The organism is Falsiroseomonas tokyonensis, from assembly GCF_019024325.1.
Lineage (GTDB): Bacteria > Pseudomonadota > Alphaproteobacteria > Acetobacterales > Acetobacteraceae > Falsiroseomonas > Falsiroseomonas tokyonensis.
Window position 1 is genome coordinate 618,922 of sequence record NZ_JAFNJS010000002.1, and the last position, 54,925, is coordinate 673,846.

The following is a 54,925-nucleotide window of genomic DNA, read 5'->3' on the forward strand; positions in this document are numbered from 1 at the left end:
TCGAGCGCCTGCGCAATGCGGCGGAGGGCGGGCTGGCGGCGCTGCGGGGGGTGGCGGAGGCGCTGCCGGGCACGGACCCGGCCGATCCGCGCATCCCCCCCGGCTTCGCCACGCTGCTGGGCGCCGAGGGGCGCCGCCGGGTGATCGCGGCGCTGGAGGGCGGCCGGCTGCTGGTGCGACTGCGCATGGCCATCGGCGTGCCGGCGGAGCTGGAGGCGGCGGTCGCCGCCGCGCTGGCGGCGGAGGCCGAGGTGCTGACCAGCCGCACCGTGCTGGACGGCCAGCCGCCGCATCTCGACATGCTGCTGGCCGGCCCGTCGGACTTCGATTTGTTGTCCCGCGCCCTGACCGCCGCCGACCCGGCCCGCCGCGTGGTGCTGGACCTGGCCCCGGCCGAGACCGGCCCGGCCCCCGAGACCCCGCCCGGCCGCGCCGCCCCCGTGACCATGCGGGTGCGGCAGGAGACGATCGACCAGATCATCGCGCTGGAGACCGAGGTGCGCGCCGCCGCCCTGGCGCTGGCGGAGGCGCTGGACGATGGCGGCGCGACGGAGGCGCTGGCCGTGCTCGGCGCGCTGGAACGCCGCCTGCCGCCCGGCGCGGCGCGCGAGCTGGGCGGCGCGCTCGGCCGGCTGCGGCAATTGCAGGAGACGCTGGAGCGCACGGAGAACCGCCTGGCCGTCGGGATGCGCCGGCTTGATGATGCGGTAATGGAGTTGCGCGTGGTGCCGGTGGGCACGCTGTTCGGCCGGCTGCCGCGGGTGGTCCGCGCCGTGGCCCAGGCCTCGGGCCGCGAGGTCGAGCTGGTGATGGAGGGCGAGGACGTCACCATCGACCGCAGCCTGGTCGAATTGCTGGCCGACCCGCTGCTGCACCTGACCCGCAACGCCGTGGACCATGGCATCGAACCGCCGGAGGAGCGGGAGGCCGCAGGCAAGCCGCGGCGCGGCACGCTGCGGGTTTCCGCCGCGCGGCGCACCGGCCAGGTGCGGGTGCGGGTTTCCGAGGATGGGCGGGGAATCGACCGCGGCCGCGTGCTGGCGCGTGCCATCGATCGCGGCCTTGTCTCCCCCGAGCAGGCCGCGGCGATGGGGGAGGAGGAGGTGCATGCGCTGCTCTTCCGCCCCGGCTTCTCCACCGCCGAGGCCGTGACGGAAACCTCCGGCCGTGGCGTCGGGCTGGACGTGGTGCAGGATGCGATCCGCCGCGCCGGCGGCACGGTGGAGATCGCCAGCGCGCCAGGGCAGGGCACCAGCTTCACCCTGCGCCTGCCGCTGACCGCCGCGGTGCAGCCCGTGCTGCTGGTGGAATCCGGCGGCCATCCCTATGCCCTGCCGGCGGCGCGGGTGGAGGCGGTGCTGGAGGCCGGCGCCTCGGCGGGCTGCGAGGTGCTGGCGCTGGACCGCCTGGTGGGCGCGACCGGCCGGCCGCCGGCGGGCGGCGGGGCCATCGTGATCGTGAAGTCTGGCGGCCGCAGCTTCGGCCTGGCGGTGGACCGGGTGCAGCGGCGCACCGACCTGCTGCTGCGGCCGATGCATCCCGCGCTCTCCGCCCTGCCGGGCATCGGCGGCGTCGGCGTGCTGGGCAATGGGGAGCCGGTGGTGGTTCTGGAACCGGATGGGTTCGCGCCCGAAGTGACGCCCGGGTGAAACCCGCGGGCGTTTCGGGCGCTGGACGCTGCACGCCGGCGAGGCTAGAGCCCGGCCTCTGCCGCGTGTTCTGCGATTCGTCTCCTGATCTGCTGCTTCGCTGCGTGGCCTGATGTTGTGTGGAAGGACTTGCCCGTGATTGACCGTCGCCATGCGCTCGGTGCCGGCGGCCTCGCGCTGCTGCTGGCCGCCTGCCAAAAAGTGGTTCCGCCGCGAATCCTGCCGGAGGACGGCACCATCGACCTGCTGACACTGCTGCGCGGCAAGCCGGAGCATCGCCGCTTCGCCGCCGCGCTGACGGTGGCCGGCGCGGCGCCGCGGCTCGGCCTGCGCAGCGGCGCGGTGACGCTTTTCGCCCCGGTGAATGAGGGCTTCGACGGGCTGCCGGCGCCGGTGCTGGCGCTGCTGGACAATCCGCCCGAGAACCCGACCGAGGCGCAGCGCGCTTTGGTGCAGCCCATCGTCTTCGCCAATGCCGCCTTCGGCCTGCTGCGGCTGGAGGATATCGCGGCGCGCCGCAATGTGGTGGTGACCTGGGACCGCGCCCGGCTGATGGTGCAGCCGACCGGCGCCCGCACCGCGACGCTGGCGCGCGAGGGTGTGACCCCCGTGGCCGGCCGGGCCCCGGTGGCCGTGACGCGGGCCAATGTGCTGGCCTCCGACGGCGTCTTCCACGTGACCAACGCGCCGGTCCTGCCGGGCTGACCAGCGGCCGAGACCCTCTCCCCTAATTCGGGGAGAGGGCTAGCCCGACTAGCCAGCGTAGCGCAGCGCAAGGGCGGTGATGTCGTCCGCCTGCGGGGCGCCGTTGGCGAAGGCGGTCACGGCGCGCAGCACGGTATCCACCACCTCGCGCGGGTCGGTGCCGGCGGCGGCCAGGGCCTGTTCCAGGCGGTCCCGCCCGAAGAAGCCGCCCTTGTCGTCCTCGGCTTCCGACACGCCGTCGGAATAGCAGAACATGGTCTGCCCGGACTTCAGCTGGAAGGGGTCGGAGGCATAGGGGATGCCCTCCATCACCCCCAGCGCCGGCTGGCGGCGCAGCTTTTCCATTAGCCGCGGCGCGGCGCCGGCGGCCACCAGGATGGGAATGTCGTGGCCGGCCACCGCGATCCGCCCGGCGCCGGTGGTGCCATCGATCACGCCCACTACGACGGTGACGAAGGTCTGGCTCTCATTGTCGATCGCCAGGTCGTCATTGGTCATGGCCAGGATCGCGCCCGGATCCGGCGCGCCATCGGCGGGCGCGAGGCGCTTGGCGGCGGCGCGCATCAGGCCCAGCGTGCGCGCCATGGTCAGCCCCGCCGGCGCGCCCTTGCCCGAGACATCGGCCACCGCGAACAGCATGTGCTTCGCATCCAGCCGGATGCAGTCGTAGAGATCGCCGCCCACCTGCCGCGCCGGCACCATGGCCGCATGCACGGCCAACTGCCCGGTGGCCGCCCCCGGGAAATCGCGCGGGACGAGGGAGAGCTGCGCGGCGCGGGCCGATTCCAACTCTGCCTCCAGCGCCGCCAGCCGGGCATCGGCCAGGTCGCGCAGCCGCTTCTTTTCCAGCACCGCGCCGAGCCGGGCCTTCAGCAGCGGCGGGTCGAAGGATTTCGGCAGATAGTCCTCGGCGCCCAGCTCGATGCAGCGGACGATCTTCTCCATCTCCGTCAGCGCGGAGATGACGATGACGGGCGGCGCCGCGCCGCGCGCCACGCGAAGCTGCTCAAGCACGCCGATGCCGTCCAGGTTCGGCATTTCCAGGTCGAGCAGCATGATGTCGAAGCGCGCCTTTTCCAGCGCCGCCATGCCCTGCACGCCGTCCTCGGCCATGGTGACATTGGGGTAGCCGAGCTCCGCCAGCCGGCGCTTCAGCACCAGCCGGTTGAAGCTGCTGTCATCGACGACCAGGATCGCGACATCCTCGCCCTGCAATTGGGTCTCGCTCACGCGCCCTTGCTCCGGTCTGACGCCATGGCTTCCACCACGCTGCGCGTTTCGGCCGCGAGTTTGGACAGGTCGATCATGGTCACGGTGATCTCCTCGGCGGCCGTCGCATTGGACTGGCCGATGCGGGACAGGGTGCTGACCCGGTCCGTGATGGAGGTGACGGTGGCCTGCTGCTCCTCCATCGCCACCGCGATGGCCCCGGCCAGCCGGGCGCTTTCCGTCACCAGGGTCTCCAGCTCGTCCATCGCTTCGCCCACCGCGGCGGCGGTGCCGCTGCCTTCGCGGGTGCGGCGGCCAGCGACGAGCACCACGTCCGCGATTTCCTGCGCCAGGCTCTCGCTGCTGGCGGCGAGCGCCCGCACCTCCTCCGCCACCACGGCCAGGCCGCGGCCGTGCTCGCCGGCGCGGGCGGCCTCGATGGCGGCGTTGATGGCGAGGATATTCGTTTGCGTCGCGATCTTGGCGATGGTGCCGGCGATGCGGGTCACCCGCTCGGTATCCTCGGCCACCGCATCCACCAGCTCGATCAGGCTGCGCAGCTTCACCAGGTTCTCGGCCAGAAGCGTCTTGGACTCGTCCGCGCGGTCGCTGCTGTCCTGCGTGGTGCGGTTGACCTCGCGCACCGCATCCTGGGTCTGGCCCAGCGCCTCCTCCACCTGGCGCAGCTCCGCCAGCTGGGTCATGGCGCCGTCCGAGACCTGGCTGATGGCGTCCGAGGCCTGGGTGGTGGCGATGGCGGTGCGGCGGGCGTTTTCCAGCGCCGTCTCGGTCAGGTTCCGGGCGGCGACCAGGTTCTCGCGGAAGACCAGCAGGGCGCGCGCCATGTCGCCCACCTGGTCCGTGCGGTCCGCCCCGGGCACGGCGGTTTCCACCGCGCCGCGGGACAGGCTGACCATGGCCATGGCCAGCCGCGACAGTGGCCGCGCCAGCAGCCGGACCAGCACCACCCAGACCAGGGCGCAGCCCACCAGCCCGGCAATGGCCGCGGCAATGACGATGGTGCGCGCCTGCTGTTCCAGTTGCCGCGCGGCGGCGAGCGATTCATCGGAGCTGCGCTTCACCTCCGCCCGCGCCGCCGTGGCCACGCGGTTGAAGGCGGAGGCGAAGTCCAGCCATTCCTCATGCAGCGGCCCGAACATGGCGCGCTGCCGGGCGGCGAAGGCGGCGCGCACCTGTTCGGTGAAGTCCGGCAGGCGGCGGGCCATGTCCACGCCGCCGCCCAGCACGATGGGGTCGATCTGCGGGCCGAGCAGGGCGACCATCCGGTCGAAGGATTCGCCGATCAGCTGGCCATTGCGCACCATGCGCTGGGCACTCGGGCCCGGCTGCAGCACGCCGGCAATGACGCTGGCGAAGGCGGAGGAGAAATCCGCGACGTTCAGCGCCAGGTCGTCCACCGCCGCATCGGCGTCCCGGTCCCTGAGGCCCAGGCGTTCGATGATCACCACCTGCCGGCCCACCACCACCAGCGCGGCGCCGGAAAGCAGGCCGACCACCACCACCATCAGCAGCGTGATCAGCCCGGCGCGGACGCCGATCCGGCCGAGCCAGGCGCCGAATTTGGAGGCCCCGGGCGCCGCGGTGCCGGCGCGCAGGCCGGCGTGATGCGGGGCAGCCTGGGCAGGGGTCTTGTCCGGCATGGCTCAGCCCTGGTCCTGGAAAGGTGCGAAGCGGCGCATGCGAGGGTCCGGCTGGCCTGTTTTACCTTGGTGTCAGGCTACAGGCCGCGCACCCCGGCAACAAGCGCGGCCGGTTTGACGTCGACGATCCGCCGCTGGATGCTCGGCCCAGGGGGGACCCCAAGGCGGGACCCGGAACGAGGAAACAGACCATGGCCGAGCATCCCTTCACGCTGGAAGACCTGGAAACCCTGCGGCAGTGGGATACGCCGACCATCTGCAATGCCTTGGAATTCGTCGCCCCGGCCCGGCGCGGCCATGGCTTCACGGTGCGGCCGCTGGTCGCCGCCGACCGCAAGCTGCAGCCGATCTGCGGCCTGGCGCGCACCGGCACCATCCGCGCCGCCGCCCCCTCCGGCCGGCCGAAGGAGGTGGACCGCAAGATCCGCCTCGGCTGGTACGAATATGTCGAGCGCGCCTCGCTGCCCACCATTGTGGTGCTGCAGGACCTGGACGACACGCCCGGCGTCGGCGCCTTCTGGGGCGAGGTGCATTCGGCGGTGCACAAGGCGCTGGGCGCGCAGGGCGGCATCACCAATGGCTCGATCCGCGACCTCGACATGCTGGCGCCCGGCTTCCAGCTATTGGCCGGCGTGGTGAATCCCAGCCACGCCTTCGTGCACATGGTGGCCTATGGGCAGGAAGTGACCGTGCATGGGATGCATGTGCAGCATGAGGATGTGATCCATGCCGACCACCACGGCGCGGTGGTGATCCCGCACGACGCCGTCCGCAAGATTCCGGCTGCCATCGAGCTGGGTGCGCGGAAGGAGAAGGTGATCCTGGACCTCTGCAAGGACCCGGATTTCAGCGCGGCGAAGCTGGCAGCCGCGATCGCGCAGGCGGACGAGATCCATTGACCCTGGGCCGGGCCGGCTGGCCGCTGGCCCTTTGGCCGGTTCTGGCCTTGGCCCAGGCGCCGGGGTGGGAGACGCGCGTGGTGGAGCTCGCGCCCGCCATGCGCGCCTGCCTCGCCACGCGGCCCGGCGGCATGGTGGTGGCGGCCTGGGAGGCGGAGCGCGGCCTGACCATGGCCCGGCTGCTGCTGCCCGGCGGAGCGCGGGAGGATTGCCTGGCGCATCCGAACGGCATGCTGGTGGAGCGCCGCGAAGCTGTGGCGGAGGCGGATCGCCGGCCGGATGAGGCGCTGCGCGCCTTCATGCTGGAACGGCGCTGCGTAGATGCCTGGCGGGTAGTGGACGAGGCGGGAAGGGAGCTGGGGTGGCTGGCATATCCGGGATGCGGGTAGGTTTGGGAAAGGTCCGCCCGGAATGGGTGGATCACTACGGCCATATGAACCTGGCCTATTACCTGGTGGTCTTCGACCTCGCGACGGATGAGGTCTGGCCGGAATGGGGCCTCGGCCCGGCGCTGCGGGCGCGGGGTCTCGGCACTTTTGCCGTGGAATCCTGGCAGGCCTATCGGCGGGAGGTCGTGCTGGACGCGCCGCTTGCGGCCGAAAGCGCGCTGCTGGCCTTCGATGCCAAGCGGCTGCTGCTGCGGCATCGGCTGTATCATGGGGAGGAGGGCTGGCTGTCCGCGGAGAATGAGGTGCTGTTCCTCTGCGTCGATCTCGCGACGCGGAAGGTGGCGGCCTGGCCGGAGGATGTGCTGGTGCGCTTCGAAGCGGTGAAGGTGGCGGAGGCGCCGCAGCGGCTGGCCTTGACGCGTCAGCGGTAGCCGGCGGCCTGCAGCTCGAACAGCTCGGCGTAGCGGCCGCCCTCCGCCAACAGTTCTTCATGCGTCCCCTGGCTCTCCACCTTGCCCTCCGCCAACACCAGGATGCGGTCCGCCATGCGGACCGAGGAGAAGCGGTGGGAGATCAGCACCGCCGTCTTGCCCTGGCTCAGCTCCTTGAACCGGGCAAATACCTCGTATTCGGCGCGGGCGTCGAGCGCCGCGGTTGGCTCGTCCAGGATCAGCACCTCCGCCTCTCGCATATAGGCCCGCGCAATGGCGATCTTCTGCCATTCGCCGCCCGAAAGCTCGAAGCCGTTCTTGAAGCGCTTGCCGATCATCTGGGCGAGGCCCTCCGGCAGGCGGGCGATCACCGCATCCGCCTGGCTGCGCTGGGCCGCGCGCTCGATGCGTGCCGTGTCCTCGCGCGCGGTGATGCGGCCGACGGCGATGTTGTCGGCGGCGGTGAAATTGTAGCGCACGAAATCCTGGAAGATTACGCCGATGCCGGCACGCAGCCCGTCCAGGTCGTACTCCCGCAGGTCGCGGCCATCGAGCAGGATGCGGCCCTCATCCGGGTCGTAGAGCCGCGTCAGCAGTTTTACGAGCGTGGTCTTGCCGGCGCCGTTCTCGCCGACCAGGGCCACCACCTCGCCGGCGTTCAGGGTGAAGGACAGGTGGCGCACGGCCCAGCGCTCGGCGCCAGGGTAGCGGAAGCCGACATCCTCGAAGACGAAACCCTGGCGGATCGGCGCGGGCATCGGCAGGGGATTGGTGGGCGACAGGATCTCGGCCTTCACCTCGAAGAAGCGGAACAGGTCGTCCAGGTACAGCGCCTGGCTGGCGGTGGTGGAGAAGCCGGTGAGCAGACCCTCCAGCAGTTGCCGCAGCCTTCGAAAAGAGCCGGCGAGGAAGGTCAGGTCGCCGACGCTGAAGGCGCCCTCCAGCGTGCGCCAGACGATGAAGGCGAAGGCGAGGTAGTAGCCCGCCGTGCCGATCGCGGTGAAGGCGCCGCCCCATCCTGCGCGCCGCAGTGCCAGCCTGCGGTTGCCCGCGTAGAAGGCGGCGGAGAGCTGTGCGTAGCGGTCGATGAGGAAGCCGTTGAGCCCAAAGACCTTCACCTCCTTCGCCGTCTCGGCGCTGGCGGCGGTGGCGCGGACGTAGTCCAGTTCGCGCCGCTCGGGCGCGCGAAAATAGTCCAGCGCATAGCTCTGCGCATTGAAGTGGGATTCGCCGAGGAAGGCGGGGACCAGGGCCACCAGCAGCAGGGCGATCAGCCAGGGGGCATAGAGCAGCAGGCCGGCGGCGAAGCTCGCCACCGTCAGCAGATCCTGCACCTGGTTGAGAAGATATCCGAGGAACTGCATCCGGCCGCTGGTCTGGCGGCGGGCGCGGTCGAGCTGGTCCTGGAAGGTCGCATCCTCGAAAGCCTTGAGGTCCAGCGTCGCCGCATGCTGCATCAGGCGGATCGAGGCGGTATTGGCGACGCGCTCGCCCAGCAGCGTATCCACCAGCCCCACCACGCGGCCGAGCAGGTCGCCCAATATGGCCAGGCCGAATTCCGCCAGGACCAGCCAGCCGAGCCAGTCGAGCCGGCCGGAGGCATACCAGGCCCAGGGGCTGTCCGGCCGCGGCGTTTCGCCCAGCAGCGCCACCACATCGTCGATGATCAGCTTGCCGAGGAACAGCGCCGCCACCGGCAGCAGGGCGCGCACCAGCCGCAGCGCGAGCGAGGCAGCGGTCAGCCAGGGGCTGGTCTGCCAGACCATGGCCAGGAAAGGCCCGAGGTTGCGCAGCGCCCCCAGCCGTTCGCGAAAGTTCTTCGCCTGGCGCGGCGGCGGGGGGCGGCGGCCGCTCATGCGCGGTTCACCACCCAGATGCCGGCGCCGATCAGCACCAGCGCGCCGAGCAGAGCGGGGGTCACGGGCTCGCCCAGGATCAGCGCGGAAAAGGCCACGCCGAAGGCCGGCGTCAGGAACAGGAAGGGGGCGAGGCGGGAGGCCGGATGCCGCGACATGATCCAGAACCAGGCGACATAGCTGGCGAAGGCAACCCCCAGAACCACATAGGCCAGTGACCACCAGACCACGGCACTCGGCGCGAAGACGCCGCGCTCGCCCAGCGCGAAGCCGAGGGGGATGAGCATGGAGGACACCAGCAGCTGATACAGCAGCGTGCGCTCCGGCGCGATGCGCGTCAGGCCGCTCGCCTTGATGGTGGCGATGGTGCCGCCCCAGGCGAGGCCGGCCAGCAGGGCCAGCGCGTCGCCGGCGAGCTGAATGCCGCCGAGCCTCTCGTAGAAGATCAGCGGCGGGCCGCAGAAGGCGAGCAGCAGCCCGGCCAGCTTGCGCCGCGTCAGCCGGTCATCCGGCAGCAGGAAGTGGGTGCCGAGGGTCGCGAAGAAGGGCCCGGTATAGAGCAGCACGCCGACCCGCGCCGCCGTGGTGCGCTCCAGCGCCGCGAAGATGGCGTAGAATTCCAGCGCAAACAGCGCGCCGCAGAGCAGCCCCGCCGCCAGCGTGCCGTCCCGCTTCACCAGGGTGACCCCTCGCCACCAGCACCAGGCGAGCAGCGGCGGCACCGCGAGCGCCGAACGCAGCCCCGCCTGCACCAGCGGCGAGATTCCCTCGCCGCCGAGCTTCATCGCCACCTGCGCAAAGCCCCAGCTGGCGCAGAGCAGCAGCAGAAGCGCGATATCGGCCGGGCTGAGGCGCGCCGTCACGCCTGGTGGCGCAGCACGCCGCCGACCACGGTGGCCGTCACCTGGGTCTCCGCGATTCCCTCGCCATTCAGCACGTCACGATCCAGCACGATGAGATCCGCCAGCTTGCCAACCTCCAGCGAGCCTTTTTCGGCCTCCTCCCGCTGCGCCCAGGCGCCCAGGGTGGTGTAGGCGCGGATCGCCTCCAGCGGCGTGATGGCCTGGGATGCGTCGAGGTCGGCGCCGGTGGTGGTGCGGCGAGTGACCATGGCGGCAAGCGCGGTCCAGGGGGAGACGCGGCAGACGGCGAAGTCCGAATGGCCGGGGGCGGGCACGCCGGCATCGATCAGCGCGCGATGCGGCCACATGTGGCGCATGGCGTCCTGCCCGCGATTGGCGACATAGGCTTCGCCGAGTTCGTCCATGAAGCCCGTGGCGGAGCTGTCCACGAAGCCGCCGCGCTTCAGGCGGGCCAGGATTTTGGGCGTGACGAAGCAGCAGTGCTCGACGCGCATGCGATGATCCGCCACGGGATGCGCGGCGAGGGCGGCTTCCATGACATCGAGGGCAAAGTCGATGCCGCGATCGCCGACGCCCTCGATCATCACCTGCAGCCCAGCGGCATGGGCGGCGGTCGCACGTTGCGTCAGGTCTTCCTTGTCATAGAGCAGCATGCCGGTATTGGGCACGGGCTCGCCGGGCACGGGCGTGCCGAGATAGGGATCCCAATAGGCGGCGGTGCGGCCGGAGGTGGAGCAATCCGGGCACCACTCCACGCCGATGAGCCGAAGCCAGTCATCACCAAATCCCGACTGGATGCCGGCGCCGATCAGCGCGGGAATCAGCGGCTCGTCGCGGCCGGAGGCGATGATGCCCATGCGCATCCGCCATTTCCCGTCGCGCCGCATTTTTTGGTAGGCACGGATCGCTTTGGCCGGCGTCAGCGAATTGGCAACGGAGGTAATCCCGGCGGCGAGGCACTGGTCCTGCACCTGCTCCATGCCCTCCGCGATATCCGCCTCGCTGTCCTGGCCGTGCACCGCATTGAGGAAGACATGCGCCGCCGTCTCCCGCACCAGCCCCGTGAAGCTGCCATCGGCCAGGCGGTCGTAGCGGCCGAAGGCGGGGTCGGGCGTGTCCCGCGTCACGCCACAGGCAGCGAAGGCGGCGGAATTGGCCAGGCCCAGATGGCCGTCGGTGCGCAGGATGAAGATCGGCCGCCCGAGGCTCGCCGCGTCCAGCTCCGCCAGCGTCGGATAGCCGCCGCTGGCACGCTCGTTCAGCCGGTAGAAGGCGCACCACTGGCCGGGTGTGGCCTGTTCGCAACGGGCACGGATGCGAGACAGCAGCGCGTCGCGTGTCGCCACATGATCCGGCGAGACCAGCGTCCAGGCGCGCAGCCGCAGCGCATAGGCATCCGGATGCGCATGGCTGTCCACGATGCCGGGCAGGACGCGCCGGCCCTCGGCATTGAGGATTTTGGTGCCGGGCCCCGCGAGGTCGCGCAGCCCGTCATCGCCCATCGCGACGATGCGGCCATTGTGGGACGCCAGCGCGGTACATTCGCGGGCCGCCGTATCCATCGTCGCGATGCGGCCATTGAGGAGCAGGAAATCGGGGCTCATGCCGCCATCCGGTCGATCTGGTCGCGCAGCCGGTACCAGCCGCCGACGAAGGGCAGGAACCAGGGCGTGCCGGTATAGGTCGGCCGCGTCGGGAAATTCAGCCCGTCCAGGGCAAAACGCTCATTCGCCGCGCCAGCCAGCTTCAGCGCCACGTTGTGGCCGAGCCAGGTAGCCATGGCGACGCCGCTGCCCTGGCAGCCGGCCGCGAAATGCACGCCATCCTGCACGCCGATATGCGGCAGGTAGTCGAAGGTGAAGGCCACGTAGCCCGTCCAGGCATGCGTGATCTTCGTCTGGGCCAGCTCCGGAAAGGTCGCCGTCATGTAGCTGTGCAGCGTCGGCGCGGATTGCTCCGCCGTCGCCGCCCGGAAACTCGCGCGGCCGCCCCAGAGCACGCGCTTGCCGTCTGGTGACGGTCGAAAATAGTTCAGCACGCGCTTGCTGTCCGAAATCATGCGGCGGCCGGGAAAGAGCCGGTCCATCGTCTCCGGCGGCAGTTCTTCGGTGGCGATGAGGTAGGAATTCAGCGGCACCAGGCGCCGCGCCAGCCAGGGCAAAGCGGTGCCGCGGGCGTCCTTGGTGTAGCCGTTGGTTGCCACCAGCACCGCATCCGCGCGCAGCTCGCCCTTGTCGGTGGCGAGGCGAAAGCCGCTACCCTCCTGCTTCACGCCGGTCACGCGCACGCCATCCACCAAATGCGCGCCCGCACCCTCCGCCGCCGCCGCCAGGCCGCGCGCATACTTTCCGGGATGCAGGCTGCCCGTCGCCGCGGCCGCCATGCCGCCGTGGTAGTGGTCGCTCCCCAAAAATTCGCGCTGGCGTTCCTTGGGCACCATCTCGGTCGGCAGGCCGGTGACCTTGGCGATCCACTCGGCTCGGCCCGCCATCGCCTTGTAATGTCCCTTGGACCAGGCGCCCATGTAGCGGCCGCAGCGGACATAGTCGCAGTCGATCCCCTCCCGCGCGATGGTCTCCTCGATGAAGGGGAAGGAGGCCGCGGCGGCCTCGGTGATACGCTGCGCCTGCTCGGGGCCGTACTGCGCCTCCAGCCCCGTGGAGGCGACCTTCAGCCCGCCCGAGACCATGCCGCCATTGCGGGAGGAGGCGCCCCAGCCGATCCGCTCCGCATCCAGCACCGTCACCTCGTGACCCAGGCGCCGCAGCGTCAGCGCGGCCGAGAGCCCGGCATAGCCGCCGCCGACGATCGCAACCGCCGTATGGTCGGGCAGGGGGTTGTCGCGGTCGGGCGGCTCGGCGGCTTCCCACCACCAGGGGCGCGCCTGGAAACCGGGCGCGAAGAGCGGATGAAGATCAGTCATTGCCGTGGCGCGCGTCCCGCTGTTCACTTGGTCCCAACAAGGTTCCCGCCGGAGACGCCCCGGATCAAGGGACCAAACAGGGGCTTTCACAACAAGGGGATTTCGTATGCAAAGCTTCCAGCAGGATTGCGTCGAATTGGCGCTGGAGAAATTCCGCCGTGGCGAGGTCAGCCGGCGGGGGCTCATGGCCGGCCTGGCGGCCTTGGGCGTGGCCGCCGCCATGCCGGATGCGGCGCAGGCGCAAGCGGCGCAGCAGCTGGTGATGGTGAACTGGGGCGGCATCGCCAACCAGGGCTTCGGGAATTTCTACGGCAAGCCCTTCAGCGATGCCAATCCGGGCGTGACGGTGGTGCAGGACAGCACTGGGCCCTCCGCCGGGCGCATCCGATCCATGGTCGAATCCCGCCGCGTCACCTGGGACCTCTGCGACAGCTCGGCCACCAGCTCCTACCTGCTGGGCGGGATGGGGCTGCTGAACCCGGTCGACTACAGCGTGGTGAACCGCGCCCATGTCATCGGCCCGACCTTCGCGCTGGAGCACGGCGCCGCGCCCTATTCCTTCAGCAACGTGCTGGTCTATGACAGCAGCAAGTTCAGCGAGGCGCCGACCAGCTGGGCGGATTTCTGGAACCTGCAGAAATTTCCCGGCACGCGGCTGCTGCGGCGGGATGCCGCCGGCGCGCTGGACGTGGCGCAGCTTTCCCTCGGCAAAAGCCCGGAGAATCTCTACCCGCTCGATATCCGCGCCTGCCTGGCGCGGGTGCGGGAGATCCGTCGCAGCCTGGTCTTCTGGAACAGCGGCTCCGAGTCCGAGCAGTTCATCCGCACGGGGGAGGCGGTGATGGGCATGCTCTGGCACACCCGCGCCAAGGTGCTGGAGCAGGAGAGCAACGGCCGGTTCAAGTTCATCTGGAACCAGGGCATTCTGCAGCCCGGCATCTTCGTCAGCCCGCGCGGCAATCCGGGCGGCGCGCTGGTGCAGAAGCTGCTGGCCTCCATGCTGGCCAATGCGGCGCCACAGGTGGAGCTGCTGAAGTTCCTCGGCAATGGCCCGACCAATCCGGATGCGGCGGCGCTCGTGCCCGAGGAATTCAAGAAGTACAACCCGACCGAGCCGGCCAATGCGCGGGTGCAGGTGGCCCAGGACGGCCGCTGGTGGGGGCAGAATTATGCCCAGGCCAATGCAGACTATATCGACATGGTCACCGGCTGAGGGCAGTTTTGCTGCGGCGCGGCATGACCGCGCCGCGGGCGGGCTGACAAGGGATTCCATGCCGACGATCCTGGTAAAATCCGGTGGCGAGGCCGCCATGCCGGAATGGCAGCGGTATTTTGCCGACTACGCGCCGGGGCTCGATGTGCGCTGGTGGGACGATGCCTCGGTGGCGCCGGAGGCGGTGGATTTCGTGCTGGCCTGGGACCCGGAGCCGGGCCGCATCGCTACGCTGCCCAATCTGCGCGCGATCTTTGGCGCCGGCGCCGGCGTGGATCTCATCACCGCCGACCCGGCCTTGCCGAAGCATGTGCCGCTGATGCGCATGGGCCCGGCCGGCGCCACGCAGCGCATGGGCGAATTCGTCTGCTGGGCCGTGCTGTCACTGCTGAAGGATGCGCGGCGGGTGGCGCTGAACCAGGCGCAGGCGAAGTGGAAGTTCCTCGACCCGGAGCACACCGCGCCGCAGGCGCCGGTCGGCATCATGGGCCTCGGCAATATGGGCAGCCGCGCCGCGGCGATGCTGCAGGGGCTGGGCTTTCCCGTGCGCGGCTGGTCCCGCTCGCGCAAGGACCTGCCGGGCGTGCGTTGCTTCGTGGGGGCGGAGGAATTCGACGCCTTCCTGTCGGAGACACGCATCCTGGTCTGCCTGCTGCCCGCGACGTCCGAGACCCGCGGGATTCTTTCCGCGCCGCTCTTCGCGAAACTTCCGCACGGCGCCGGGCTGGTGAATGTCGGGCGCGGCAGTCATCAGAACCTCGACGACATCATGGCGGCGCTGGACTCCGGGCGGCTTTGCGGTGCGGTGCTCGACGTGTTCGAGACGGAACCACTGCCGGCCGAAAGCCCGATCTGGGCGCATCCCAGGGCGATCGTCACGCCGCATATGGCCAGCCTGCCGAGCCGGCGCGAGCGCGCCGAATATGTGGCGCAGGCCATCGCCGATCTCGCGGCGGGCCGTCCCCTTGCAAACCTCTACGACCACGCGCGAGGCTATTGAATGGCTCTCCCCCCGCCGCCCGTACGGCCCGATCCGAACCATGTGCCGACCGAGCAGGAACTGCGCGAGGATCTGGCCGCCGCCTATCGCTTAATCGCGCTGCACGGCATGACGGACCTGGTCTTCACGCATCTGTCCGTGCGCGTGCCGGGGGAGGGGCACCGCTTCCTGGTGAACCCCTACGGCCTGCTCTTTGAGGAGATCACCGCCTCCTCGCTTGTGCTGGTGGATGCGGATGGCGAGCCGCGGCAGCCCACCACCTGGCCCGTGAATCCGGCCGGCTTCGTCATCCACTCCGCCGTGCATCGTGGCCGAGACAATGCGAATTGCGTGATGCACACCCATACCCTGGCGGGCATGGCGGTAGCCGCGCAACAGGGCGGCTTGCTGCCCCTGAACCAGATGATGATGGAATTCATGGGCCGCGTCGCGATCCATGACTACGAGGGCGTCGCCGATGATGACAACCTGTCGGAGCGCGAGCGCCTGGTGCAGGACCTCGGCGACAAGCCGGCGATGATTCTCCGCAATCACGGTCTGCTGACCGTGGGGCATACGGTGGCGGAGGCCTTCTACTGGATGTGGTATCTGGAACAGTCCTGCCGCATCCAGATCGCCGCGCAATCCTCCGGCGTGCCGCTGGCGGTCGCATCCGATGCCACCGTGGAGCGCACGCGAAAACAGTTCAGCACGGGGCCGACCAAGGGCTGGCTGCCCTGGCAGGCGCTGCGCCGCAAGCTGGATCGCGAGCAGCCGGATTATCGCGCCTGATGTCGGCCGCGGGACATGCGCTTGCCCTGCAGGGGCTGAGCAAGCGGTACGGCAGTTTCACGGCCGTCGCTGATGTGTCGCTGGCGGTTGGGCAGGGGGAGTTCCTGACCCTGCTCGGCCCCTCCGGCAGCGGCAAGACCACCATCCTGATGTGCATCGCCGGCTTCGTCGAACCCAGCGAGGGCCGTATCCTGCTCGACGGAAGGGACATCACCGCCCTGCCGCCGGAGCGCCGCGACTTCGGCATGGTCTTCCAGGGCTATGCGCTGTTCCCGCATATGACGGTGGCGGAGAACGTCGCCTTCCCGCTACGCGTCCGCAAGCTGGGGGCTGCGGAGCGCGATGCCAAGGTGCGCGCGGCGCTGGACCTGGTGCAGCTTTCCGCCTTCGGCGAACGCCTGCCGCGCCAGCTTTCGGGCGGCCAGCAGCAGCGCGTGGCCCTGGCCCGCGCGCTGGTCTTCGAACCCGCGCTGCTGCTGCTGGATGAGCCGCTATCCGCGCTCGACAAGAAGCTTCGCGCCGAATTGCAGGACGAGCTGAAGGCGCTGCACCGCCGCATCGGCCGCACTTTCGTGAATGTCACGCATGATCAGGAGGAGGCGCTGTCGCTGTCGGATCGCGTGGCGATTTTGAACCACGGCAAGCTGATCCAGCAGGGCGCGCCGACCGAGCTGTACGAAGCGCCGCGCACGCGTTTCGTCGCCGACTTCCTCGGCAAGTCCAATTTCCTTTCCGGCACGGTGCAGGAGGTGTTTGCCGGCGGCTTCGCTATCGGCGCCGGCGCCACGCGCGTGGTGACCGCGGCCGCGGAAGCGCCGCCGCTCGGCAGCCCCGCCCTGCTCAGCCTGCGCCCCGAGAAGATGGCGCTGCTGGCGGAGGGCGAGGCGGCCCAGAACAGCGTCGCCGGCACCATCGAGAGCTGGTCCTATCTCGGCGCCGGCTATGCGCTGAACGTGGCCACGCCGGATTTCGGCACGCTGCGCATCACCCTGCCCAGCTGGAACGCCCCCATCGCCCCCCGCGAAGGCCTGCCCGTCCGCCTCGGCTGGAGCGCCGCGGCCAGCGTGCCCGTGCTGGACGATCTGGCATGATGCGCCGGCAGGATCTCGGCTGGTGGTTGCTGATCCTGCCGGCCTTCCTGCTGATGACGGCCTTCTACGTGGCACCCATCGCGCAGGTGCTCGCCATCTCCTTCACCGAGCCCTCGCCCGGCCTGTCCAACTACGAACGCCTCTTCACCAGCGAAAGCGTTCAGCGCGTCATCCTCACCACGCTGCGCATCTGCATCCTCACCACGGCGCTGTCGCTGCTGCTGGGCTATGTGCTGTCCTACCGCATCGCCTTGGCAAACCCCTCCGCCCAGCGCTGGTGGATTCTCGCCGTGCTGGTGCCGCTGTGGATTTCTGTGCTCGTGCGCGCCTTCGCCTGGGTGACGCTGCTGCGCCGCCAGGGTTTGGTGAATGAGACGCTGATGGGCGCAGGCCTCATCACCGAACCTCTGCAACTCGTTTGGAACGAATTCGGCATCGTGGTGGGCATGGTGCACTACATGGTGCCCTATGCCGTGCTGCCGATGCTGGCCAGCATGCGGGAGATCGACCCGCGCCTGCTGGCCGCCGCACGCGGACTGGGCGCCAGCCGCATCACCATCTTTGCAAAAATCTTTCTGCCTTTGTCGCTGCCGGGGCTGCTGGCGGCGGGCGTGCTGGTCTTCATCTTCTCGCTCGGCTTCTACATCACGCCCGCACTGCTCGGTGGCGGCAAGACGCTGATGGTGGCGGAGTGGATCGGGCTGCAGATCCTGGACCTGCTGCGCTGGGGGCTGGGCACGATGATGGCCACCGTTCTGGTGGTGGCCATCCTGGTGACGCTGGCCATCTTCTCCCGCCTGGTCGACATGAAGCGCGTGTTTGGGGGCGGCGGGGCATGATGGCGCATCGGCCCGGCCTTTTCGCGCGCGGTTCCGCCTGGGTGGTGGCGCTGTACCTGCTGCTGCCGATCAGCATCATCATCCCCGTCTCCATGACGGACCAGCGCTTCCTGTCCCTGCCGAAGGAGGGACTTTCGCTGCAGCACTATGCGACGGTGCTGGGCTCCCCGGAATGGCTGGCCTCGATCTGGCAATCCTTCCTGATCGCCGTGGTGGCCACCGGCATCGCCGTGGCGGCGGGCACGCTGTGCGCCATCGGCTGCTGGCGGGTCGCCAGCCGGTCCACCAACCTGGTGCGGGCGCTGATGCTGCTGCCTATCATCATCCCCTCCATCGTCTATGCGGTCGGGCTCTACCGCTACTTCGCGGGGCTGGACCTGCTGGACCGCTTCATGGGGGTGGCGATCGCGCATGGCGTCACCGGCATCCCCTACGTCGTCATCACCGTCTCGACCGCCCTGGCCGCCTTTGACCCCCGGCTGGAACAGGCGGCGCGCGGCATGGGGGCCAGCCTGTCCCAGACCCTGCGCTGGGTGATCCTGCCACGCATCGCGCCCGGCATCCTCTCCGGCGCCATCTTCGCCTTCATCCACAGCTGGGACGAGCTGGTGATCGTCCTGTTCATCGCCTCCCGCGACGTCTTCACCCTGCCACGCCGTATCTGGGACGGCATCAACGAGAACCTGGACCCCGCCATGGCTGCGGTGGCGGTGCTGCTGGTGGTCTTCACCACGGGGCTGCTGCTGCTGGACCGGGCGCTGCGGCGGCGGCGTGATGGCTAGCGAGTTTCAGCTCCGCGCATGGGCAGTCATCGCGACTATTTTGGCGGGCTTGCTGTGGTTGCAACTACGCGGCGCCGCCGAAGATAATAGGCGACTCTGCGAGCAGATCTCCCTTCAAACAGATCTTTTTGCCGTAAATCCCGTTGTTGAGGCCGATCGGATCATCCGCCGGGTAACCGATGGTGTGGAACGGGTCACCATGGTCGGCGAAATCTTGGCAGAAGATTCCGAGTTTGGCGAAGCGGCGCGGTCCTGGGACGTGACGCTACGTAGACTTGAAGCTTTATGTGCTGCCCGTGGCTACGACCATCAAGAATGATGACGATGAGTGAATGTCCGGGGCGCATCGGCGCTCTGACTGCTGGCGGGCGATCTCATGTCCTCTTCGTGGTCGAGAGAAATTCAGGCGTAGCCGGAAGATCAGATTCATCGCGCACTTAAGCAGCAAAGGCTGGGTTTGCGCCAAATCCATGCTAGGCCCAGCCCATGGAGACCAGAGCCCCCACCCCGCGTGCCGTCCTCGTCGGAATCCAGACGCCGGAGGTGGACGACATCGCCCATGCCGCCAGCCTCGAGGAGCTGGGCCGGCTGGTGAAGACCCTGGGCTATGAGGTGGTGGGCGAGGTGTCCCAGCGCCGAGAGGGCACCGGCGCCGGCTCGCTGCTCGGCAGCGGCAAGCTGGCCGAGCTGGCGGCGCTGACCGGCGGCACGGGCGAGATCGGCACCATGGCGCCGAAGCCCACCGCCAAGGCGCGCCAGCGCTTCGAGAGCGCGCCAGACCAGGCGCCGGAAAGTCCGTCGGAGCCGGAGGCGCCGAGGCCCGAATTCGTCATCGTCGACCACGAGCTCTCGCCCAGCCAGATCCGCAACCTGGAACGCGCTACCGGCGCCCAGGTGCTGGACCGCACCGGCGTGATCGTCGAGATCTTCCACCGCCACGCCAATACGCGGGAGGCGAAGCTGCAGGTGGAGATGGCGCGGCTGAAATACGTCGCACCGCGCCTGCGTGAATCCTCCGGCGGCGGCGGAAGGCAGCAGGGGCCGGGCGCGGGCGAGACGACGCTCGACCTCGATCGCCGCAAGATCCGCGACCGGATCTCGGAGCTGAAGGACCAGCTGGAGGCGGTGCAGCGCGACGCCGACAACCGCCGCTCCGCGCGCCGCGACCAGCTGCGGGTCGCGCTGGTGGGCTACACCAACGCCGGAAAATCTTCGCTGATGCGGGCGCTGACCGGCAGCCAGGTGCTGGTCGAGGACAAGCTGTTTGCCACGCTGGACACCACCGTGCGCATCCTGCAGCCGGAGACACGGCCGCGCATCCTGGTCTCGGACACGGTCGGCTTCATCAAGCAGCTGCCGCACGACCTCGTCGCCTCCTTCCGCTCGACGCTGGCGGAGGCGCTGGAGGCCTCGCTGCTGCTCTTCGTGGTGGATGCGTCCGACCCGACCTATGAGGCGCAGCTGGAGGTCAGCCGCAGCGTGCTGCGCGAGATCGGCGCGGATGCCGTGCCCTCGCGCCTGGCGCTGAACAAGATGGATCGGGTGGATGCGGAAGCGCGCGCGGCGCTGGCGGCAAAGCATCCGGATGCGATCATGCTCTCCGCCCATGCGCCCGAGGATGTCGCGGCACTGCGGGAGACGCTGATCGCCTTCTTCGAGGCGCAGATGGAGGAGGACGTGCTGGTCCTGCCCTACGCCAAGCAGGGGCTGATCGGCGAGGTCTATGAAAGCGCACGCGTGATCTCGGAGGATTACAACGAGGCAGGCCGCGTCCTGAAGATCCGCGGCCTGCCCGGCGCGATTGCGAGGCTGCGACGCAGCCTCGCCTGACCGCTACCGCTTCGTCACGCCCCAGAAGACCGGCACCGTCGTCGGGCGCAGCCCCTCGATATTGCTGCGATGCGCGGCCAGCGTGCGGAACTGCCCGGCATTGATATAGGGCAGCACATGAAAGGCGCGCGCATGGACGCGGTGCAGGATTTCCTGCCGCTTGGCCGCGTCATTCTCCTCCCACCAGGACCGGCGCAGCGCCTCCAGCTCCGCATCGCAGGGCCAGCCGGTCAGGCCGCCCTCGCAGGGGCTGGCGAGATACAGGTTGGTCAGCGGGTTCTGGCCGTCCAGCACATTCGCCACCGTGACGAACATGTTCCAGCCGCCCTGGTCGACGGGCTCGCGCCGGTTGCGGCGCTGGGTGACGGTCGCCCAGTCCATGCTGGGGACGTCCATGTTCAGCCCGCCGCGCTGGAAGGCGGCGGCCATGGTCAGCGTGGCCGCATTGTTGATCGGGCTGTCGGCCGCGTTCATGAAGACCACGCGCTGGTTGGTATACCCGGCCTGCCGCAGCAGGGCGCGGGCGCGGTCCAGATTCTCCGCGCGCAGGCCCTCGGCGCCGGCCTCCGATTGCAGCGGCGTGTTGCAGAAGAAGTAGGCGGGGCAATAGGGCACCTGTTCGGAGGGCCGCACGCCCACCGCATTCAGCACGTCCTGCTGGTTGATCAGGTGCAGCAGCGCCTGGCGCGCCTCCGGCTTGTCGAAGGGCGGCTGCGTGTGGTTCAGGCGCAGCCACACCATGAAGCCCACCGGGTTCAGCGCGAAGGTGCGGATGTTGCGGTTGCGCTCCAGCACCGGAATCAGGTCGGGGGAGGGTTGCTCGATGAAGTCGATCTCGCCCGCCTGCAGCGCCGCCGCTGCCGTGGCGGGGTCCGGCATCGCCACCCATTCCAGCCGGTCGATCTGCACCACCTTGCCGCCCGCCAGCCCATCCGCCGGTTCCGAGCGCGGGCGATAGGCGGGGTTGCGCAGATAGACGGCGCGGTTGCCGACCTGCCATTCGCGCGGCTGGAAGATGAAGGGGCCGCTGCCCGTGGCATCCGTGATGGCCGTGGTGGCCGGCGTCGCCGCGATGCGTTCCGGCATGACGAACAGCGCGCTCGCCGTGGGGCGGGCCAGTGCTTCGGTCACTAGCGCGAAGGGGCGCGAGAGGCGGATGACGAAGGTCTTCTCGTCCACCACCTCCATCGCCGCCGTGGCGGCGGCCAGCGCGCGGCCCACGATGTCCCGCTGCGACCAGCGGCGGATGGAGGCTACGGCATCCGCCGCGCGCACCGGGCTGCCATCATGGAAGGCGAGGCCGTCCCGCAGCGTGAAGCGATGCTCCATGCCATCGCTGCTCGCCACATGGTCCTGCACCATCTGCGGCCGCGCGACGCCCTGGCTGTCCAGCGCGAAGAGCTGATCGTAGACCATGAAGCCGTGGTTGCGGACGAAGGCCGCGGTGGAATTCACCGGATCCAGGCTCGCCAGGTCATTGATCAGCACCACGCGCAGCGTGGACTGTGCCATTGCGACGCCGGAAGTCAGCGCCAGGGCGGCCGCCGCCGCCAAACCGAGCCAAGGCCTGCGCATCTTTTGTCATCCTGCCTAGGGAAGAAGCGGATGATCTCCGCGGACGGGCTGTTGTGCAATGTTGTTGCGTCATCGCCGGGTTGACGAGCGCAGATCGCCGCATGACAGTCCGGTCATATGCAGTGCGCGCACGAATGGGGTTTGGCGGCTTGATGGGCCAGGATGTGATCTTCACCGGCGGTCGCGTGTTTCGCGGCCTCGCCGGCGGCTTTGCCGAGGCGCTGGCGGTGCGGGACGGGCTGGTGCTCGCAGTGGGGACGGAGGCCGAGGTGCGCGCCGCCGCGCCGCAGGCACGCCATGTGGCGCTGGAAGGGCGCGTGGCGATCCCCGCCTTCAACGAGGCGCATATGCACCTGCTGCCCTACGGCCTGGCGCTGGCGGGCGTGAACCTGCGCGCCGAGGAAGTGCGCAGCCTGGATGAGGTGCTGGCACGGATCGGCCGCGCGGCGAAGGAGGCCCCGAAGGGCGCCTGGGTGCTAGGCCGTGGCTACGACCATGCGGAGCTGGATATCGGCCGGCATCCGACGGCGGCGGAGCTCGATCGCGTCTCGCCCGACAATCCCGTCTTCATCGTGCGCACCTGCGGCCATATGGGCGTGGCAAATACGGCCGCGATGCGCGCCGCCGGCGTCGGCCACAATACGCCGGACCCCGAGGGCGGCGTGGTGGAGCGCAAGGGCGGCGCGCTGACAGGCCTGTTCCAGGAACGCGCCATGCGGCTGATCCGCGACGTGATTCCGGAGCCGGACGAGGCGACGCTGGTCGATGCAATCGAGCGCGCCGGCAAGCACCTGGCGTCACTCGGCTTCGCCTCCGCCACCGACATGAATGTGGGCATGACGGCCGGCATGGCGGAGGTCGCGGCCTTCCGCAGCGCCGTGGCGCAGGGGCGGTCGCTGATGCGCATGTGGAACGTGCTCGCCGGCAATCCGGAAGGCATCGCGCTGAAAGCGTGGGAGGCCGGGCTGCGGCCGATGCAGGGTGACGACATGCTGCGCTGGGGCGCGGTGAAGGTCTTTGCGGATGGCTCCGCGGGCGGGCTGACCGCGGCCTTTTTCGACCCGTATCTGGAAAGCGCCGGCGGTGGCACCGGCGTCTTCACCTTCCCGGACGACAAGATCCACGCATTGCTAAAGCTGTTTCACGAGCAGGGCTGGCAGCTCGATATCCACGCCATCGGCGATGCGGCGATCGAGCAGGTGCTGGTCGGCATGGAGATGGCCGATAGCGAGGCGCATCCCTTCCTTGGCCGCCGCCACCGCATCGAGCATTGCGGCTTCCTGACGCCGCATCAGCGCAAGCGGATGCTGGCGCGCGGCATCCTGCCGGTGCCGCAGCCGGCGTTCATGTACGAGTTCGGCGACCTCTATATCCGCAACCTCGGTCGCGCCCGCAGCGAGGAAGCCTATCCGATGCGGACCTGGCTGGAGGAGGGGCATCATCCGGCGGCCTCCTCCGACTGCCCCGTCTCCTCCGTCGATCCCTTCGCCAATCTCTTCACCATGCTGACGCGCAAGACGAACCGCGGCACGGTGCTGGGGCCGAACCAGACGCTGACGGCGGAACAGGCGATCCACTGCCAGACCTGGTGCGGCGCCTATACCCAATTCGCCGAGGACCGCCGCGGGACGCTCGAGCCCGGCATGCAGGCCGATATCGCCGTGCTGTCTCGCGACATCTTTGGCTGCGACCCGGAGCTGATCCTGCGCGACACGCGCGCCGACCTGACACTGCGCGGTGGCGAGGTGATCTTCGACCGGCACGGGGCGCTCGCCCCATGCTGAGGCACGCCGTCCAACGCCTGATGCTGGCGGTGCCGGTGATGTTCGGCGTGCTGCTAGTCGGCTTCCTGCTGATGCAGGTGGTGCCGACCGACCCCGCCGTGGTGCGCGCCGGCCCGAATGCCAGCGCCGAGGTCATCGCGCAGATCCGTACCGATCTCGGCCTGGATGAGCCGCTCTATGTGCAGTTCGCGCTCTATGTCTGGCGCCTTGCGCATGGCGATCTCGGCGTCTCTATCATCAACAACGTGCCGGTCTCGGGCGAGCTTGCCTCCACCATCGGCCCGACGCTGGAGCTGATGGTGGCGAGCCTCATCTGGTCCATCCCGCTCGGCATCGCCATGGGCACGGTCGGCGCCTATTGGCGCGGGTCCCTCATCGACCGTGTCGTCATGGCCTTCAGCGTCGCCGGCGTTTCCGTGCCCGTATTCTTCCTCGGGCTGGTGCTGATCTGGTTCGTCGGCTTCCAGTGGCAGTGGCTGCCCTTCACGGGCCGCGAGGGTCCGCTCTGGACCTGGCAGGGCATCCGCGCGGTGATCCTGCCGGCGATCACCCTGGGCGGCGTTTTCGTGGGGCCCGTCGCACGCATGACGCGCACGGCGGTGCTGGATGTGCTGGGCGCGGACCATGTGCGCACGGCGCGGGCCAAGGGGCTGACGGAGCGGCTGGTGGTCACGCGCCACGCGCTGCGCAATGCGATGGTCCCGGTGGTCACGCTAATCGGCCTGCAGATCGGCTTCCTGCTCGGCGGCGCGGTGGTGACGGAGACGGTCTTCTCCTGGCCCGGCGTCGGGCGGCTGGCGGTCGGCGCCATCCTCTCCTCCGACTTCCCGATGGCGCAGGGCACCATCATCGTGCTGTCGATGGGCTTCATCCTGGTGAACCTCACCGTCGATCTTCTCTACGGCGTGCTCGATCCGCGGGTTCGGGCCGGATGAGCGCGACCGTGACAGAGGTTGTCCCGCCGACACGCCCCGGCACGCTGAAGATCCTGCTTCGGGAGCCGGCGGCCGCCGTCTCGCTCACCGTGGTGGTGCTGGTGATCCTCGCCGCGCTACTCGCGCCGTGGCTCGCGCCCTATGATCCCTTTGAGACGGATCTGATGGCGGTGATGCAGCCGCCCGACGAGAAGTACCTGCTGGGAACGGACGGGCAGGGGCGGGACATGCTGTCGCGCATGCTCTTCGGCCTGCGCGTCACGCTGGCTATGGGCGCGCTCAGCCTCGGCATCGGTGGCGTCATCGGCGTGGCCATGGGTTTTGCGGCGGCCTATTACCGGCGCATCGACGGGCTGCTGATGCGGCTGGCCGATATCATGCTGTCCTTCCCTGCCATCCTGTTTGGCCTGGCCATCGCCGCCATCTTCGGGCCGGGCGTGACGGCGGTGGTGATCGCGCTGGCGGTGGCCACCATCCCGCTGATGGCGCGCATCGCGCGGTCCACCGCGCTGGTGGTGCTGGGGCTCGATTACATCGAGGCGGCGCACGCCCAGGGCATGGGCGATGCGCGGCTGATCTGGCGGCACCTGATGCCCAACTGCGCCAGCCCGATCCTGGTCTTCGCCACGCTGCGCTTCGGCCAGGTGATCCTGCTGGGCTCGGCGCTGTCCTTCCTTGGTCTCGGCGCGCAGCCACCGGTGGCGGAGCTGGGCGCCATGGCGGCGCAGGGGCGCACCTTCCTGTTCTTCGCGCCGCATATCTCCGTCATTCCCGCCGTCGGCATCTTTGTCGTCGTGCTGGCCTTCAACGTGCTGGGGGATGCGCTGCGCGACGCGCTCGACCCCCGGCTCCGCGTCTGATGACAAACAGGGAGAAGAAGATGAATTTCCTCAAAGGCGCATTTGTCGCCGCCTTGGCGATGGTGACGGCGCTGCCGGCACTTGCGCAGACGCCGCGCAACACCGTGGTCTTCCTGCGCGAGATCGACGCGGACCGCTACGACCTGCATCGCTCCACCGCACGCGGCGCGGGCGAGATCGTGGGCATGATGACCGATACGCTGGTCACCATGGATTTCGACGGCCAGACCATTCGCCCCGGCCTGGCCGAGCGCTGGACGGTCTCGCCCGACGGCAAGCTCTATACCTTCCACCTGCGCCGCGGCGTCACCTTCTGCGACGGCAAGGAATTCACCGCGCAGGACGTGGTCTATTCCATCAACCGCTGGATCTCGCCGGAAACGCGCAGCCCCGTGGCCTGGCGCGCCGGCCCGGTGAAGGAAATCCGCGCGGTCGACGCCCATACGGTCGAGTATGAGCTGAACGCGCCCTTCTCCGAGCTGCTGTCGCAGCTGACGCTGTTCTTCGCCGGCATCATCGACAAGGCGACGGTCGATCGCCTCGGCCAGAATTTTGGCAGCCAGGGCTTCAACGGAACCGGCCCCTATTGCTGGTCCTCCTGGACCCCGCGGAACGAGCTGGTGCTGACGCGCCACCCGAACTACCGCTGGGGCCCGCCCATGTACCAGAACCAGGGCCCGGCGCATGTCGAGCGCATCGTCTGGCGCGTGGTGCCGGAACCCTCCGCGCGGCTCGCGGCCATTCAGACCGGTGCGGCCGATGTCACGCAATATGTGCCGACGGTCGCCATCAACAGCCTGCGCCGCGTGCCGACCGTGTCGCTGCTGACCCAGCCCAACTACTTCTGGGACTTCTACCTGGGCTTCAAGGTCGACAAGCCCGTGATGAACGACCGTGCCGTGCGCCGCGCCATCCACCAGGCCGTGGACCGGGAGGCGCTGGTGCGCGCCGTCTGGTTCGGCCATGCGCAGGCCGCGCGCAACATCATCAACCCGAATGCGCTGGACTATGACGCGCAGTCCGACACCATGGTCCCGGCCTTCGACCCCGCCGCCGCCCAGCGCACGCTGGAGGAAGCGGGTTGGGTGATGGGTTCGGACGGCGTTCGCGTGAAGGACGGCCAGCGCGCCACCTTCCTGACCTACGGCATCAACACGCTGGAGAACCAGCGCCAGAGCGAGATCATCCAGCAGGCGCTGCGCCGCGTCGGCATCGAGATGCGCATCCAGCTTTTCGATGCGACCGTCGCCTGGGGCCGCATGGCGACGCAGGAATTCGATGCGCTGTTCCTGTCCTATCCGTACTTCTCCGCCGGCGATGCGCTGAGCCTGTACTGGCACAGCCGGGCGCGGCCGACGCCGAACCGGATGAACTGGAACAACCCGCAGACCGATGCCTGGCTGGATGAGGCGCGCAGCGCGACGGATCCTGCCGTGCGCCGCACCGCGCTGGCGAATATCCAGCGCCAGCTGGCCGAGGAAGCGCCCTGGCTGACCACGGCGCGCGAGAATCTCTATGTCGCGGTCTCCAATCGCGTGACCGGGCTGCGCGCGCATGGCCTCTATGGCATCGGCATCTACAAGGCGCTCGACATGCGCACGACGCGCTGACGCCATGGGCGCCGAATTCCTGCTGACTTCGCTGATCGTGGTCGCCTCGCCCGGTACGGGCGTGGTGATCACGCTGGCGGCCGCGCTGTCGCAGGGGCGAAGGGCGGCCATCGTCGCGGCGCTCGGCTGCACGCTCGGCATCCTGCCGCATATGCTGGCGGCCATCACCGGCCTGGCGGCGCTGCTGCATGCCAGCGCCCTGGCCTTCGAGGCCCTGCGCTGGGCCGGCATCGCCTATCTGCTCTGGATGGCGTGGAGCAGCCTGCGCGCGGATGGGCCGCTTGCCATCCGAACCGATGCCGCGCCACGGCGCGACCAGGACGTGATCCTGGCCGCCATGGCGGCGAACCTGCTGAACCCGAAGCTGTCCATCTTCTTCGTGGCCTTCCTGCCGCAATTCGTGGCGCGGCAGGATCCGCAGCCGGTCGTCACCATGCTGATGCTGTCCGGCGTGTTCATGGCGATGACCTTCGCGGTCTTCGTTCTCTATGGCTGCTGCGCCGCGGCGGCGCGGCGGCATATCCTTTCGCGGCCTTCGGTGCTGGCCTGGATGCGCCGCGGCTTTGCCGCCGCCTTCGTGGCACTCGGCGGCCGCCTGGCGCTGAGCGAGAGATAACAGGGGGAAATACGATGGCCACCGTCATCCGCAATGCCGACCTTGTGGTCGCCTGGGACGCCTCGACCAAGCAGCACATCTACCTGCCCGATGCCGATGTCGCCTTCACCGGCGGCACGCTGTCTTTCGTCGGCCGCAACTATGACGGGCCGGTGGAGGAGGAGATCAGCGGCTCCGGCCTCATGGTCATGCCGGGGCTGGTGAACATCCATTCCCACCCGTCCAGCGAGCCGATGAACAAGGGGCTGATCGATGAGATCGGCTCGCCTGGTCTCTACAATTCCTCGCTCTACGAGTTCATGCCGATCTTCCGCGCCGATGCGGAAGCGGTGCCGAGCTGCGTCCGCGTCGCCCTCTCCGAATTGCTGCTCTCCGGCGTCACGACGGTGGCCGACCTGTCCATGGCGCATCCCGGCTGGATGGACCTTCTGGCGGAATCCGGCATGCGCGTCTGCATCGCGCCCATGTTCAAGTCGGCCAAGTGGTTCACCAAGAATGGTCATGTCGTCGAATACGAATGGGACGAGGCCGCCGGCGAGAAGGCGATGGCGGAGGCGCTGTCACTGATCGAGCGTGCGGAACAGCACGAAAGCGGCCGCCTGTTCGGCATGGTGGTGCCGGCGCAGATCGATACCTGCACCGACACGCTGCTGAAGGAAAGCTTCGCCGAGGCCGGCAAGCGGGGCCTGTCCTGGCAGATCCATGCGGCGCAGTCCGTGGTCGAGTTCCATGAGATCACACGCCGCACCGGCAAGACGCCGATCGGATGGCTGGACTCCATGGGCCTGCTCAGCGACCGCAGCATCATCGGTCACGGCATTTTTCTGGATGACCATCCCTCCACCAAATGGTGGACCGACAGCGACATGGGGCGGCTGGCCGAGACCGGCACGACCGTCGCGCATTGCCCCACCGTCTTCGCCCGGCGCGGAATCACTTTGAAGCACTTCGGCCGCTACAAGCGGGCCGGCGTCAACATGGGCCTCGGCACGGATACCTATCCGCACAACATGCTCGATGAGATGCGGCTGGTGGCCTATCTCGCCCGCACCCAGGCGAACGATCCGCGCAGCATGACGACGACCGAGCTTTTCGATGCCGCGACCATCGGCGGCGCCAAGGCGCTGGGCCGCGAGGATATCGGGCGCCTCGCCGCCGGCGCGCGCGCCGACTTCGTGCTGGTGGACGTGACCCATCCGATGATGCGCCCGGGCCGCGATCCCGTGCGCAGCCTGGTCTATGCGGCGGGCGATCGCGCGGTGCGCGATGTCTATGTGGACGGCAACAAGGTTGTCTCGGACGGCAAGGTCACCACCATGGACTACCACGGCGCCGCCGCGCATCTGCATGAGGCCCAGAAGCGCATCATCGAGAAGGCGCCGTCGCAGGACTGGGCGCATCGCCCGGTCGAAGTCTCCTCGCCCCCCACATTCCGGTGGTCATGACCCCACTCCTTGAGATCCAGGGGCTGCGGACGGTGTTCCGCAGCGCCAATGGCGATATCCCCGCGGTCGATGGCGTCGACCTGGCTGTGCCGCGCGGCAAGACGCTCGGCATCGTCGGTGAATCCGGCTGCGGCAAGTCCATGCTCTCGCTCTCCGTCATGCGGCTGGTGCCGCGGCCGGGGCGCGTCGCCGCGGGGCGTGTGCTGCTGGAAGGGCAGAATCTGCTGGATCTGTCGGAAGCCGGCATGCGCGCCGTGCGCGGCGGCCAGGTGGCGATGATCTTTCAGGAACCGATGACCAGCCTGAACCCGGTGCATCCCATCGGCCTGCAGATCATGGAGGCGATGCGCGCGCACGACACCAAGGCGAGCAACAGGGAATTGCGCGACCGCGCCATCGCCGCGCTGGACCGCGTGCGCATCCCCGCCGCCGCGCGCCGTTTCGACGAATTCCCGCACCAGCTTTCGGGCGGCATGCGCCAGCGCGTGATGATCGCCATGGCCTTGGCCTGCCGGCCGAAGCTGCTGATTGCGGACGAGCCCACCACGGCGTTGGACGTGACCGTGCAGGCGCAGATCCTCGACCTGCTGAAGGACCTGCAGGCGGAAACCGGCATGTCCATCGTGCTGATCACGCACGAACTCGGCGTGATCGCCGAAATGGCCGATGAGGTCGCGGTGATGTATGCGGGCCGCATCGCCGAACGCAGCACGGCGGCCGAACTCTTCGCCAGCCCGCAGCACCCCTATACGCTGGGCCTGCTCGGCTCCGTGCCGCGCCTGGACGAAACGCGCGAGGAACTGCTGGCCATCGAGGGCGCAGTCCCGCCGCCCTTCGCTTTGCCAAAGGGGTGCCGCTTCGAGCCGCGCTGCCCCTTCGCCCTCGCCGCCTGCCGCAGCGCGCCGCCGCCGCTTGAGGAAGTGGCGCCCGGCCATTTCGCCGCCTGCATCCGCGCGCCGGTCGAGAACAGCCTGGACATCGCCGCATGACCACGCTGCTGCAGGTTGAGAACCTGACCAAGCACTATCCGGTGAAGAAGGGCCTGGTGCTGGCGAAGCAGGTCGGCACCGTCCGCGCCGTGGATGGCGTCTCCTTCCAGATCGAGCGTGGCGAGACGCTGGCCATCGTGGGTGAATCCGGTTGCGGCAAGTCCACGACCGCGCGCCTGGTGCTGCGCCTGATCGAGCCCACCTCCGGCACCGTGCGCTTCGACGGGCAGGAAGTTTCGGGGGCCGCGCTGCGCACGCTGCGGCGCCGCGTGCAGGTGGTCTTCCAGGACCCCTATGCCAGCCTCAATCCGCGCCTGCGCGTGGCGGATACCATCGCGGAGCCGATGGAGGTGCATGGCATCGGCACGCCCGAATCCCGCGCGGCGCGGGTGAGGGAACTGCTCGGCCTGGTCGGCCTCGCGCCCTTCCATGCGCAGCGCTACCCGCATGAATTCTCCGGCGGCCAGCGGCAGCGCATCGGCATCGCCCGCGCGCTGGCGGTGCAGCCGGAGCTGATCATCTGCGACGAGCCCGTCTCCGCGCTGGATGTCTCGATCCAGGCGCAGGTGGTGAACCTGCTGAAGGACCTGCAGCGCCGCTTCGGCCTGTCCTACCTGTTCATCGCGCATGATCTGGCCGTGGTGCATCACATGGCCGACCGCGTGGCGGTGATGTATCTCGGCCAGATCGTGGAAACCGCGCCGAAGCGCGCCATCTTCGATCGGCCCGCGCATCCCTATACGCGCGCGCTGCTCTCGGCCATTCCGCACCCCGATCCGCGGCGGCGCGGCCTGGTGAAGCCGATCGGCGGCGATGTGCCGAGCCCGATGAACCCGCCCCCCGGCTGCCGCTTCCACACCCGCTGCCCCTTCGCGCAGGATCGCTGCAAGGCGGAGATGCCGGTGCTGCGCGACATCGGCCCGGGCCAGCAGGTGGCCTGCCATTTCGCCGAGGTTCTGCCGCCCTTCGATGCCGCGTCCCATGAGGGCATCGCGCCGGTGGCGGCCAAGCGCCTGGCCCTCTACGCCGCGGCCAAGGCACGGCTGGCCGCCGCATTGCCAGGCCGGGCGCCCTAGGCTCTGATCCCCCGGCTGGACGGGGAGGACAGGATGGTCATGCAGCTCGTGGCGCCGCGGCTGATGCTGATGGGCGGTGGCGCGGTGAAGAAGCTGGGGGAGGTGCTGGCCCAGCTCGGGCTGTCCCGGCCGCTGGTGGTCACCGATCCCTTCATGGTCTCCTCCGGCCTGGTGGAGCAGGCGCTGGCGCCGCTGCGCGAAGCGGGCCTCGCGCCCGCCGTCTTTTCGGACACCGTGCCGGACCCGACCGATACCGTCATCGCCGCCGGCGTCGCGGCCATGCGGGCCGGCGACTATGACTGCCTGGTCGGCTTCGGCGGCGGCAGCCCGATGGATACCGCCAAGGCCATGGCGATCCTCGCCGCCGCGCCGCCGGGCGCGAAGATGCGGGACTTCAAGGTGCCGGCTGCCGCCAACCTTGGTGCCGTGCCCATCATCTGCGTCCCCACCACCGCCGGGACGGGCAGCGAGGCCACGCGCTTCACCGTCATCACCGATACCGAGACGGATGAGAAGATGCTCATCGCCGGCCTCGGCGCGCTGCCGTTGGCCGCGGTGGTGGATTACGAGCTGACCTTCGGCCTGCCCGCCCGCATCACCGCCGATACCGGCATCGACAGCCTGACCCACGCGCTGGAGGCCTTCGTCTCCGCCAAGGCCAACCCGGTCTCGGACGACTATGCCCGCAGCGCGATGCGGCTGATCGCGCCCAATCTCCGCCGCGTCTGGGCGGACCCGAAGGATGCCGCGGCGCGGGAGGCGATGATGCGCGGCGCGACGCTGGCGGGGCTTGCCTTCAGCAATGCCAGCGTCGCCCTGGTGCATGGCATGAGCCGGCCCATCGGCGCCCATTTCCATGTGCCGCACGGCCTGTCCAACGCCATGCTGCTGCCCGCCGTCACTGCCTTCGGTCTGGAGGCGGCGCGGCCGCGCTATGCCGAGGCCGCGCGCGTGATGGGCGTGGCCAGCGAGGCCGAGGGCGACCAGGCCGCCGCCCAGCGCCTGGTCGAGGAGCTGCGCGCCCTGAACCGGGACCTGGATGTGCCGAGCCCCGCGAAATGGGGGATCGATGCCGGGAAGTGGGAGGGGTTGCTGCCGCTGATGGCGCAGCAGGCGCTGGCCTCCGGCAGCCCGTCGAACAATCCCCGCGTGCCGGATGCGGCGGAGATCGTGGCGCTCTACCGGGCCAGCTACGCCGCCTAACCCTTCAGGCTGCCTGACCCTGGCGATCCGGCATGGCCGCCGCCGTCCAGGCGGCAATCCAGGCCGGCAACGCGGCCGGCGGCAGCGGGCGGCCGACGCCGAAACCCTGCGCCAGGTCGCAGCCGGCGGCGGCGATGGCGCGCCAGACATGGCTGTCCGTCACCCCCTCCGCGATCACCACCATGCCGCGCCGGCGGGCATGGCGGACCACGCGCTCCACCTCGGCCCGGGCGCGCCGTTCATGCGGCATGGCGAGCACCAGCTTGCGGTCCAGCTTCACCCCGGCGAAGGGCAGGTCCAGCAGGTCCCGGCGCCCGTCATCCAGCGCCAGGTCGTCCAGCAGCACGCCGAAGCCGGCCCGGCCCAGGCGAAGCAGCGCGCGGCGCAGCAAAGCGCGGTCGCGCACCTCCGTGCTCTCGGTCAGTTCCAGCAGCATCTCGGCGGGCGCGAGCCCGGCCTCGGCGGCCAGGCGCAGCAGCCGCACCGGCAGGTCCGGCCGCAGCAGCTCGGGCAGGGGCACGTTGAAGGACAGGCGGATGTGCCGCCCGGCGCGGTGCGCCGCCAGTTCCTGCATGGCGCGGCGGGCGACGGCCAGGGTCAGCAGCCCGGCCAGGCCGGCGCGTTCGGCCAGCGGGACGAAGGCATTGGCGCCGAGCGCGGCCCCCGGCCTTTCCCAGCGCGCCAGCGCCTCCACCATCACCAGGCGGCGATCGGCCAGCCGGACCATCGGCTGGAAGCGCACCGTGATCTCGCCCTTGGCCAGCCCCTCGGCCAGGGCCGCGGCATCGCTGGGATGGGATCGGCGCGCCTGGCCCCGGGCCAGGGCGGCGGCCAGCTGCGCGGCCTCGGGCGGCACTTCCGGCAGCCCCGCCGGCGCCGTCTGGCCGGGGCGCGCGACGACGACCACGCCGGTGCCGTTGAAGGGATCCCGCGCCGCGCTCAGCAGGGCGCTGCTGCCGGCGCCGCTTTCCACCACCAAATGGCGCGGCGCGTTGCCCGGGCCCACCATCTGGCTCAGGGCTTCCTCCGCCGTGGTCACCAGCACCGGCGGCGGCCCGGCCATGCGCCGCGCGGCGTCGCGGGTGGCGGCAATGACCAGGGGATCGCTAGCCACCAGCAGGACGATGCCCGGCTCCGGATCGGCGCGCCGCGGGCGCCTCAGCATGGTGATGGCATCCTCCGATCCAGGCCCGCGAAGCGCCGCAAGCTGGGCCAAGCTCGGCTTATCACGGAATCGTGACAAAACAAGACCCGGCAGCGAAAGGCCCGGCGATACGAGGCTCGGCGCGCCCGGCTTTCCGTTCTGGCGTTGCGATAGTCCATCAAGCCGCCAGGATGCCTGAAGATGCGGACATCTACCGGTTCATACAGAACACAGTCACGTGTGAGCCCCTGACGCCGCCCCTCAGGCCCGGCGGGGCAGCCAGGGCTCCTCGGCCCAGCGGCGGCGCAGCTCCGAATCGGCACGGGCCAGCAGCCGGCCCCAGGGCTCCGGCCCCAGGAAGCGGGGCGTCTGGCCGCGGCTGGCGCATTGCTCGGCGAAGTCGAGGTCGCCGGCCACGCCTTCCAGCCCGCCCAGCAGCGCGTCCCGGAAGCCCTGGGGCGCGGCCGGGTTCAGCGCGAAGCCGCGCTGCGCGGAGGCGATCAGGTCCACCGCCTGTTCCTTCAGCGTTGCCAGTTCCGGCAGCAGGGGGCTGCGGCGTGCGGCGGCGATGCCGATGCCATGCAGCTTGCCCTCCCGCAGCCAGCCGATCGCATCCGGCAGCGGCAGCATGGCCGCCGCCACATGGCCGGAGACCGCCGCCTGGCGGGCCGCGGCGGCGGAGGGAAAGGCGAAGCGCGGCAGGTCCAGCCGGCCATCCAGGCGCAGCGCCGCGAAATGCGCCGCGCTGCCGGGCGCCGGTGTGCCCAGCGTGCCGCGATCGCCCAGCTCGCGCAGTGCCGCCACATCGGCCGGCCCGCCATGGGCGCCGACCAGCACCATGCTTTCCTCCACCACCGCAGCCAGGGGCGCGATGCGGGTGCCGGGAAAGGGCTCGCCATTCTCCACGGCGCGGGCCAGCAGCAGGGGGGTGGTCACCACGCCGATGACCCGCCGCGCCGGATCGGCCTCGGCCAGCACGGAGATGGAATCCAGGCCGGAGCGGCCGGGATGGTTGCGGACCGCCAGGGTCAGCCGCGGCAGGGCGCGTTCCAGGAAGGGGGCGACCCCGCGTGCCCAGAGATCCACCGCCGAGCCGGGGGCCGCGCCCACCAGAAGCTCCGCCGGATTGCCGCGGGCCCCCAGCGCCAGGCGCGGCGCGGCCAGGCCCAGCGCCCCGGCCAGGCCGAGCAGCGCCCGCCGCGGGACGTGCGGTGCCGTCGCCTCGCCGGGCCGCTGGCGGGTCACGTCGCCTGGGCCTGCGGGGCGGCGGCGACTTCCTTCGGCCGCAGCGACTTGGCGCCGGTGTAGAGCACCAGCGGCGCCGTGATGAAGATGGAGGAGGAGGTCGAGAGGACGATGCCGAAGAGCATGGTCCAGGCGAAGCCCGCCAGCGCATCGCCGCCGAACAGCGCCAGTGGCAGGGCCGAGAGGAACAGCGTCATCGAGGTGCCGATGGAGCGGTTTAGCGTCTCGTTGATCGAGAGGTCGACCACGTCGCGTAGCGGCATCTGCTTGTATTTGCGCAGATTCTCCCGCATCCGGTCGAACACCACGACCTTGTCGTTCACCGAGAAGCCGACGATGGTCAGGATCGCCGCGATGGTCTGCAGGTTGAACTCGATCTGCGTGACGGCGAGGAAACCCACCGTCTTCGTGGTGTCCAGGATCAGCGTGATGATGGCGGCCAGGCCGAACTGCCATTCGAAGCGGAACCAGATATAGACCAGCATCGCCAGCAGGCTGATGCCGAGCGCGATCATCCCGCCGCGGAACAGTTCACTCGAAACGCGCTCGCCCACCGCTTCCACCCGCAGGATGCGGGTGCCGGGACTGGCCGCCTCCAGCGCGCCGCGCACGGCATTCACCGCGCGCTGCGTGCCGGCCTCGTCGCCCTGCACGGGCAGGCGGATCAGCACGGCATCCGGCGCGCCGAATTGCTGCAGGCCGACGTCACCCAGGTTGAGGCCGGAGGCGGCGGTGCGCAGCCGGGCGAGGTCGGCCGGGCCTTCCGTGCGAACCTCCATGACAATGCCGCCCTGGAAATCGATGCCGCGCTCCAGCCCCGGATAGAAGGCCAGAATGACGGAGGCGATGGACAGGAAGGCCGAGAGCACCAGCCCCGGGATCGCGCCCTTCATGAAGGGGATGCGCGTATCGTCCGGGACGATGCGGAACAGCGGGCGGGAGAGCAGGCGGAACATTCTTCTTCGATCCTCAGACCGGCAGCGTCTGGGGGCGGCGGCGGCGATACCAGCTGGCCACCATCAGCCGCACCACCACCGTCGCGGTCCACATCTGCACCACCGTCCCGACGGCCACCGTGACGGCGAAGCCCTTGATGGGCCCGCTGCCGAAGCCATAGAGGCAGGCCATGGCGATCAGATTGGTCAGGTTGCTGTCCATGATGGTGCCGGAGGCCTTGGTGAAGCCCAGCTCCAGCGCCGAGATGGGCGTTCGCCCGTTCCGTACCTCCTCCCGCACCCTTTCGTTGATCAGGATATTGGCGTCGAGCGCCGTGCCCAGCGTCAGCACGATGCCGGCGATGCCGGGAAGGGTGAGGGTGGCGCCCATGACCGACAATACGCCGACCATGATGACCAGATTGGCCAATAGCGCGATATTCGCGAGCCAGCCCAGGAACCCATAGGCCAGGCCCATATAGAGGAAGACGAAGCTGGCCCCCACGGCGAGGGAGATGATGCCGGCGCGGATCGCATCCGCCCCCAGCTCCGGCCCCACAGTCCGTTCCTCCACCACCGTCAGCGGGGCGGGCAGGGCGCCGGCGCGCAGCAGAACGGCCAGGTCGTTGGCCCCGCGCACGTCGAAGCTGCCAGAAATCTGGCCGCGGCCGCCTGTGATCGGCTCCCGGATATTCGGTGCGGTGATCACCCGCTCATCCAGCACGATGGCGAAGGGTCGGCCGACATTCTGGCGGGTGACATCGGCGAAGCGCCGGGTGCCGATGGAATCGAAGGTGAAGTTCACCACCCACTGACCGTTCTGGTCCTGGCCGGCGCGGGCATCGGTCAGGTTGGCGCCATCCACCTCGACCCGCCGGCGCACCGCATAGCGGTCCTGGAAGCGGTCGCCGGGGAGGAACATGGTCCCCGGCGGCGGCGTCGGCGCCTGGAGATTGGCGCTCTCGTCCAATAGATGAAAAGTCATGCGGGCGGTGCGGCCCAGCAGGTCCTTGATGCGGGCCGGGTCTTCCACGCCGGGCAGCTGCACCAGGATGCGGTTGGCGCCCTGGCGGGCGATCAGCGCCTCCGCCACGCCGGTCTCATCGACGCGGCGGCGGACGATCTCCAGCGACTGCTCCACCGCATTGCCCGCCTTGGCGCGCAGCGCGACCTCGGTCAGCGTGGCGGAAACCAGCCCATCGGGAGAGGTGGTCACCTCGATATCCGGCTGCTGCGCCCCGGCGCCGGCGGGCACCACGATCGCGGCCTCCCGCAGGATGCGGGCCATGTCGGCGGCGCGGGCGGGGTCGGACACGCGGACGGAGACGCGGCGCTCGGCCGGTGCGGCGTTCAGCCCGGTATAGAGGATGCGGGGATTGGCAGCAGCGGCGCCGCGGCGCGCGGTATCCACCAGCGCCTCCAGCCTTTCGCGGACCATGGCGGAGGTATCGACCTCGAGCAGCAGGTAGCTGCCGCCGCGCAGGTCGAGGCCGAGGCTGATCTGGCGGGCCCAATCCGGCAGCGCGCTGCGCGGGAACAGGTTGGGCAGGGAGACCAGGATGCCGAGGAGGCAGACGCCGATGATGGCGAATACCTTCCAGCGGGCGAAATACATCATGGAAGCAGCCAGACCCCGAATGGTGAAGGAGCGGCCCTTTACCCCATCCGGGGGGCGATGCCACCGGCCCGGAAGATGCGGCGCGGCCCCCCCTGATGCAAGCCCGGGCGGGACGCAGTATCACCGGCTGGCTTGAAGGAAGGGTTTTTCTCGATGTCGCTGCGCGTCGCGGTGCTCGGTGCCGGGCATTTTGGCCGTTTCCACGCGCTGAAGGCCAGCCGGGGCGGGCCGGACAATCCCTTGCGGCTGGTGGCGCTGCATGATGCGGACCCGGCCCGCGCCGCGGCGGTGGCCGCGGAATGTGGCGTGCCGGCCCTGCCGGCGGCGGAGGCGATCGCGGCGGCGGAGGCGGTGATCGTCGCCGCCCCCACCCGCTTCCATGCGGCGCTGGGCCGCCAGGTGCTGGAGGCGGGGCGGCACCTTTTCATGGAAAAGCCGATCGCCGCGACGCTCGCCGAGGCCGAATCGCTTTCCGCCCTGGCCGCGGCGCGCGGCCGGGTGCTGCAGGTCGGCCATATCGAGCGATTCTCCGCCGCCTTCCGCGCGGTGGTGGCCGCACAGGAGGGCAGCCGCGCGGTGCATTGGGAGGCGGTGCGCGTGGCGCCCTTCCGGCCGCGGTCACTGGATGTCTCGGTGGTGCTGGACCTGATGATCCATGACATCGACCTGGTGCTGAAGCTGGCCGGCGGGCTGCCCGAGAAGGTGGAGGCGGTGGGGGCGCGGGTGATGTCGGAGCATGCCGATTTCGCGGTCGCGCGCCTCGGCTTTCGCGGCGGCAGGGCGGCCACCATCACCGCCTCCCGCGTCTCGCTCGCCATGGAGCGGCGGCTGCGGGTGCTGGGCGGGGAGGGGGAGATGAGCGTCGATTTCCTCAACCGCTCCCTGGCCGTTCTGCGGCGTGGTGGGGCGGAGGAGGTGGCGACCATGCCCGGCTATGGCATCGACCGCGCCGGCTGGACCGAGCATGACAGCCTGGAGGCCGAGCAGGCCGGTTTTGCGAAGGCCTGCGCCGGGGAAGCGCCGGAGGTCGGCGCAGCCGAGGGCATCGCGGCGCTGCGCGTCGCGCTGGCGGTCGAGGCCGCGATCGAAGCCAACGACTGACGAGAGCTGCCTCACCGAAAGCGAAGACGGTGAAACGGCTCTAGCTCATTGTCTTGACGCGTTTTCCAAGTCGCCTTGCGAAGCCGCAAGGCTTGAAAACGCTCGAGACGCCTCAGCCCTGGGGGACGCCCTTTGCCCCCGGCCGAAGCCGCCGCCAGGCCGGCAGGATCAGCTTCTCGACCACGGGCACCAGGGCCGCGCCGAGGACGAGGCCCAGAAGGCCGGAGCCGAGCGCGGTCACGAACCAGGCCGCCGCGCCGCCGATCGCGGGCATCGCCGCGGCGGCGGCATCGCTGGCGGCGTGCAGCGCATGGGCCATGCCGCCAAGGCCGTATTCCTCCAGCCCATGCAGGATGATGCCGCCGCCTACCCAGACCATGGCCGCGGTGCCGACGATGGCCAGCACCTTCAGGAGATAGGGCATCCCAAGGACGATGCCGCGTCCCAGGGCGCGCAGCGGCGCGCTGCCGGTCTGCGCCATGGCGACGCCGGCATCATCCGCCTTCACGATCAAGGCGACGGCGCCATAGACCAGCACGGTGATGCTGATGCCCACCGCGGCGAGCACGGCGGCCTGGCCGATGAAACTCGCCTCCGGCACCGTCGCCAGGGTGATGGCCATGATCTCGGCCGAGAGGATGAAATCGGTCTGGATGGCGCTGGCGATCTTCTGGTCCTCCAGCGTGCGGTCGTCCTCGGCGAGGCCCGGGGATTTCGAGACCATCATCCCGTGATGCGGGAAGATCGCCTCGATGACCTTCTCGGCGCCCTCGAAGCACAGATAGGCGCCGCCCAGCATCAGCAGGGGCGTGATCGCCCAGGGAGCGAGCAGGCTGAGCGCGAGCGCCCCGGGCAGAAGGAACAGCAGCTTGTTCTTCAGCGAGCCCAGGGCGATCCGCCCGACGATCGGCAATTCCCGCGCCGCGGCGAAGCCGACCACATAGCGCGGCGTCACCGCGGCATCGTCGATGACCACGCCGGCCGCCTTGGCGCCTGCCTTCAACGTCTGCGCGCCGATGTCGTCGAGCGAGGCGGCGGCGACCTTCGCCAGGGCCGCGATGTCGTCCAGCAGGGCAATCAGGCCAACGCTCATGCATGATCCTCGATTCGGTTCAGCACGACGGCGGCCGCCGCGGCGCTAGGCAGACCTTCCTGCGGACGCAGCTTTAGCAGCATTTCCGCAAATCCGGCGCGCTGCGCGGCAGCGGGCGCGGCATCCAGCAGCAGCCCGGCCAGGCCCTCCGCCAGGGCCTGCGGCGTCGCTGCCTCCTGCAGATACTCCGGCACAACGCGGCGATCGGCGAGCAGGTTCACCAGACTTGCAAAGGGGACGCGGACCAGGCGGCGGACGATGGCGGCGGTGATCGGGTTCACCTTGTAGGCCACCAGATGCGGCACCCCGGCCACCGCCATTTCCAGGGAGGAGGTGCCGGACTTGATGAGACCCGCCCCGTGCTCCCGCGCCGCGGCGAAGGCATCGTGCTTGCCCGCCAGATCGGTCACCAGGAGGGTGCGGCCCGGCCAGTCCCGCACGCCGGCCTGCACCGCCTCCGCCACCACCGCCGAGACCGGCAGCGCCACCGTCAGATTCGGGACGCGCGGCGCCAGAAGCCGCAGCGCCTGGCCGAAGATGGGCAGCAGGCGCTTCACCTCCATCCGCCGGCTGCCGGGCATCACCACCAGCACCGGGGCCTCCGCCGCCAGGCCGTGGGCGGCCCGGAAGCGCGCGGCGTCCCCAGCATCAACGCCCGATTCCAGCACGGGATGGCCGACGAAGCTGGCCGGGATGCCGGCCGCCTCGAAGATCACCGGCTCGAAGGGCAGCAGGCAGAGGATATGGTCCACTGCCGCCTTGATCTTGGCGATCCGCCCGGGCCGCCAGGCCCAGATCTGCGGCGCCACGTAATGCACCACGGGAATGCCGAGGGGGCGGATGCGTTGGGCCAGGCGCAGGGTGAAGCCGGGGCTGTCGATGGTCACCACCACGGCCGGGCGGCGGGCCGCGATATCCGCCACTGTCTCATCCAGCCGCCGTGCCAGGCGGCGGATATTGGGCAGCACCTCGATCAGCCCCATCAGCGCCAGCTCGCGCATGGGGAACAGGCTCGGCAGGCCCTGCTCGGCCAGGCGGTCGCCGCCGACGCCGGCGAAGGCGAGGGAGGGGTCGCGCGCCCGCAGCGCCGCCAGCAGCCGCGCGCCCAGCACATCGCCGGAGGCCTCGCCGGCGACCAGATAGACCAGGCTCATGCGAAGCTCGCGGGTTTCGGCGCAGGGACGGGGCGGCGCGGCCAGTCGCGGTGGTTTCGCACGGCGCCGTTCGCCCGGACCTCCTCGACCAGGGCGGGGTCGAGCGTGGCAAACAGCCAGCCGGGCACGTCCATCCCCCCGGCCGCCACCACGCCATCCTCCGGAAAGCCGCGATCCGGCGGGCCGAAGACCGCCGCCTGGCCGTGATTTTCGTCCAACGCCACTGACCAGGGGGCGAGGCCGAGCGTCGGCGTGACGGCGACGAAGCACTGGTTCTCCAGCGCCCGCGCCGCGGCCCCGATCCGCACCCGGGCGAATCCGGAAAGACTGTCGGTGCAGGAGGGGGCGAGGATCAGCCAGGCGCCGGCCTCGACCTGGGCGCGGGCATGTTTCGGGAATTCCACATCGTAGCAGATCGAAATCCCGATGCGGCCCCAGGGCGTGTCGAAAACCGCCGGGCCGGCGCCGGAGGAGACGCCCCAGCGCTCGGCCTCGAAGCGGGTCATGGCGGTCTTGTCCTGGAAGGCCAGGCGGCCGTCGGGTGCAATCAGAGGCGCGCGGTTGATGATGCGCGGGCCCGATCGCATGGGCAGGCTGCCCGGCAGCAGCCACACCCCGGCGCGCATCGCCGCCTGGCGCATCGCGGCCAGGATCTCCTCGGCATGGGCCACCATGGCGGCCAGCTCCGTCGCCTCATCCGGCGCGGCATTGCCGGCGAGTGCTGCGCCCAATTCGACGCAGGCATATTCCGGCAGGACGCAGAGATCGGCGCGGCCGCGGGCCTCGGCCAGGCGCTGGTCCAGCCGGGCGGCGAAATCGGCGACGCTGGCGGGGTGCCCGACTTCCCAGGCCAGGAGGCCGAGGCGGAGGGGGCGCGGCAGGGGCTGGGTCAAAGCGTCTTGGTCCAGAAGACCAGGTCGTGCGCCGTTTCCGTGGCTTGGCCGATTTCCTTCCAGTTGAAGCTCACGACCAGATCCGGCCGCCTGGCATAGCCGCGCTTGCCCCAGAAGGCATCCAGCGGCGTGTAGCCGGCCGGCCGGCGCGGGTCGCGCTCATCGCGGGCCACGGCGCAGAAGGCGGCCCCCGGCAGGCCCAGACGGAGCGCATGCGCCTCCCGCTCCGCGAAGAAGCGCACCCCGGCGCCCTGGCCGCGCCATTCCGGCAGCAGCACCGATTCGCCGAAATAGCAGAAGCGGGCAGGGTCCAGCCCGGCCTCCCGGAAGCAGGCCAGCACCGGCGCATGCGCCTGGACCATCGGCTGGCAGGTGGCGGCGCCGACGACCTTCTCGCCATCCCGGCAGACCACGATCGCAGCACCTGGCGACTCCGCATAGGCGCGCAGATAGCCCTGCTCGTAGCCGCCATCGCCTTCATACAGGTAGGGCCATTCCCGGAAGACGGCGATGCGCAGCGCCGCCAGATCCGGCAGCAGCGGATGCAGCGCGGGGCCCGAAACTGTCTCGAAGCGCAGGTGGATTTCCGCCATGCCCGGATGCATAGGGTCCCGCGTGACGGCAGGAAAGAGCTTCGCGTGGAGATGGGAGTAGAGGCCGTGGGCCTGGTGGCGGGGGCGATGACGACCGCCGCCTTCGTGCCGCAGGCATGGAAAACCTGGCGCACGCGCTCGGCGCAGGATTTCAGCCTGGCATTGCTGGTGCTGCTGGTCGCGGGCAACAGCCTCTGGCTGGGCTATGGGCTGCTGAAGGGCGCGACCGGGCTGGTGGCGGCGAATATCGTCACCGTGCCGCTGACTGCCTTCATCCTGTCGGTGAAGCTGCGGCGCGGCTGAGGTGCGCCCTGCCGAGGCAGGGCGCCCCAAAAGTCAGGTGAGCGCGCCCACCGCCGCGTCGCGGCTCGGGTGGATCGCCAAAATCTTGTCGAAGCCGCTGATCTCCAGCACCTCGCGCACCGGCGCCTGGGGGGATGCGACGGCGAAGCTGCCGCCGATGGCCTTGGCCTGCTTGGCCGCCTTCAGCAGAACGCGCAGCCCGGCCGAGGAGACGTAATGCACCTCCGCCAGGTCGGCCACCACCTTGGCGCCACCCTCGAGCAGGCCCAAGAGCTTGGCCTCTGCCGCCGGGGCGGTGGCGGTGTCGAGGCGGCCCTTGAGCGCAGCCACCTTCACGCCCTTCTCGGTGCTTTCAGAAATATCCATGAAGCCTGTCCTGTCCTAGCTCGCCTGCGTCGGAGTCTGTTTAGACCATCGGCGCGTAGCGCGCGATCTGCGCATAGATTTCGCGAATGGCATCGGCGAGGGAGCGGTTCAACTCCTCCAGATCCGCCACCTGGTCGATGCGCGGCTGCACCTTGTCCAACTCCTGGTTGGAGAGGATCAGGGAAAACAGGCCGCCGGCACGGCAGAGGCCGATCAGCATCGAATCGCGCGGATCGGGGATGTCGTCCTGGAACAGCACGCCCATGATGCGCGCCTTCACCTCCCGCTCCTCCTTGTCGGAGATCACGGGGTAGCGGCGCTCCGGGAAGACCCAAAGGAAGCGGCCCTCGACGCGCTTCAGGATGCCCTTGGCGACCAGGCGCTCGAACAGCGCGTCGCGATAGGCATCGGCATCGGCGGCGAGCGTCTCGATCCAGTAGCGGCTGTCGCCGGCTTCCGGCGCGGCCACGATCTGCGCCAGCGCACGATCCAGCAGCGCATCGCCGGTCGGCGCCGGGTTCACCACATAGAGCCGGGTGGGGTCGGTATCGATCCGCCCTTCCAGCGCCAGCTCGGCCAGCACGGCGCCGGCGATCGCATAGTCGCCGGACGGCGCCGCGCGCTCCTGTAGCCGCCCGCTTTCATCATCGAGCATCAGGAGGAGGATCTCCTCCGGCATCGTCAACGGCATGGCGTCACAGGCTCCCTCAACACGCACCGGCTGGGCTTCCGGCATGGCGCAGGGAAGCGCGCGGCGGGTGCCGAGTCAACGCAGGCGCAGGGTCGTATGCGGGCGAGGATTCAGGCCGTGCCCAGTGCCTTCTCCGCTTCCGCCGCATCCAGGAAGGCGGCCAGACCCTTGCGGACCACATCGGGGTCCAGCTCCCGCAGGATGAAGACCAGGCGGGACCGGCGCGGTTCGCCTTCCGGCCAGGCGTCCAGCCGGATCGGCGGATGGAACAGGTGCTGCACGCCATGGATCACCACGGGCCGGTCCTCCCCCTGCAGGTCGAGCAGCCCCTTCATCCGCAGCACGGCCGCGCCACGCGTCATCGCCAGCATCTCGAGCCAGCTCGCCAGGCCGGTCCAGGGCAGGGGCCGGTCGAAATCCAGGCAGAGCGCCTGGATGCGCCCATCATGCCGGTTGGGGTCGTGGTGATGGTGATGGTGATGGCCCTGCGGCGCCGCGGCGCCGATCCAGGTGGCGACGTCCGGCGCCTTCACCGAGGTGTCATAGGGGCCGGCATCCAGCAGGCGCGCGGCCTCGATCTCGCCGGCCACGGCGGGCAGGATCGGCGCGATCGGGTTCAGCGCGCGCAGCCTTTCCTCCAGCAGCGCCACCTGCGCCGGCGGCATCAGGTCGGTCTTGCTGAGCACGATACGGTCGGCGACGGCGGCCTGGCGCAGCGCCTCCGGCTGCGCATCCAGCGTCGCCATGCCGGTCGCGGCATCCACCAGCGTCACCACCCCATCCAGCACGAAGCGGCGCGCCAGGCGGAGATCGGCCATCAGCGTGTGCAGGATGGGGGCGGGGTCGGCCAGGCCGGTGGTCTCCACCACCACCCGCGCCACCTTCTGGCCCGCCAGCATGCGGTCCCAGACGCCGTCCAGCGCCGTCAGCAGGTCGCCGCGGATGGTGCAGCACAGGCAGCCGGCATTCAGCAGCACCGTGTCGCCGTCCAGCCGCTCCACCAGCAGGTGGTCCAGGCCGATCTCGCCGAATTCATTGATCAGCACGGCGGTATGGGCCATTGCCGGCTGCTTCAGCAGGGCGTTCAGCAGCGTGGTCTTGCCGGCGCCGAGAAAGCCGGTCAGCACCGTGACGGGGATCGGGCCGCTCATCCGTGGTTGTGTCCCTTGTGGGCGTCCCCATACAGCGCCGCCGGATCCATCAGCGGCGCCGCGATGCTGGCGAGGCTGTCGCCGCGGATGGACTGATAGAAGCAGTTCCGCCGGCCGGTGTGGCAGGCGACGCCGAGCTGATCCACCAGCGCCAGCAGCGTATCGCCGTCGCAATCCAGCCGCAGCTCCACCAGCCGCTGCACCTGGCCCGAGGTCTCGCCCTTGCGCCACAGCCCCTGGCGGGAGCGGCTGAAATAGCAGACCTGGCCGGTGGCCAGCGTTTCCTCCACCGCGGCCCGGTTCATCCAGGCCATCATCAGCACCTCGCCCGTGTCATGCTGCTGGGCGATGCAGGCGACCAGCCCATCGGCATTGAAACGCACCGCGCCCAGCAGGGCTGCGATGCCGGCGGCGGAGGGCGGGGCGAAGGCGGGCGCCGCGGCGGGCGCCAGGGGTGTGTCCGTCATGACGGCGCATTATATGGGCAGCAGCGGAGCAGGGGACAGTGATGGCGGAGCCGATGCAGGCGGAACAGACCAGGGCAAGGGCGCCCGATGCGGCGCTGGAGCTGGCGCTGGACCGCGCGGCCGCCACCTGCCAGCGGCATGGCGCCCAGCTGACGGAGCTGCGCCGCCAGGTGCTGCGCCTGGTGCTGCAATCGGCGCAGCCGATCGGCGCCTATGCGCTGCTGGACCAGCTGAAGGGCGCCCGGCGCGGCGCGGCGCCGCCCACCGTCTATCGCGCGCTGGATTTCCTGCTGGCCCAGGGCCTGATCCACAAGGTGGAGCGGCTGAACGCCTTCATCGGCTGCGATGAAAGCGGCCATGGCCATGCCCATGGCTCCGACCACCCGCACCAGTTCCTGATCTGCGGCCAATGCGGCACCACGGCCGAGATCTGCGATTCGGCCACCATCGCCGCCATCGCCGCCGCGGCCGGGCGCAGCGGCTTCATTCCGCATCGCACGACGATCGAAGTCGAGGGGCTTTGCGCCCGCTGCGCCGCCCAGGCACCCGCCCAACCCCAGGCAGGCGCTTCCTGACGAGAATGCGTGCGATTCCACCGGGACTTGATCTATAACTTAGTTTGTTGATTTGAGAACGTTGCAACTCTGTTCCGGTCTGGCAGAACCATGGCATGACCCTCTGCCTGGATGTTCCGGATCGTCGCTTTGCCGCCCTGCGGTTGTTGCGGGACCTGCGGCAGGTCGATCAGCGTGCAGGAGTGAAGAACAGCCGCATCGCTTTCGACGTGGCCATGCTGTTCTACGAACAGGCGCAGCGGGATGCGGTGCCAGAGCTTTCGGTGGACCAGATCGCGGCCGCCACCGGCTATAGCGGGCCCACCATTCGGCTGGTGCTGAAGCGGCTGGCCAGCACCGGTGCCGTGGCCCCGGCGCGGCGCCTGGGCAAGACGCAGCTTTATGCCATGACGCCGGCGGGGATCGCCGGCTTCGATGGCTATGTGGAGGCGATTCTCGGCTTCGAAGCCCCCAATGGACGGGCCCCCTGAAACGAGGGCCCGGCGTCGGGCTCAGGCCGGCAGATTGGCCAGGGACTGTTCCAGGTCGGCGATGATATCCGCCACCTCCTCCAGCCCGATATGCAGCCGCACCGCCTGGCCCGGCAGTTCCGGCGTCACGCGGCGCACCAGCATGCCATTGGTCGGCAGCGCCAGGCATTCATAGCCGCCCCAGCTGGCGCCGATGCCGAACAGCTTCAGCCCGTCCACGAAGCGGAAGATATCGGCCTCCGTGTAGCGGGGCTGGAAGACGATGCCGAAGAGGGAGCAGGCGCCGTCGAAGTCCCGCTTCCAGATCTCGTGGCCCGGCGCGCCCGGCAGGGCCGGGTGGCGCACCTCCATCACCTCCGGCCGCCCCGCCAGCCATTCGGCGACCCGCAGGGAGCTTTCAGCCTGGTGCCGCAGCCGGATCGGCATGGTCCGCACGCCGCGCAGCGCCAGCCAGCAATCGTCCGGGCTGGCGTAATGGCCGAGGGCCGAGGCCATGTTGCGGACGATCAAGTGGTGCGCCTCGCTGGCCACGGTGACGCTGCCCAGCAGGATATCCGAATGTCCGCCGACATACTTGGTCAGCGCCTGGATCGAGACATCGCAGCCATGCACGAAGGGCTGGAAGCTGTGGATGCCCCAGGTGTTGTCGATCATGCTGACCGCGCCGTGGCGCTTCGCCACCGCCGTCAGCGCCGGCACGTCCTGCACCTCGAAGGTGTGGCTGCCGGGGCTTTCCAGGTAGAGGACCTTGGTGTTCGGGGTCCAGAGCTGCTCCAGCCCCGCGGCGTCGATGCAGGGATCGTAGAACTGCGTCTCGATGCCCCAGCCGGGCAGCACATTCTCGGCCAGGTTGCGGGCCGGGCCATAGACGCTGTCGGGCATCAGGCAGCGGTCGCCCGCCTTCAGCCAGGCCATCAGCGGCGCCGTCACGGCGGAAAGGCCCGTGCCGGTGATGGTGCAATGCGTGCCGCCCTCGATCTCCGCCACCACGTCTTCCAGGGCGTAGTGGGTCGGGCCGCCCTGGGTGCCGTAGGTCATCACCCGGTTGAAGCGCTGCTTCGCATTCTCCCGCCGCGCCTCGCAGGATTGCGCGGTGACGGTGGAGCCCCGGTAGACCGGCGGATTGACGAAGCCGAGCGCGCGGATCGGCGGCCGCGCCGCATGCGACATGCGGGTGGCGAAGGCGTGCTTGGGATGGCCGTTGGGATTCGCGTCGTCGGGCATCAGGTGGTTTCCTTGGGGGTTTCCGGGCGGCTCGCCCATTCGGTCCAGGACCCGTCATAGACCGCGGGCTCCGGCAGCCCGGCCCGCAGCGCGCCGAGCGCCACGACGCAGGCGGTGACGCCGGTGCCGCAGGAGGTGACGATGGGCCGCGTGGCATCGGCGCCGCGTTCGGCGAACATTTTCTTCAATGTCGCCTCATCCTTCATAACGCCATCCGGTCCCACCAGGTCGGCCGCCGGCAGCGACATCGCGCCCGGCATGTGGCCGGAGGGCAGGCCAGGGCGGGGTTCGGGCGCCGTGCCATCGAAGCGGGCCTTGGACCGCGCATCGAGGATCAGCGCCTCCCCGCCGCCCTGGCGGATGATGCGCTTGATGTCGCCGATGCCGGCCAGGCGCCGCGCGATCAGGTCCGCCACGAATGTCGCGCCCGGGGCAGGGGGCGCGTCGCCGGTCTCGACAGGCCGGCCCTCGCGCTGCCATTTCGGCAGGCCGCCATCCAGCACCGCCGCATTCTCATGCCCGAACAAGCGCATCATCCACCAGCCGCGTGGCGAGGCGCGCAGCCCGTGCTGGTCGTAGAAGACCACGCGGGTGTCGTTGCCCACGCCGAGCGCGCCGATCAGTTTCTCGAAGCGCGCCGGGGTGGGGACCATATGCGGCAGGCTGCTGTCGGGATCCGCCACCTGGTCGATATTGAACAGCCGGGCACCCGGGATATGGGCCGCGCGGAACCCGTCCGGCGCATTTCCCTGCTCGGTCGGCAGGTAGGTGGTGCAGTCGAGCACCACGAGGTCCGGCTTGCCCAGCTCCGCGGCCAGCCATTCGGTGGAGACCAGCAGGTCCATCTCGGTCACTCCGGCAATACGATGTGGATGCGGCGGTTCTGCCGGCCCTTGCTTTCCAGCTTCAGCACCTCGACCCGGCCGATCTCGCCGGTGCTGCAGACATGGGTCCCGCCGCAGGGCTGCAGGTCCACCGGCGCGGCCTCCGGCCCGATGCGGACCAGGCGGATGCGCCCGGCGCCGCGCGGCGGCTGCACCGACAGGGTGCGGACCATCTGCGGATTGGCGTCCAGCTCCGCCTCGGTGATCCAGGTCATGCCGACGGGGTGGTCGGCGGCCACCAGCTCCGCCAGGCGTTCGGTGAACCATTCTTTGGCGGGCGGGTCCGGCAGGTCGAAGTCGAGGCGGGATTTCTCGGCGCCAATCTGGTTGCCGGTGGCGTAGATGCCCGGCAGGACGCTGCACAGCAGATGCAGGGTGGTGTGCATGCGCATGTGGCGGTGACGGCGCGCCCAGTCGAGCGTCGCCTCCACCTCCGCGCCCACCGGCGGCACCGCGGTGCCGGGGGCCAGCGTGTGCAGGATGGCGCCCGCCTCGCCCTTGGTGGCTTCGACCACGGCGGCCTCGCCGCCCTCCCAGCGCAGCGTGCCGGCATCGCCGGGTTGGCCGCCGCTGCGGGCGTAGAAGACGGTGCGGTCGAGCACCACGCCGCGCTCGTCGGCGGCGACCACGCGGGCGGTCACCTCCCGGCGATAGGCATCCTCGGCGAACAGGGCTTCGGTCGTCATGATGTGGTCCATTCTTCTCGCAGCCGCGCCCGGTTCACCTGCAGCCACAGCAGGGCGAGGGCCGCCGGCGCGTTCTGGATGCGGTTGTCGGCGACCATGGCGAAGACGTCCGCCGCCGGCAGCACCATCACGCGGGTTTCCTCGTTCTCGGTCGCCAGCCCATGCGTGGTGGCCCCGGTCTCGGACAGGTCGACGCAGGCGCAGAGGAAATGCACCCGCTCGTCGCAGCCGCCCTGCATCAGCAGGAAGGCGCCGATCGGCGCCATGGCGCGGGCGGTCAGCCCGGTTTCCTCGGCCAGTTCACGGGCGCCCGAGACCTCCGGATCCTCGCCCGCCTCCAGCAGCCCGGCCGGGCATTCGGTCATCACCGGCGGCAGGCCGGCGGCCAGCGCCGGCAGGCGGAACTGCTCGATCAGGGCGATGCGGTCGGTGACGGGGTCGTAGGGCAGGATCACCACGCCCTGGCCGCGCCGCCACAATTCCCAGGTCAGGACGCCCGACGGCGTGCCATCGAAGCGGGCGTGACGGAAGCGGACCCGCTGCAGGGCGAAGCGCTGGCCCCAGACCACCTCATCCTCCAGCACCTCCAGCCCCGGCCAGGGCGGGATGGGCGGGGCCTTCGGGTGGCGGGGCTCGGCGGGAAAGGGCGGGGCCGGGGAAGGGGGCACTCTGGCGCTCATGCCCGGCGGACCCTACCCTTGGGCACCAGGAACGTCCATGTCCCCCATCCAGACCAGCTCCATCTCCCCCGCGGTTGCCGCCGCCCGGCGCCGCGCCATCTTGCTGGTGCTCGCCGCCTCGGCCACCTTTGTGGTCTCCGCCGCTTTGGTGAAGTCGATCGGGCCGGGGATTCCGCTGGCCCAGATCATCCTGTTCCGCAATGCCTTCGCCCTGCCGCTGCTGCTGGTGATGGTGGTGCAGGCGGGCGGGTTCCACCTGCTGCGCACCCGCCTGCCCTGGCGCCATGCCGAGCGCACCTTCTGGGGCATGTGCGGCATGGTCGGCGCCTTCCACGGCTTCGTGCACCTGCCGCTGGCCACCGCGACCGCGCTCGGCTTCACCATGCCGCTGTTCCTGACCGCGCTGTCGGTGCTGCTGACGCGGGAACAGGTGGGCTGGCGGCGCTGGTCGGCGGTGGTGGTGGGTTTTGCCGGCGTGCTGATCATGGTGCGGCCGGGCTTCGGCGGCGCGGCGCTGCCGGTTTTCAGCGTGGGCCTGGTGCTGCTCGGCGCCTTCGGCTGGGCCATGGCGATGATGAGCATCCGCCGCATGGGGGAGGCCGGGGAACCGGGCGTCTCCATCGTTTTCTGGTTCGCCGTCGCCTCCGCCACGCTGGCGGGGCTCGGCACCATCCCGGTCTGGGTCACGCCATCCCCGCGCGAATGGCTGCTGCTTGGGGGCATCGGCTGCGTCTCCGCCGTGGCGCAGCTGCTGATGACGGCCGCCTATCGCCGCGGCGAGACCACGCTGCTGGCGCCCTTTGAATATTCGGGCCTGATCTGGACCATGTTCGCCGGCATCCTGATCTGGTCGGAATGGCCGGATGCCTACGAACTGCTGGGCTTCGGCGTGCTGGTCGGCGCCGGCCTGTACATCTGGCGGCGCGAAGTCGTGCGCGCCGCGCGCGCCCGCCAATGATGCGCGCGGCGGCGCGGCGATGACGGGCTTCGACCCCCGGTCCCACCGAATGATCGCCGAGCAGCGCTGGTTCGAGGATTTCGTCCTCGGCGAGCGCTTCCCGCTGCCCAGCCGCACCATGACGAGCGGCATCTTCGCCGCCTTCCAGGCCGCCAGCGGCGACCACCACCCGATCCACTACGACCGCGACTACTGCCGTGCCCACGGCCTGCCCGACATGCTGGCGCATGGCTTCCAGGTGGCGATCCAGACCGCCGCCGGGGCCGGGATCTTTCCGCACCTGGTTGAGCAGTCATTGAAGGCCTTCCTGGAACAGTCCAGCCGCTTCCTGGCGCCGGTCCTCCTGGGCGACACGGTCTATCCCTGCCTGGAGGTGGACGAGCTCTCGCCCAACCGCTCCACCGGCGTGGTCGGCCTGCGCAGCACGGTGCACAACCAGCGCGGCGTGCTGGTGATGGAAGGCCGCCACCGCTACCTGATCCGCAAGCGGCCGGAAGCGGGCGATGGTGCCGAGACCCGTCCGGCGGCAGGCTGACCCGCACCGCAGCGCCGTCCGCCCGCGAAGGCGGTTCGGGGGCGTTCCGCCTTCAGCCGGCGGCCTTGGTCGGGGCCGAATTCGCCTGGGCCATCAGATGGCCGATCCGCCGCGTCGCGGCATGGTCCGGATGGGCCCGCTGCAGCACCGCCAGATGCGCCTCCGCCGCCGCCCGGTTGCCCTCGCGCAGCGCCGCCTCCGCCAGGTGCTGATGCGCCAGCGGATGGTCCGGCACCACGCGCAGCGCGGCGCGGAAGGCGCTACGGGCCGGCGCCTGCTCGCCCAGGCGTTCATGCAGCCGGGCGGCGAGCACATGCTGGTCCGCCTCCCGCTGCGCCGCCAGGCGCAGCTGGTCCTCCAGCACATCCATCGCCGCTTCCAGCGCCGCATCACGGTCGATCGCGGGCGGCCCAGGGGGCGGATCGCCGCCCACAGGGTCCAGCGGCGCGAATAGGCTGGGACGGTCGGGGAACCAGCGGCGGCGGACTTCCTCGTTCACCGCCTCGTAGCGCGCGAGGAAGGCGGCGGCCTCGGCCGGGTGGGGCTTCCAGCCGCGGCCGGGCAGGGCATCCGACACCGCCGCCATGAAGCGCCGCCAGGGCAGGGAGGCGGCGGTCAGCCCCTCCGGCCGCGCCTTCATGCGCTCTCCCATGCTGCGCACCAGGTCGATGGCGGCCGGCGTGATGGAGAGGTTGCTCTGGCGGTCCGGATGATCCGCCGGCACGGCCAGCGGCACCTGGCAGAGTGCGAGGAAATCATCCACCGCATCGCCATTCACCAGCTCGGCGCGCTCGAAGATGCGGATCATCATCGCATCGGCGCCGAAGACCGCGGCCCAGTCGTCCAGCAGCTTGGCATAGTCGTATTGCGGCAGGCGGTCCGGCCCCAGCTTCGGCAATTCGGGCGGGCGGATGCCGGCGACGCGCAGCGCCTGGGTATAGCCGCTGGCCGCATGCTGGTCCTGCCGGCGCAGATAGACCGCGACGCGGATGCGGGCGGCGTAGGGCGCCAGCAGGTCGCGCAGAAGGGCGATCTCCGCCTGGTTGCCCAGCAGCCCGCCGCATTGCTCGGCCGAGAGAATCACCAGCCGCGTGCCGGCGGGCAGAGCGGCCATCTCGGCCGCGAATTCGCGCCGGAACTGCGCCAGCCGCGCCTCCGCCCCGATGCCGTCCCACAGCGCCGGGTTGAAATGGCCGAGGCGGGAGAGCGGCACGAGGGAGGCCGGCAGCATGCCGTGATTGGCCCAGCCGGGGCTCAGCGGATAGCAGACCCCGAGCTTCGCCAGCGCCTGCCGCTGCCCGCCCAGCACCCGCTGGATGGAGGAGGTGCCGGTCTTCGACTGGCCGATATGGACGATGAGGTCAGGCTTTGGGGCGGTCACAGCGTCTTCTTGAACCAGATGCGGGCATGGCCGGCCGGCATGCCGTCCAGCCGGCCGAATTCGCTATAGCCGTTGCGCAGCCAGAAGTCGGGGGCCTGGAAGCTGAAGGTATCGGTATAGGCCTGGGCGCAGCCGCGCTCCCGCGCGATCGCCTCCGCCCGGCGCAGCAGCTCCGTCCCCACGCCCTTGCCGCGCAGGTCGCGAGAGAGCCAGAGCCAGTCGACGAAAAGCCAGCCCCAGAAGGTCAGGCCCAGCAGCCCGCCACGGGCGGTGCCATCCGGCGCGCGGGCCAGCAGGGTGACCGGGTCCCGGTCATAGGGGCCGCCCATTTCCTGGTTGAAGGCATGCAGGCCGCGCTGGATGGCGGCCACGGCATCGAGCTCGGGGAAGGTGTCCTCCGAGATCTCCACGCCGGCATCCGGGCTCATGCCGCGCGGCGCCTCGGGCTTCGCCGCGGAGGCCTTTGGCCGCTTCGTCCCGCCCCCTGCCGCCTTGGCCATGCGCCGCCGTCTCCGTTTCCATCTGTCGCGGCGCGGGAAGTGGCCACATCGCGCGGCGGCTGAAAAGCCCTGGCTATTGGCGCTGCAGCGCCATCAGCGCCTCCGCCAGCGCCCGCATCTCCGCCGCCGCCACCGATTTCGGCGCGGATTCGGTGACCCCGAGGCCGGCGGCGAAGGCCTGGGCGATGCCGGTGCGATTGCCGATGGCGGGCTGGAGCAGGGTCAGGTCCCGCCGCCCGAGCTCCGCCAGCACCTGCGCCAGCAGCCTGCCGCTGGCCGGCGCCCGGTTCAGCGCGATGGCGGCCGGCCGCTTTTCGCCCCGTGCCAGGTCCAGCGTCGCATCCATGGCCCAGAGATCGGCGGAGGAGGGCTGCAGCGGCACCAGCACCAGGTCCGCATTGCGGATGGCGATGCGGGCATCCGTATCGGCATGCGGCGGCGTGTCCAGCAGCACCACATCCTGGCCACGCCGCAGCTTGTCCAGCGCCGCGGGCAGGCGCCAGCCGGCCGGGGCATCCAGGTGCAGGGGCAGGGCGCGCGGCCCGGCCTTGGCGCGCTCCGCGCCCCAGCGCGTCAGCGTCTGCTGCGGATCCGCGTCCAGCAGCGCCACCTTCAGCCCCTGGCCGGCGAGGGCGGTGGCGAGATTGGCGCTGAGGGTGGACTTCCCGGCGCCACCCTTGCGCTGGGCCACGGCGATGACGAAGGCCATGCGGGCGACTCCACGACCTGTTTCGCGCAAAACCTAGCAAAGCCTGGGCCGCCGGTCGCCCTTACGGTGGGTCGCCCTTGCGGTGGGTCGCCCTTAGCGGCCGGTTGTGGAGGCGTCCGGCCGCGCCCCGGGGCGGGAGGGCACGGGGCTGTTGCCGAAATCCGTCACGCCGCCGCTGCGCTCAGGCCGCTGCGCGCCCGGCACGGCGGGGGCGGGCAGGGTCTCGTGGCCCGGCGGCGGGGAGGTGCGGGGCGGCAGGTTGCGCGGCGTGCCCACGCCGGGCGGCGGCGCCTCCGGCCGCGGACGCTCGGCCGAGGGCGCGCCGGCGGGGTCGCGTCGCATCTCGGTCGGCGGGGGTGCCGCATTGGCGGCGGGACCCTGGCTCGGCTGCGCGGTGGCGGCCAGCGGCAGCAGCAGGGCGGGGACCAGGAACAGGCTATGGATAGGGCGCATGCAGAACCAAGCGTCCGGCCCCGCCCCGAGTTCTTTGCGCCCCCGGCCGCCGCCGGGTTCTGGCGGCGCGGCGGCCGCGATAGGCTCGCTTCCATGGACATGCCGCTGGACCTTCTGACCCCCGCCGAAATGGCCGCGGCCGATGCGGCCGCCATCGCTGCGGGCATTCCCGGCCTCACGCTCATGCAGGCCGCCGGCCGCGCCGTGGCCCGCGCCATCCAGCGTCGTTTCCGGCCGGTCCGCACCCTGGTGCTGGCCGGACCGGGCAATAATGGCGGCGACGGCTATGTGGTGGCGCGGCTGCTGGACCAGGCGGGCTGGCCGGTGGCCGTTGCCGCCCTGGCGCCGCCCGCCCCGGGCAGCGACGCCGCCGCCATGGCCGCGCGCTGGCGCGGGCCGGTGGTGCCCTTTGCGGTCGCGGAGGTGGCGCGCGCCGGGCTGGCGGTGGATGCGGTCTTCGGCGCCGGCCTGTCCCGTCCGGTGGACGGGCTGGCAGCCGAGGTCCTGTCCGCGGTGCGCGCGCCGCTCGTCGCCGTGGACGTGCCCTCCGGCCTCGATGGCGCGACCGGTTCGGTGCGCGGCTTCGCGCCCCAGGCGGCGCTGACCGTCACCTTCCTTCGCCTGAAGCCAGGCCATCTGCTGTTCCCCGGCCGCGCCCTGTGCGGGGAGGTGGTGCTGGCCGATATCGGACTTCCAGCCGCGGTGCTGCCCGACATCGCCCCGCGCGCCTTCCGCAATGGCCCGGCGCTGTGGCGCCTGCCGGTGCCGCAGCCGACGGGCCACAAATATGCGCGCGGCCATGTCGCCGTGGTGGCGGGCCCGGCCATGACCGGCGCGGCGCGGCTGGCGGCGGCGGCGGCGCGGCGGGCCGGCGCCGGGCTGCTCACCCTCTGGGCGCCGGATGAGCCGACC

The 54,925-nt window shown here is 70.3% G+C and carries 56 protein-coding genes (2 of these 56 running past the window's edge); 29 read left to right on the top strand and 27 right to left on the bottom strand.

Annotated elements, in window-relative coordinates:
- Nucleotides 1–1,649, top strand: partial view of an ATP-binding protein gene (locus tag J3S20_RS09135; RefSeq protein WP_216836129.1) — the 3' portion only. The gene continues 958 nt to the left of window position 1, outside the view; 1,649 of the gene's 2,607 nt are visible here — the last part of the coding sequence; the start codon falls outside the window, past its left edge; it ends in the stop codon at nt 1,647–1,649.
- A gap of 135 nt (nt 1,650–1,784) precedes the next feature.
- Nucleotides 1,785–2,354, top strand: a complete 570-nt coding sequence (locus tag J3S20_RS09140) for a fasciclin domain-containing protein (RefSeq protein WP_216836130.1) — start codon at nt 1,785–1,787, stop codon at nt 2,352–2,354.
- Nucleotides 2,355–2,402: 48 nt separating this feature from the next.
- Here J3S20_RS09140 and J3S20_RS09145 read toward each other — a convergent pair whose 3' ends face one another.
- Nucleotides 2,403–3,584: a PP2C family protein-serine/threonine phosphatase gene (locus J3S20_RS09145; RefSeq protein ID WP_343215189.1), complete on the bottom strand. Its 1,182-nt coding sequence runs from the start codon at nt 3,582–3,584 to the stop codon at nt 2,403–2,405.
- A complete protein-coding gene (locus tag J3S20_RS09150; protein WP_216836131.1) occupies nt 3,581–5,224 on the bottom strand; it encodes a methyl-accepting chemotaxis protein in 1,644 nt (547 codons plus the stop codon). Before J3S20_RS09150 ends, J3S20_RS09145 begins: the two co-directional genes overlap by 4 nt.
- A 191-nt stretch (nt 5,225–5,415) precedes the next feature.
- On the opposite strand from J3S20_RS09150, the gene J3S20_RS09155 reads away from it, so the two are divergent.
- From J3S20_RS09155 to J3S20_RS09165, 3 genes are read left to right on the top strand one after another with little or no spacing between them, the layout of a single operon-like run.
- Entirely contained in the window at nt 5,416–6,123 is a 708-nt protein-coding gene (locus tag J3S20_RS09155) for an RraA family protein (RefSeq protein WP_216836132.1), read from the top strand.
- Nucleotides 6,120–6,512 carry a hypothetical protein gene (locus J3S20_RS09160; RefSeq protein ID WP_216836133.1) on the top strand — a complete coding sequence of 131 codons (393 nt, stop codon included), beginning with the start codon at nt 6,120–6,122 and terminating at the stop codon, nt 6,510–6,512. The genes J3S20_RS09155 and J3S20_RS09160 overlap by 4 nt, the downstream gene beginning before the upstream one ends.
- A 2-nt stretch (nt 6,513–6,514) precedes the next feature.
- On the top strand, nt 6,515–6,943 hold the full coding sequence (locus J3S20_RS09165; RefSeq protein ID WP_216836134.1) for an acyl-CoA thioesterase: 429 nt from the start codon (nt 6,515–6,517) through the stop codon (nt 6,941–6,943).
- Here the strand turns inward: J3S20_RS09165 and J3S20_RS09170 are convergent.
- Genes J3S20_RS09170 through J3S20_RS09185 form a run of 4 tightly spaced genes read right to left on the bottom strand, consistent with a single transcriptional unit; the run spans nt 6,934 to nt 12,585 of the window.
- Entirely contained in the window at nt 6,934–8,799 is a 1,866-nt protein-coding gene (locus J3S20_RS09170) for an ABC transporter ATP-binding protein (RefSeq protein WP_246602522.1), read from the bottom strand. The genes J3S20_RS09165 and J3S20_RS09170 overlap by 10 nt on opposite strands.
- Nucleotides 8,796–9,662 carry a DMT family transporter gene (locus J3S20_RS09175; RefSeq protein ID WP_343215190.1) on the bottom strand — a complete coding sequence of 289 codons (867 nt, stop codon included), beginning with the start codon at nt 9,660–9,662 and terminating at the stop codon, nt 8,796–8,798. The genes J3S20_RS09170 and J3S20_RS09175 overlap by 4 nt, the downstream gene beginning before the upstream one ends.
- Nucleotides 9,659–11,266 carry an amidohydrolase gene (locus J3S20_RS09180; protein ID WP_216836135.1) on the bottom strand — a complete coding sequence of 536 codons (1,608 nt, stop codon included), beginning with the start codon at nt 11,264–11,266 and terminating at the stop codon, nt 9,659–9,661. Before J3S20_RS09180 ends, J3S20_RS09175 begins: the two co-directional genes overlap by 4 nt.
- Nucleotides 11,263–12,585, bottom strand: coding sequence for an NAD(P)/FAD-dependent oxidoreductase (locus tag J3S20_RS09185; protein ID WP_216836136.1), 1,323 nt, complete (start codon nt 12,583–12,585; stop codon nt 11,263–11,265). The genes J3S20_RS09180 and J3S20_RS09185 overlap by 4 nt, the downstream gene beginning before the upstream one ends.
- A gap of 106 nt (nt 12,586–12,691) precedes the next feature.
- Between J3S20_RS09185 and J3S20_RS09190 the strand changes: the two genes are divergently transcribed.
- The 8 genes from J3S20_RS09190 (at nt 12,692) to hflX (ending at nt 20,111) form a co-directional block, all read left to right on the top strand.
- The gene (locus J3S20_RS09190; protein WP_216836137.1) at nt 12,692–13,798 is read left to right on the top strand and encodes an extracellular solute-binding protein; all 1,107 of its coding nucleotides are present in this window, start codon (nt 12,692–12,694) and stop codon (nt 13,796–13,798) included.
- A 58-nt stretch (nt 13,799–13,856) separates the two neighbouring features.
- Entirely contained in the window at nt 13,857–14,798 is a 942-nt protein-coding gene (locus J3S20_RS09195) for a 2-hydroxyacid dehydrogenase (protein WP_216836138.1), read from the top strand.
- Entirely contained in the window at nt 14,799–15,569 is a 771-nt protein-coding gene (locus J3S20_RS09200; RefSeq protein ID WP_216836139.1) for a class II aldolase/adducin family protein, read from the top strand.
- Nucleotides 15,569–16,660, top strand: coding sequence for an ABC transporter ATP-binding protein (locus J3S20_RS09205; protein WP_216836140.1), 1,092 nt, complete (start codon nt 15,569–15,571; stop codon nt 16,658–16,660). Before J3S20_RS09200 ends, J3S20_RS09205 begins: the two co-directional genes overlap by 1 nt.
- A complete protein-coding gene (locus J3S20_RS09210; protein ID WP_216836141.1) occupies nt 16,657–17,499 on the top strand; it encodes an ABC transporter permease in 843 nt (280 codons plus the stop codon). The genes J3S20_RS09205 and J3S20_RS09210 overlap by 4 nt, the downstream gene beginning before the upstream one ends.
- Nucleotides 17,496–18,281 (top strand): ABC transporter permease, encoded by a 786-nt coding sequence (locus J3S20_RS09215; RefSeq protein ID WP_216836142.1) that lies wholly within the window; start codon nt 17,496–17,498, stop codon nt 18,279–18,281. Before J3S20_RS09210 ends, J3S20_RS09215 begins: the two co-directional genes overlap by 4 nt.
- Nucleotides 18,274–18,600 (top strand): hypothetical protein, encoded by a 327-nt coding sequence (locus tag J3S20_RS09220; protein ID WP_216836143.1) that lies wholly within the window; start codon nt 18,274–18,276, stop codon nt 18,598–18,600. Before J3S20_RS09215 ends, J3S20_RS09220 begins: the two co-directional genes overlap by 8 nt.
- Nucleotides 18,601–18,767: 167 nt before the next feature.
- Complete coding sequence (gene hflX / locus J3S20_RS09225; RefSeq protein WP_216836144.1) at nt 18,768–20,111, top strand: GTPase HflX; 1,344 nt, start codon at nt 18,768–18,770, stop codon at nt 20,109–20,111.
- Between the two features lie 3 nt (nt 20,112–20,114).
- Here hflX and J3S20_RS09230 read toward each other — a convergent pair whose 3' ends face one another.
- Nucleotides 20,115–21,686: an ABC transporter substrate-binding protein gene (locus tag J3S20_RS09230; RefSeq protein WP_216836145.1), complete on the bottom strand. Its 1,572-nt coding sequence runs from the start codon at nt 21,684–21,686 to the stop codon at nt 20,115–20,117.
- A 152-nt stretch (nt 21,687–21,838) separates the two neighbouring features.
- On the opposite strand from J3S20_RS09230, the gene J3S20_RS09235 reads away from it, so the two are divergent.
- The 9 genes from J3S20_RS09235 to J3S20_RS09275 are packed head-to-tail and all read left to right on the top strand — an operon-like array spanning nt 21,839 to nt 32,204.
- A complete protein-coding gene (locus J3S20_RS09235; protein ID WP_216836146.1) occupies nt 21,839–23,470 on the top strand; it encodes an amidohydrolase in 1,632 nt (543 codons plus the stop codon).
- Entirely contained in the window at nt 23,464–24,405 is a 942-nt protein-coding gene (locus J3S20_RS09240) for an ABC transporter permease (RefSeq protein ID WP_216836147.1), read from the top strand. The genes J3S20_RS09235 and J3S20_RS09240 overlap by 7 nt, the downstream gene beginning before the upstream one ends.
- Nucleotides 24,406–24,413: 8 nt before the next feature.
- The gene (locus tag J3S20_RS09245) at nt 24,414–25,265 is read left to right on the top strand and encodes an ABC transporter permease (RefSeq protein ID WP_343215191.1); all 852 of its coding nucleotides are present in this window, start codon (nt 24,414–24,416) and stop codon (nt 25,263–25,265) included.
- 20 nt (nt 25,266–25,285) lie between these two features.
- Nucleotides 25,286–26,875 (top strand): ABC transporter substrate-binding protein, encoded by a 1,590-nt coding sequence (locus J3S20_RS09250; RefSeq protein WP_216836149.1) that lies wholly within the window; start codon nt 25,286–25,288, stop codon nt 26,873–26,875.
- A gap of 4 nt (nt 26,876–26,879) precedes the next feature.
- On the top strand, nt 26,880–27,491 hold the full coding sequence (locus J3S20_RS09255; protein ID WP_216836150.1) for a LysE family translocator: 612 nt from the start codon (nt 26,880–26,882) through the stop codon (nt 27,489–27,491).
- Between the two features lie 14 nt (nt 27,492–27,505).
- Nucleotides 27,506–28,936 (top strand): amidohydrolase family protein, encoded by a 1,431-nt coding sequence (locus J3S20_RS09260; protein ID WP_216836151.1) that lies wholly within the window; start codon nt 27,506–27,508, stop codon nt 28,934–28,936.
- Nucleotides 28,933–29,925 carry an ABC transporter ATP-binding protein gene (locus J3S20_RS09265; protein ID WP_216836152.1) on the top strand — a complete coding sequence of 331 codons (993 nt, stop codon included), beginning with the start codon at nt 28,933–28,935 and terminating at the stop codon, nt 29,923–29,925. Before J3S20_RS09260 ends, J3S20_RS09265 begins: the two co-directional genes overlap by 4 nt.
- Nucleotides 29,922–31,001: an ABC transporter ATP-binding protein gene (locus J3S20_RS09270; RefSeq protein WP_216836153.1), complete on the top strand. Its 1,080-nt coding sequence runs from the start codon at nt 29,922–29,924 to the stop codon at nt 30,999–31,001. Before J3S20_RS09265 ends, J3S20_RS09270 begins: the two co-directional genes overlap by 4 nt.
- Nucleotides 31,002–31,034: 33 nt before the next feature.
- Nucleotides 31,035–32,204 (top strand): iron-containing alcohol dehydrogenase, encoded by a 1,170-nt coding sequence (locus J3S20_RS09275; protein ID WP_216836154.1) that lies wholly within the window; start codon nt 31,035–31,037, stop codon nt 32,202–32,204.
- Between the two features lie 4 nt (nt 32,205–32,208).
- Here the strand turns inward: J3S20_RS09275 and J3S20_RS09280 are convergent, their stop codons facing one another.
- The 4 genes from J3S20_RS09280 to secD all read right to left on the bottom strand — a co-directional run bounded on the left by J3S20_RS09280 (nt 32,209) and on the right by secD (nt 37,146).
- Nucleotides 32,209–33,369: an EAL domain-containing protein gene (locus tag J3S20_RS09280; protein WP_216836155.1), complete on the bottom strand. Its 1,161-nt coding sequence runs from the start codon at nt 33,367–33,369 to the stop codon at nt 32,209–32,211.
- A gap of 240 nt (nt 33,370–33,609) precedes the next feature.
- Nucleotides 33,610–34,593, bottom strand: coding sequence for a type 2 periplasmic-binding domain-containing protein (locus J3S20_RS09285; protein WP_216836156.1), 984 nt, complete (start codon nt 34,591–34,593; stop codon nt 33,610–33,612).
- Nucleotides 34,590–35,540, bottom strand: a complete 951-nt coding sequence (gene secF / locus J3S20_RS09290; RefSeq protein ID WP_216836422.1) for a protein translocase subunit SecF — start codon at nt 35,538–35,540, stop codon at nt 34,590–34,592. The genes J3S20_RS09285 and secF overlap by 4 nt, the downstream gene beginning before the upstream one ends.
- A 22-nt stretch (nt 35,541–35,562) precedes the next feature.
- Nucleotides 35,563–37,146, bottom strand: coding sequence for a protein translocase subunit SecD (secD, locus tag J3S20_RS09295; RefSeq protein WP_216836157.1), 1,584 nt, complete (start codon nt 37,144–37,146; stop codon nt 35,563–35,565).
- A gap of 153 nt (nt 37,147–37,299) precedes the next feature.
- Here secD and J3S20_RS09300 point away from each other — a divergent pair, with 153 nt between their 5' ends.
- Complete coding sequence (locus J3S20_RS09300; RefSeq protein WP_216836158.1) at nt 37,300–38,247, top strand: Gfo/Idh/MocA family protein; 948 nt, start codon at nt 37,300–37,302, stop codon at nt 38,245–38,247.
- A 112-nt stretch (nt 38,248–38,359) separates the two neighbouring features.
- On the opposite strand, the gene J3S20_RS09305 is transcribed toward J3S20_RS09300, so the two are convergent.
- Genes J3S20_RS09305 through J3S20_RS09320 form a run of 4 tightly spaced genes read right to left on the bottom strand, consistent with a single transcriptional unit; the run spans nt 38,360 to nt 41,980 of the window.
- A complete protein-coding gene (locus tag J3S20_RS09305) occupies nt 38,360–39,340 on the bottom strand; it encodes a DUF808 domain-containing protein (protein ID WP_216836159.1) in 981 nt (326 codons plus the stop codon).
- Nucleotides 39,337–40,494, bottom strand: a complete 1,158-nt coding sequence (gene lpxB / locus J3S20_RS09310) for a lipid-A-disaccharide synthase (protein WP_216836160.1) — start codon at nt 40,492–40,494, stop codon at nt 39,337–39,339. The genes J3S20_RS09305 and lpxB overlap by 4 nt, the downstream gene beginning before the upstream one ends.
- A complete protein-coding gene (locus J3S20_RS09315; protein WP_379793638.1) occupies nt 40,491–41,387 on the bottom strand; it encodes a carbon-nitrogen hydrolase family protein in 897 nt (298 codons plus the stop codon). The genes lpxB and J3S20_RS09315 overlap by 4 nt, the downstream gene beginning before the upstream one ends.
- Entirely contained in the window at nt 41,384–41,980 is a 597-nt protein-coding gene (locus J3S20_RS09320; protein WP_216836161.1) for a GNAT family N-acetyltransferase, read from the bottom strand. The genes J3S20_RS09315 and J3S20_RS09320 overlap by 4 nt, the downstream gene beginning before the upstream one ends.
- Nucleotides 41,981–42,031: 51 nt before the next feature.
- Here J3S20_RS09320 and J3S20_RS09325 point away from each other — a divergent pair, with 51 nt between their 5' ends.
- Nucleotides 42,032–42,283, top strand: a complete 252-nt coding sequence (locus J3S20_RS09325; RefSeq protein WP_216836424.1) for a SemiSWEET family sugar transporter — start codon at nt 42,032–42,034, stop codon at nt 42,281–42,283.
- Between the two features lie 33 nt (nt 42,284–42,316).
- Here the strand turns inward: J3S20_RS09325 and J3S20_RS09330 are convergent, their stop codons facing one another.
- The 4 genes from J3S20_RS09330 to hisI form a co-directional block, all read right to left on the bottom strand.
- Nucleotides 42,317–42,649: an STAS domain-containing protein gene (locus tag J3S20_RS09330; RefSeq protein WP_216836162.1), complete on the bottom strand. Its 333-nt coding sequence runs from the start codon at nt 42,647–42,649 to the stop codon at nt 42,317–42,319.
- A 40-nt stretch (nt 42,650–42,689) separates the two neighbouring features.
- Complete coding sequence (locus J3S20_RS09335; RefSeq protein ID WP_216836163.1) at nt 42,690–43,340, bottom strand: GOLPH3/VPS74 family protein; 651 nt, start codon at nt 43,338–43,340, stop codon at nt 42,690–42,692.
- Nucleotides 43,341–43,450: 110 nt separating this feature from the next.
- Nucleotides 43,451–44,491 (bottom strand): CobW family GTP-binding protein, encoded by a 1,041-nt coding sequence (locus J3S20_RS09340; RefSeq protein ID WP_216836164.1) that lies wholly within the window; start codon nt 44,489–44,491, stop codon nt 43,451–43,453.
- Nucleotides 44,488–44,958, bottom strand: a complete 471-nt coding sequence (hisI, locus tag J3S20_RS09345) for a phosphoribosyl-AMP cyclohydrolase (protein WP_216836165.1) — start codon at nt 44,956–44,958, stop codon at nt 44,488–44,490. The genes J3S20_RS09340 and hisI overlap by 4 nt, the downstream gene beginning before the upstream one ends.
- 41 nt (nt 44,959–44,999) lie before the next feature.
- Here hisI and J3S20_RS09350 point away from each other — a divergent pair, with 41 nt between their 5' ends.
- Nucleotides 45,000–45,533 (top strand): Fur family transcriptional regulator, encoded by a 534-nt coding sequence (locus tag J3S20_RS09350; RefSeq protein ID WP_216836166.1) that lies wholly within the window; start codon nt 45,000–45,002, stop codon nt 45,531–45,533.
- Between the two features lie 95 nt (nt 45,534–45,628).
- Nucleotides 45,629–46,003 (top strand): helix-turn-helix domain-containing protein, encoded by a 375-nt coding sequence (locus J3S20_RS09355; RefSeq protein WP_216836167.1) that lies wholly within the window; start codon nt 45,629–45,631, stop codon nt 46,001–46,003.
- A 21-nt stretch (nt 46,004–46,024) separates the two neighbouring features.
- On the opposite strand, the gene metC is transcribed toward J3S20_RS09355, so the two are convergent.
- From metC to J3S20_RS09375, 4 genes are read right to left on the bottom strand one after another with little or no spacing between them, the layout of a single operon-like run.
- Entirely contained in the window at nt 46,025–47,227 is a 1,203-nt protein-coding gene (gene metC, locus J3S20_RS09360; RefSeq protein ID WP_216836168.1) for a cystathionine beta-lyase, read from the bottom strand.
- Complete coding sequence (locus J3S20_RS09365) at nt 47,227–48,072, bottom strand: sulfurtransferase (protein WP_216836425.1); 846 nt, start codon at nt 48,070–48,072, stop codon at nt 47,227–47,229. Before J3S20_RS09365 ends, metC begins: the two co-directional genes overlap by 1 nt.
- Nucleotides 48,073–48,077: 5 nt before the next feature.
- The gene (locus J3S20_RS09370) at nt 48,078–48,797 is read right to left on the bottom strand and encodes an alanyl-tRNA editing protein (RefSeq protein WP_216836169.1); all 720 of its coding nucleotides are present in this window, start codon (nt 48,795–48,797) and stop codon (nt 48,078–48,080) included.
- Entirely contained in the window at nt 48,794–49,465 is a 672-nt protein-coding gene (locus J3S20_RS09375) for an NUDIX domain-containing protein (protein ID WP_343215192.1), read from the bottom strand. The genes J3S20_RS09370 and J3S20_RS09375 overlap by 4 nt, the downstream gene beginning before the upstream one ends.
- Nucleotides 49,466–49,514: 49 nt before the next feature.
- Between J3S20_RS09375 and J3S20_RS09380 the strand changes: the two genes are divergently transcribed.
- Together J3S20_RS09380 and J3S20_RS09385 are read left to right on the top strand one after the other, a co-directional pair.
- Nucleotides 49,515–50,435, top strand: coding sequence for a DMT family transporter (locus J3S20_RS09380; protein WP_216836171.1), 921 nt, complete (start codon nt 49,515–49,517; stop codon nt 50,433–50,435).
- Between the two features lie 19 nt (nt 50,436–50,454).
- On the top strand, nt 50,455–50,970 hold the full coding sequence (locus J3S20_RS09385; RefSeq protein ID WP_216836172.1) for a MaoC family dehydratase: 516 nt from the start codon (nt 50,455–50,457) through the stop codon (nt 50,968–50,970).
- Nucleotides 50,971–51,022: 52 nt separating this feature from the next.
- On the opposite strand, the gene J3S20_RS31100 is transcribed toward J3S20_RS09385, so the two are convergent.
- From J3S20_RS31100 to J3S20_RS09405, 4 genes are all read right to left on the bottom strand, one after another.
- Nucleotides 51,023–52,351, bottom strand: a complete 1,329-nt coding sequence (locus J3S20_RS31100; RefSeq protein ID WP_216836173.1) for a tetratricopeptide repeat protein — start codon at nt 52,349–52,351, stop codon at nt 51,023–51,025.
- The gene (locus J3S20_RS09395) at nt 52,348–52,779 is read right to left on the bottom strand and encodes a GNAT family N-acetyltransferase (RefSeq protein WP_216836174.1); all 432 of its coding nucleotides are present in this window, start codon (nt 52,777–52,779) and stop codon (nt 52,348–52,350) included. The genes J3S20_RS31100 and J3S20_RS09395 overlap by 4 nt, the downstream gene beginning before the upstream one ends.
- A gap of 145 nt (nt 52,780–52,924) precedes the next feature.
- On the bottom strand, nt 52,925–53,560 hold the full coding sequence (gene parA, locus J3S20_RS09400) for a ParA family partition ATPase (RefSeq protein WP_216836175.1): 636 nt from the start codon (nt 53,558–53,560) through the stop codon (nt 52,925–52,927).
- A 93-nt stretch (nt 53,561–53,653) separates the two neighbouring features.
- The gene (locus J3S20_RS09405) at nt 53,654–54,013 is read right to left on the bottom strand and encodes a hypothetical protein (RefSeq protein WP_216836176.1); all 360 of its coding nucleotides are present in this window, start codon (nt 54,011–54,013) and stop codon (nt 53,654–53,656) included.
- 93 nt (nt 54,014–54,106) lie between these two features.
- Between J3S20_RS09405 and J3S20_RS09410 the strand changes: the two genes are divergently transcribed.
- Nucleotides 54,107–54,925, top strand: partial view of an NAD(P)H-hydrate dehydratase gene (locus J3S20_RS09410; RefSeq protein ID WP_246602523.1) — the 5' portion only. Its footprint extends 636 nt past the window's final position; only the first 819 of its 1,455 coding nucleotides appear in the window; its start codon is at nt 54,107–54,109; its stop codon lies off the right edge, out of view.

Excerpts from the sequence above, each read along its gene's own strand:
- J3S20_RS09210 (WP_216836141.1), top strand. The coding sequence starts at position 16,657 with ATGATGCGCCGGCAGGATCTCGGCTGGTGGTTGCTGATCCTGCCGGCC.
- J3S20_RS09235 (WP_216836146.1), top strand. The coding sequence starts at position 21,839 with ATGGGCCAGGATGTGATCTTCACCGGCGGTCGCGTGTTTCGCGGCCTC.
- J3S20_RS09155 (WP_216836132.1), top strand. The coding sequence starts at position 5,416 with ATGGCCGAGCATCCCTTCACGCTGGAAGACCTGGAAACCCTGCGGCAG.
- J3S20_RS09355 (WP_216836167.1), top strand. The coding sequence starts at position 45,629 with ATGACCCTCTGCCTGGATGTTCCGGATCGTCGCTTTGCCGCCCTGCGG.
- parA (WP_216836175.1), bottom strand. The coding sequence starts at position 53,560 with ATGGCCTTCGTCATCGCCGTGGCCCAGCGCAAGGGTGGCGCCGGGAAG.
- J3S20_RS09395 (WP_216836174.1), bottom strand. The coding sequence starts at position 52,779 with ATGAGCCCGGATGCCGGCGTGGAGATCTCGGAGGACACCTTCCCCGAG.
- J3S20_RS09180 (WP_216836135.1), bottom strand. The coding sequence starts at position 11,266 with ATGAGCCCCGATTTCCTGCTCCTCAATGGCCGCATCGCGACGATGGAT.
- J3S20_RS09200 (WP_216836139.1), top strand. The coding sequence starts at position 14,799 with ATGGCTCTCCCCCCGCCGCCCGTACGGCCCGATCCGAACCATGTGCCG.
- J3S20_RS09190 (WP_216836137.1), top strand. The coding sequence starts at position 12,692 with ATGCAAAGCTTCCAGCAGGATTGCGTCGAATTGGCGCTGGAGAAATTC.
- J3S20_RS09170 (WP_246602522.1), bottom strand. The coding sequence starts at position 8,799 with ATGAGCGGCCGCCGCCCCCCGCCGCCGCGCCAGGCGAAGAACTTTCGC.
- J3S20_RS09405 (WP_216836176.1), bottom strand. The coding sequence starts at position 54,013 with ATGCGCCCTATCCATAGCCTGTTCCTGGTCCCCGCCCTGCTGCTGCCG.
- J3S20_RS09275 (WP_216836154.1), top strand. The coding sequence starts at position 31,035 with ATGGTCATGCAGCTCGTGGCGCCGCGGCTGATGCTGATGGGCGGTGGC.
- J3S20_RS09220 (WP_216836143.1), top strand. The coding sequence starts at position 18,274 with ATGGCTAGCGAGTTTCAGCTCCGCGCATGGGCAGTCATCGCGACTATT.
- J3S20_RS09240 (WP_216836147.1), top strand. The coding sequence starts at position 23,464 with ATGCTGAGGCACGCCGTCCAACGCCTGATGCTGGCGGTGCCGGTGATG.
- J3S20_RS09260 (WP_216836151.1), top strand. The coding sequence starts at position 27,506 with ATGGCCACCGTCATCCGCAATGCCGACCTTGTGGTCGCCTGGGACGCC.
- J3S20_RS09340 (WP_216836164.1), bottom strand. The coding sequence starts at position 44,491 with ATGAGCGGCCCGATCCCCGTCACGGTGCTGACCGGCTTTCTCGGCGCC.
- J3S20_RS09300 (WP_216836158.1), top strand. The coding sequence starts at position 37,300 with ATGTCGCTGCGCGTCGCGGTGCTCGGTGCCGGGCATTTTGGCCGTTTC.
- hisI (WP_216836165.1), bottom strand. The coding sequence starts at position 44,958 with ATGACGGACACACCCCTGGCGCCCGCCGCGGCGCCCGCCTTCGCCCCG.
- J3S20_RS09305 (WP_216836159.1), bottom strand. The coding sequence starts at position 39,340 with ATGAGCGTTGGCCTGATTGCCCTGCTGGACGACATCGCGGCCCTGGCG.
- J3S20_RS09350 (WP_216836166.1), top strand. The coding sequence starts at position 45,000 with ATGGCGGAGCCGATGCAGGCGGAACAGACCAGGGCAAGGGCGCCCGAT.
- J3S20_RS09280 (WP_216836155.1), bottom strand. The coding sequence starts at position 33,369 with ATGCTGAGGCGCCCGCGGCGCGCCGATCCGGAGCCGGGCATCGTCCTG.
- J3S20_RS09205 (WP_216836140.1), top strand. The coding sequence starts at position 15,569 with ATGTCGGCCGCGGGACATGCGCTTGCCCTGCAGGGGCTGAGCAAGCGG.
- J3S20_RS09265 (WP_216836152.1), top strand. The coding sequence starts at position 28,933 with ATGACCCCACTCCTTGAGATCCAGGGGCTGCGGACGGTGTTCCGCAGC.
- J3S20_RS09195 (WP_216836138.1), top strand. The coding sequence starts at position 13,857 with ATGCCGACGATCCTGGTAAAATCCGGTGGCGAGGCCGCCATGCCGGAA.
- J3S20_RS09330 (WP_216836162.1), bottom strand. The coding sequence starts at position 42,649 with ATGGATATTTCTGAAAGCACCGAGAAGGGCGTGAAGGTGGCTGCGCTC.
- J3S20_RS09320 (WP_216836161.1), bottom strand. The coding sequence starts at position 41,980 with ATGGCGGAAATCCACCTGCGCTTCGAGACAGTTTCGGGCCCCGCGCTG.
- secD (WP_216836157.1), bottom strand. The coding sequence starts at position 37,146 with ATGATGTATTTCGCCCGCTGGAAGGTATTCGCCATCATCGGCGTCTGC.
- J3S20_RS09335 (WP_216836163.1), bottom strand. The coding sequence starts at position 43,340 with ATGCCGTTGACGATGCCGGAGGAGATCCTCCTCCTGATGCTCGATGAT.
- lpxB (WP_216836160.1), bottom strand. The coding sequence starts at position 40,494 with ATGAGCCTGGTCTATCTGGTCGCCGGCGAGGCCTCCGGCGATGTGCTG.
- J3S20_RS09185 (WP_216836136.1), bottom strand. The coding sequence starts at position 12,585 with ATGACTGATCTTCATCCGCTCTTCGCGCCCGGTTTCCAGGCGCGCCCC.
- J3S20_RS09230 (WP_216836145.1), bottom strand. The coding sequence starts at position 21,686 with ATGCGCAGGCCTTGGCTCGGTTTGGCGGCGGCGGCCGCCCTGGCGCTG.
- J3S20_RS09370 (WP_216836169.1), bottom strand. The coding sequence starts at position 48,797 with ATGACGACCGAAGCCCTGTTCGCCGAGGATGCCTATCGCCGGGAGGTG.
- J3S20_RS09325 (WP_216836424.1), top strand. The coding sequence starts at position 42,032 with ATGGGAGTAGAGGCCGTGGGCCTGGTGGCGGGGGCGATGACGACCGCC.
- J3S20_RS09255 (WP_216836150.1), top strand. The coding sequence starts at position 26,880 with ATGGGCGCCGAATTCCTGCTGACTTCGCTGATCGTGGTCGCCTCGCCC.
- J3S20_RS09250 (WP_216836149.1), top strand. The coding sequence starts at position 25,286 with ATGAATTTCCTCAAAGGCGCATTTGTCGCCGCCTTGGCGATGGTGACG.
- J3S20_RS09270 (WP_216836153.1), top strand. The coding sequence starts at position 29,922 with ATGACCACGCTGCTGCAGGTTGAGAACCTGACCAAGCACTATCCGGTG.
- J3S20_RS09380 (WP_216836171.1), top strand. The coding sequence starts at position 49,515 with ATGTCCCCCATCCAGACCAGCTCCATCTCCCCCGCGGTTGCCGCCGCC.
- J3S20_RS09365 (WP_216836425.1), bottom strand. The coding sequence starts at position 48,072 with ATGGACCTGCTGGTCTCCACCGAATGGCTGGCCGCGGAGCTGGGCAAG.
- J3S20_RS09385 (WP_216836172.1), top strand. The coding sequence starts at position 50,455 with ATGACGGGCTTCGACCCCCGGTCCCACCGAATGATCGCCGAGCAGCGC.
- hflX (WP_216836144.1), top strand. The coding sequence starts at position 18,768 with ATGGAGACCAGAGCCCCCACCCCGCGTGCCGTCCTCGTCGGAATCCAG.
- metC (WP_216836168.1), bottom strand. The coding sequence starts at position 47,227 with ATGCCCGACGACGCGAATCCCAACGGCCATCCCAAGCACGCCTTCGCC.
- J3S20_RS09150 (WP_216836131.1), bottom strand. The coding sequence starts at position 5,224 with ATGCCGGACAAGACCCCTGCCCAGGCTGCCCCGCATCACGCCGGCCTG.
- J3S20_RS09215 (WP_216836142.1), top strand. The coding sequence starts at position 17,496 with ATGATGGCGCATCGGCCCGGCCTTTTCGCGCGCGGTTCCGCCTGGGTG.